The 57,671-nt window shown below is 73.0% G+C and carries 37 protein-coding genes (1 of these 37 running past the window's edge); 6 read left to right on the plus strand and 31 right to left on the minus strand.

The features are described 5' to 3' along the window. The 8 genes from MNZ27_RS07780 to MNZ27_RS23955 all read right to left on the minus strand — a co-directional run. Positions 1-873: CheR family methyltransferase (locus tag MNZ27_RS07780; RefSeq protein ID WP_242393476.1), on the minus strand; the 873-nt coding region annotated here is incomplete at its 3' end. Further along, positions 870-2,987, minus strand: coding sequence for a methyl-accepting chemotaxis protein (locus MNZ27_RS07785; protein WP_242393477.1), 2,118 nt, complete (start codon positions 2,985-2,987; stop codon positions 870-872). The genes MNZ27_RS07785 and MNZ27_RS07780, both read right to left, overlap by 4 nt. Beyond that, positions 2,984-3,364, minus strand: a complete 381-nt coding sequence (locus MNZ27_RS07790) for a response regulator (RefSeq protein ID WP_242393478.1) — start codon at positions 3,362-3,364, stop codon at positions 2,984-2,986. Before MNZ27_RS07790 ends, MNZ27_RS07785 begins: the two co-directional genes overlap by 4 nt. Then, positions 3,361-3,756 carry a hypothetical protein gene (locus MNZ27_RS07795; protein ID WP_242393479.1) on the minus strand — a complete coding sequence of 132 codons (396 nt, stop codon included), beginning with the start codon at positions 3,754-3,756 and terminating at the stop codon, positions 3,361-3,363. Before MNZ27_RS07795 ends, MNZ27_RS07790 begins: the two co-directional genes overlap by 4 nt. A 438-nt stretch (positions 3,757-4,194) precedes the next feature. Beyond that, the gene (locus MNZ27_RS07800) at positions 4,195-5,016 is read right to left on the minus strand and encodes a formate dehydrogenase accessory protein FdhE (RefSeq protein WP_242393480.1); all 822 of its coding nucleotides are present in this window, start codon (positions 5,014-5,016) and stop codon (positions 4,195-4,197) included. 166 nt (positions 5,017-5,182) lie between these two features. Then, complete coding sequence (locus MNZ27_RS07805; RefSeq protein ID WP_242393481.1) at positions 5,183-7,327, minus strand: 4Fe-4S dicluster domain-containing protein; 2,145 nt, start codon at positions 7,325-7,327, stop codon at positions 5,183-5,185. A 31-nt stretch (positions 7,328-7,358) separates the two neighbouring features. Continuing rightward, the gene (gene fdnG / locus MNZ27_RS07810; RefSeq protein WP_277957711.1) at positions 7,359-10,436 is read right to left on the minus strand and encodes a formate dehydrogenase-N subunit alpha; all 3,078 of its coding nucleotides are present in this window, start codon (positions 10,434-10,436) and stop codon (positions 7,359-7,361) included. Between the two features lie 255 nt (positions 10,437-10,691). Continuing rightward, on the minus strand, positions 10,692-12,734 hold the full coding sequence (locus MNZ27_RS23955; protein WP_242393484.1) for a sigma-54-dependent Fis family transcriptional regulator: 2,043 nt from the start codon (positions 12,732-12,734) through the stop codon (positions 10,692-10,694). Positions 12,735-12,938: 204 nt separating this feature from the next. Here MNZ27_RS23955 and MNZ27_RS07825 point away from each other — a divergent pair, with 204 nt between their 5' ends. Then, complete coding sequence (locus tag MNZ27_RS07825) at positions 12,939-14,900, plus strand: Cache 3/Cache 2 fusion domain-containing protein (protein WP_242393485.1); 1,962 nt, start codon at positions 12,939-12,941, stop codon at positions 14,898-14,900. 16 nt (positions 14,901-14,916) lie between these two features. On the opposite strand, the gene MNZ27_RS07830 is transcribed toward MNZ27_RS07825, so the two are convergent. Together MNZ27_RS07830 and MNZ27_RS07835 are read right to left on the minus strand one after the other, a co-directional pair. Further along, the gene (locus tag MNZ27_RS07830) at positions 14,917-15,369 is read right to left on the minus strand and encodes a hypothetical protein (protein WP_242393486.1); all 453 of its coding nucleotides are present in this window, start codon (positions 15,367-15,369) and stop codon (positions 14,917-14,919) included. After that, positions 15,366-15,794, minus strand: coding sequence for an SET domain-containing protein (locus MNZ27_RS07835; RefSeq protein ID WP_242393487.1), 429 nt, complete (start codon positions 15,792-15,794; stop codon positions 15,366-15,368). Before MNZ27_RS07835 ends, MNZ27_RS07830 begins: the two co-directional genes overlap by 4 nt. A 169-nt stretch (positions 15,795-15,963) precedes the next feature. Here MNZ27_RS07835 and MNZ27_RS07840 point away from each other — a divergent pair, with 169 nt between their 5' ends. Further along, a complete protein-coding gene (locus tag MNZ27_RS07840; protein WP_242393488.1) occupies positions 15,964-18,219 on the plus strand; it encodes a CHASE domain-containing sensor histidine kinase in 2,256 nt (751 codons plus the stop codon). Between the two features lie 64 nt (positions 18,220-18,283). Here MNZ27_RS07840 and MNZ27_RS07845 read toward each other — a convergent pair whose 3' ends face one another. From MNZ27_RS07845 to MNZ27_RS07905, 11 genes are all read right to left on the minus strand, one after another. Next, a complete protein-coding gene (locus MNZ27_RS07845; protein ID WP_242393489.1) occupies positions 18,284-19,450 on the minus strand; it encodes a hypothetical protein in 1,167 nt (388 codons plus the stop codon). A 23-nt stretch (positions 19,451-19,473) separates the two neighbouring features. Then, entirely contained in the window at positions 19,474-20,523 is a 1,050-nt protein-coding gene (locus tag MNZ27_RS07850; protein WP_242393490.1) for an NHL repeat-containing protein, read from the minus strand. A 9-nt stretch (positions 20,524-20,532) separates the two neighbouring features. Continuing rightward, on the minus strand, positions 20,533-21,438 hold the full coding sequence (locus tag MNZ27_RS07855; protein WP_242393525.1) for an NHL repeat-containing protein: 906 nt from the start codon (positions 21,436-21,438) through the stop codon (positions 20,533-20,535). A gap of 5 nt (positions 21,439-21,443) precedes the next feature. After that, positions 21,444-22,790 carry a cytochrome c3 family protein gene (locus MNZ27_RS07860; RefSeq protein WP_277957713.1) on the minus strand — a complete coding sequence of 449 codons (1,347 nt, stop codon included), beginning with the start codon at positions 22,788-22,790 and terminating at the stop codon, positions 21,444-21,446. Then, entirely contained in the window at positions 22,787-24,784 is a 1,998-nt protein-coding gene (locus MNZ27_RS07875) for a cytochrome c3 family protein (RefSeq protein ID WP_242393491.1), read from the minus strand. The genes MNZ27_RS07860 and MNZ27_RS07875 overlap by 4 nt, the downstream gene beginning before the upstream one ends. Next, a complete protein-coding gene (locus MNZ27_RS07880; protein WP_242393492.1) occupies positions 24,781-26,520 on the minus strand; it encodes a peptidyl-prolyl cis-trans isomerase in 1,740 nt (579 codons plus the stop codon). The genes MNZ27_RS07875 and MNZ27_RS07880 overlap by 4 nt, the downstream gene beginning before the upstream one ends. A 190-nt stretch (positions 26,521-26,710) precedes the next feature. After that, the gene (locus tag MNZ27_RS07885; protein ID WP_242393493.1) at positions 26,711-27,838 is read right to left on the minus strand and encodes a CsgG/HfaB family protein; all 1,128 of its coding nucleotides are present in this window, start codon (positions 27,836-27,838) and stop codon (positions 26,711-26,713) included. Further along, positions 27,810-28,376 carry a GNA1162 family protein gene (locus MNZ27_RS07890; RefSeq protein ID WP_242393494.1) on the minus strand — a complete coding sequence of 189 codons (567 nt, stop codon included), beginning with the start codon at positions 28,374-28,376 and terminating at the stop codon, positions 27,810-27,812. Before MNZ27_RS07890 ends, MNZ27_RS07885 begins: the two co-directional genes overlap by 29 nt. 41 nt (positions 28,377-28,417) lie before the next feature. Further along, entirely contained in the window at positions 28,418-30,619 is a 2,202-nt protein-coding gene (locus MNZ27_RS07895; RefSeq protein ID WP_242393495.1) for a hypothetical protein, read from the minus strand. A 62-nt stretch (positions 30,620-30,681) separates the two neighbouring features. Further along, positions 30,682-32,088 carry a YVTN family beta-propeller repeat protein gene (locus MNZ27_RS07900; RefSeq protein ID WP_242393496.1) on the minus strand — a complete coding sequence of 469 codons (1,407 nt, stop codon included), beginning with the start codon at positions 32,086-32,088 and terminating at the stop codon, positions 30,682-30,684. A gap of 75 nt (positions 32,089-32,163) precedes the next feature. Next, the gene (locus tag MNZ27_RS07905) at positions 32,164-33,600 is read right to left on the minus strand and encodes a cytochrome C (RefSeq protein WP_242393497.1); all 1,437 of its coding nucleotides are present in this window, start codon (positions 33,598-33,600) and stop codon (positions 32,164-32,166) included. Positions 33,601-35,049: 1,449 nt separating this feature from the next. On the opposite strand from MNZ27_RS07905, the gene MNZ27_RS07910 reads away from it, so the two are divergent. Continuing rightward, positions 35,050-37,824, plus strand: a complete 2,775-nt coding sequence (locus MNZ27_RS07910) for a multiheme c-type cytochrome (protein WP_242393498.1) — start codon at positions 35,050-35,052, stop codon at positions 37,822-37,824. A gap of 852 nt (positions 37,825-38,676) precedes the next feature. Here the strand turns inward: MNZ27_RS07910 and MNZ27_RS07915 are convergent. The 3 genes from MNZ27_RS07915 to MNZ27_RS07925 all read right to left on the minus strand — a co-directional run bounded on the left by MNZ27_RS07915 (position 38,677) and on the right by MNZ27_RS07925 (position 42,407). Next, a complete protein-coding gene (locus MNZ27_RS07915) occupies positions 38,677-40,377 on the minus strand; it encodes a CxxxxCH/CxxCH domain c-type cytochrome (protein WP_242393499.1) in 1,701 nt (566 codons plus the stop codon). 546 nt (positions 40,378-40,923) lie between these two features. Next, positions 40,924-41,898 (minus strand): zinc metalloprotease, encoded by a 975-nt coding sequence (locus MNZ27_RS07920; protein ID WP_242393500.1) that lies wholly within the window; start codon positions 41,896-41,898, stop codon positions 40,924-40,926. After that, complete coding sequence (locus MNZ27_RS07925) at positions 41,895-42,407, minus strand: hypothetical protein (protein ID WP_242393501.1); 513 nt, start codon at positions 42,405-42,407, stop codon at positions 41,895-41,897. Before MNZ27_RS07925 ends, MNZ27_RS07920 begins: the two co-directional genes overlap by 4 nt. Before the next feature lie 163 nt (positions 42,408-42,570). On the opposite strand from MNZ27_RS07925, the gene MNZ27_RS23960 reads away from it, so the two are divergent. The 3 genes from MNZ27_RS23960 to MNZ27_RS07940 all read left to right on the plus strand — a co-directional run bounded on the left by MNZ27_RS23960 (position 42,571) and on the right by MNZ27_RS07940 (position 44,730). Then, positions 42,571-43,551 carry a cytochrome c3 family protein gene (locus MNZ27_RS23960; RefSeq protein ID WP_242393502.1) on the plus strand — a complete coding sequence of 327 codons (981 nt, stop codon included), beginning with the start codon at positions 42,571-42,573 and terminating at the stop codon, positions 43,549-43,551. Positions 43,552-43,568: 17 nt separating this feature from the next. Beyond that, entirely contained in the window at positions 43,569-44,231 is a 663-nt protein-coding gene (locus tag MNZ27_RS23965; RefSeq protein ID WP_242393503.1) for a cytochrome c3 family protein, read from the plus strand. 169 nt (positions 44,232-44,400) lie between these two features. Next, a complete protein-coding gene (locus MNZ27_RS07940) occupies positions 44,401-44,730 on the plus strand; it encodes a hypothetical protein (protein WP_242393504.1) in 330 nt (109 codons plus the stop codon). A gap of 16 nt (positions 44,731-44,746) precedes the next feature. Here the strand turns inward: MNZ27_RS07940 and MNZ27_RS07945 are convergent, their stop codons facing one another. From MNZ27_RS07945 to MNZ27_RS07975, 7 genes are all read right to left on the minus strand, one after another. Further along, complete coding sequence (locus MNZ27_RS07945) at positions 44,747-49,354, minus strand: DEAD/DEAH box helicase (protein ID WP_242393505.1); 4,608 nt, start codon at positions 49,352-49,354, stop codon at positions 44,747-44,749. Positions 49,355-49,454: 100 nt separating this feature from the next. Beyond that, the gene (locus tag MNZ27_RS07950) at positions 49,455-50,042 is read right to left on the minus strand and encodes a hypothetical protein (RefSeq protein WP_242393506.1); all 588 of its coding nucleotides are present in this window, start codon (positions 50,040-50,042) and stop codon (positions 49,455-49,457) included. A gap of 369 nt (positions 50,043-50,411) precedes the next feature. Then, positions 50,412-51,752, minus strand: coding sequence for a dicarboxylate/amino acid:cation symporter (locus MNZ27_RS07955; RefSeq protein WP_242393507.1), 1,341 nt, complete (start codon positions 51,750-51,752; stop codon positions 50,412-50,414). Between the two features lie 346 nt (positions 51,753-52,098). Continuing rightward, entirely contained in the window at positions 52,099-53,508 is a 1,410-nt protein-coding gene (locus tag MNZ27_RS07960; protein ID WP_242393508.1) for a sigma-54-dependent transcriptional regulator, read from the minus strand. Beyond that, a complete protein-coding gene (locus MNZ27_RS07965; protein WP_242393509.1) occupies positions 53,505-55,187 on the minus strand; it encodes a transporter substrate-binding domain-containing protein in 1,683 nt (560 codons plus the stop codon). Before MNZ27_RS07965 ends, MNZ27_RS07960 begins: the two co-directional genes overlap by 4 nt. Positions 55,188-55,479: 292 nt before the next feature. Then, positions 55,480-56,196 carry a Bax inhibitor-1/YccA family protein gene (locus MNZ27_RS07970; protein ID WP_242393510.1) on the minus strand — a complete coding sequence of 239 codons (717 nt, stop codon included), beginning with the start codon at positions 56,194-56,196 and terminating at the stop codon, positions 55,480-55,482. Positions 56,197-56,242: 46 nt separating this feature from the next. Further along, positions 56,243-57,671: the 3' portion of a cytochrome c biogenesis protein gene (locus MNZ27_RS07975; RefSeq protein WP_242393511.1), read on the minus strand. It continues 371 nt past the right edge of the window; only the last 1,429 of its 1,800 coding nucleotides appear in the window; its start codon lies off the right edge, out of view — the gene reads right to left on this strand; it ends in the stop codon at positions 56,243-56,245.

A 57,671-nucleotide genomic window follows, 5' to 3' on the forward strand; every position in this document is an offset into this window, starting at 1 on the left:
TGGCCGGACCGCCGCGACGAGCCGTCGAGCCGCGAGGCGCGCGCGCCGCCGCGCGAAGGGTGGCGGCGGCGCGACCGGCGAACGGCCGGCGCCCAGGTGGCCGGCGGTCGCGAGCCCGCCGGCCGCGAGGAGGTGGGCCTCCGGCGCGGAGAAGACGAGGAGCGCCTCCCGGTCGAGCCCCTGCGCGAGCGCGGCGGCGGCGCGCTCCGCCTCCGCGGCGCTGAAGTAGATGAGGACGTTGCGGCACAACACGAGGTCCTGGCCGCCGAGCGGCGCCGCCCCGTTCGCGGCGACCTCCAGCAGGTTCCCGACCTCGAAGCGGCAGAGCGCGGCCGCCGCCGGATCGACCCGGTGGCGACCGGAGACGGGATCCTCCAGCCGCACGCGCCCGCGCAGCCAGTCCGGGCGGCACCGCTGGACGGACCACCCCGGCACCGTCGCCCCGCGCGCGGCCTCGATCCGCGCCGGCGAAGGATCCAGGCCGACGATCTGCACGAACGCGGGCGCCGCGGACGGCGGGATGCCCCGGCCCTCGAGGAGGTCGAGGAAGAGCAGCGCGAGGCTGAAGGGCTCCTGCCCGGCGGAGCACCCCAGGGACAGGATGCGCACCGGCCGCCCCCGCGCGGCGGCGCGGTCGAGGAGCTGCGGGCCGATCTCGTCCCGCAGCCACTCCCAGAGCCCGTCGTCGCGGAACAGCCAGCTCTCGTCGATCGGCAACCGATCGAGGACCCGCGCCAGGTACGCCGGATCGGCGGGGTCTCCGGCGCCCGCGGCGAGGATCGCGGCGTCCACCTGATCCTCCGAGAGCCCCTCGAGCGCGAGCCCGTAGGTGGCCTCGAGCGCGCGCCGCACGCCGAGCCGCGAACAGCTCACGTCTGCGCTCCAGGCAGCGTGTACGCGCCCGCCGCCTTCTGGAGGCTCGCCGCCAGCTCGTGCGCCTTCGACGAGAGCTCGCCGAGCAGGCGCGCGCCGTCGCGGATCGACTCCGACGCCTTCTGCATGTTGGTGAGCGCCTGCGAGACCTGGCCGACGCCCGCCTGGTGCTGACGCGCGGAGCCCTCCACCTGGCGCATGAGGCCGACCGAGTCGTGGACCGTCACGCCGAGCTGGCCCACCACCTCCCCGAGGCGCTGCACGAGCTTGCCGCCGTCCTCGACCGTGCGGGTGCCCGCGCCGACCGCGCCGTCCACCTGCCCGGTCCGATCCCGGATCTCCGCGAGGATCTCCCGGATCTCCGCGGCCGCCTTGCGCGAGTCCGCCGCGAGCGCGCGGATCTCCCGCGCCACGACCGCGAAGCCCTTGCCCGCGTCGCCGGCCCGCGCCGCCTCGATCGCCGCGTTGATGGCGAGGGTGGAGGACTGGTCCGCGAGGAACGACACCGTCTCGGTGATGCCGTCGATGCGCTGGACCCGCTCGGCGAGCGCGGCCGACGCCTGCGCCACCCGCTCGAGCGATCCGGAGATCGCGGCCATCGCGTGCGTCGCCGTCTCCGCCGCCGCGCCACCCTCCTCCACCACCGCCGCCGACGCCTCGCCCTGGCGGATCAGCTCGCCGGCGCGGTCCGCGGACACCGCGGAGGTCTGCGCCATCTCCGTCATCGTGTTCGCGGTCTCGGTGACCGCGGCCACCTGCTCCGTGGTGGCGGCGGAGAGCTGGGCCGCCGCGGACTGCAGGCTCACCACGATGTTGCCGACGTCGCCCGAGACGCCCTGCGTCCGCCCCACGACCGTCCGCAGGTTGCCGGTCATCCGCTGCATCGCCACGCCGAGCGCGCCGGGCACCTCCACGTCGCGGCGGAGGTCGCCTTCGGCGATGGTCCGCGCCTGGCCGACGATCGCCTCGAACGCCCGCTGGAGCTGCCCGAAGGCGTCGCCGAGATCGCCCGCGATGGCGGCGCCCTCGATCGCCTCGCCGCGCGAGAGCGCGGCCATCCGGCGGGACAGCTCGAGCATCCCGGTGCGCGAGTCCCGGAACGCCTGGATGAGGCCGCTCTCGCCGTCGAGGTCGCGGGTGAGATCGCCCTTCGCCATCGCCTGGAGCTGCTCGAAGATGCGGCGCATCTCCTCGGAGATGCCGGCGGTCGCGAAGGCGAGGTCGCCGATCTCGTCGGTGGCCACCCAGCGTGGCAGGCGCGGCGCGCCGGCCGCCATCGCGCGGAGCGACGCCTCCACCTCCGCGGCGGCCGCCGCCTGGCGGCGCGCGAGGAGGAGCCCCGTCGTCCAGAAGGCCCCGAGGATGACGAGCGCGATCCCCAGCACGGGGAGGACCGCGACGCGCGCGGCGTGATCGAGGTCGGCGCGCAGCGCGTCGGCCTTGATCGCCTGGCCGGCGGCGCGCAGCCCGTCGAGGAGCGTCGTGACGGACTGGTCGTACTTCGAGACCAGCACCATCCCGGAGAAGACGAGGAGCGACAGCACGGCGACCACGAACGCGTACGGGAGGACCCAGCGCTGCCGCGGCCAGAAGATCCCGCCGCCCTTCGGCGAGAGCCCCGGCGCGCGCGACGCCTCGGCCAGCGCGACCGGCCGGACGTCCTCCTCGATGAGCAGCACGAGGATCATGCCCGGGAACAGCGAGGCGAAGAGCGCGACGACCGTCGCCATCGGGACGATCGCCAGCGGCTTCCCGTAGAAGATCACCGCGAGCAGGCCGTAGATCGTCCCGCCCACCACCCAGGTCGAGACGTTCGAGAGCAGCTCGATCTTGCGCGGCAGCACCAGCAGGCGCACCAGCCGCGCGCCGGCGGGCTCGCCGGGGTGCTCCGCGACCGCCGCGCGCGTCAGCCCGCGGCTGATGAGGTACTGCTGCAGCGCGGCGAGGGCGAGGATCGGGCCGAGGAGCCCGACGAGCGCCCTGATGAGCGCGGCGTCGTCGAGCCCGATGATCAGCCCGAAGACGTACGCCGCGACCACCGCGCTCGGGATCGCGGTGACGAGGATGCGGTTGTAGATGCTGCGGTGGAGCGCGGCGGCTTCAGGCGAGGTCATGGGCGAGCGGCGTCCGTGGCGAGGTGGCGGTTGATCGCTTCGAGGAGCGGCTGGGGCTGGATCGGCTTGCGGAGGACCTCGCGCGCGCCCGCGGAGCGCGCCCGCATCGCGGACTCGGTGTCGCGCTCCGAGGTGAGGATCAGGACCGGCACGCCGCGCGTGCGGGGATCCGCCCGGAGCGCCTCGCAGAGCCCCACCCCGTCGAGCTGCGGCATGCGGAGATCCGCGAGGACGAGGTCCGGCGGGTCCGCCTTCACCTTCGCGAGCGCCTCCGCGCCGTCCGCGGCCTCGAGCAGCGTGACGTCCCGGGCGATGAGGTAGACCTTCATGAGCTCCCGGGTGACCCGGCTATCGTCTACGAGGAGGATCCGCTTCATGGCTCTCCCTGGCTCGCCGCGCCGGCGAGCGACAGCAACCGCGACACGTCCAGCACCGCGAGCGCCCGCGCCCCGGAGTACCCGGCGACGAGCTCCGGCCGCGGACCATCCCCGGGGGGCGGCGCGGGGGCGTGCTCCACGACATCCTCGACCGCGTTCACCCACAGCAGGAGCCGCCGCGCGCCGTCGCTCACGGCGACGAGCTGGTCGCGCGGGTCGAGCTGGACCGTCCGTGCCCCGAGCAGCCCCTCGACGAACACCACCGGCCACTGCACGCCGTCCACCACCACCGCCGGCGCCGCCGATGGGCGCGCCGCCGGCATCGCCGCGGGGTACACGCGCGCCACGTGGCGGAGCGGGGCGAGCACCCGCCAGGGGCCCGCGCGCAGCATGAGCAGCTCCTCTCCAGGGCGAACGTCCACATTGGGGGTGGGTCGTTCGACGCTGAGTAGCGGGGAAAAGGGGGGCATCCGCGGTCTACCAGTGAAAACTCCATACCATCCCATGGAGTTGCCGTCGCGGTCGAATCACGTTGCGTAAACGCTCGTCATCACACCACCTCGCACGGAGCCAACACGCTCCGGCGAACGCACCCTCGGCACGTCACGTGGGACCCCGGGGCTCGGCCGACCCGGCGATAATCACGTACAGTGTGTGACGCCGAAGGAGGCAGGCACACCCGAGCGCCGCCGAGCGGCGACTCGAACCGCTGGGCGCACCGCCGCGAGCGCCGCAGCCCCACCAGATACACCGCGTGGCCGATCCCCGCGCACGCGGGGAGGCAGCGGCTCTCCGATACGAGATCGCCGGTCGAGACCCCGGGGATCTCCCTACAGCTCGTACAGCGACGCCCCGCGCCGCTCGAGCCCGCGCTCGCGCGCGAGGACGTCGAGGTGGATCGTGGTCCAGTCGGCGAGCAGGAAGTCCTGAACCGGCTCGCGGGCGATCGTCTTCACGTAGCCGTTGCAGGAGCGGCAGACGTCGAGCCGGAGGCCGTCGCCGCCCGTGAGCTCGAGCACCTCGAGCCGGTCCTGCGCCTCGTTCCCGCAGTGCGGGCAGCCGAGCCGCTTCCACGCCCACCGGGTCCGGCACTGGCCGCAGCAGAGCAGGCGCGCCCGGCCGTCGCCCTCGGCGACGAGCGCGGCCAGCGCCGGCTGCGCCCCGCACGTCGGGCAGTGCGGCGAGCGCCACTCCGCGGCCTGCGGCCAGGCCTGGTAGGCGTCCTTCACTGGCTCGAGCGCCCGCCCGAGCGCGCTCCAGCCGAGGTAGCGGAGCAGGCCGGCGTGGCGTGCGGGCGGGTTCCCCTCGCCACGCGCGAGCCAGGTGATCGCCTGGAGGGCCGCCCCGGGGGCGGCCTCGAGGCCGGCGAGCAGCTCGCCGGCCTGCAAGGCGAGCGATGGCGGGACGGGCGCGCCGGCGAGATCGGCGGCCACCGTCCGGAGCAGCGCCGCGGCGGGCGCGAGCTCGATCGCGGCGCTGGCGGAGTGGAGGAGCGGGACGCCGCTCGCGTGCTCCGGCGCGTACGCGTCCCACGCCGGCGGCGCGAGCGGCGCGGGCTGGAAGGCGTCCATCGTCGCGTCGATGCGCCCCTGCACCCCCGCGAGCTTCGCGAGGAACGGGCGCGCCTGGATCCACTCGGAGACCGTCATCATGACCTTGCCTGTCTAACGGAGGACGAGCGCCGAAGCCGGGACCGGCGGGGGAGCCGAGGCACGCCGCCACGGCTCCCGCGGCGCTCGCAATACCAGAAGGACGCGCTCCCGGCGACGCGAAGGCCGCCGGGAGCGCGGGTGACGCGTGGGTTCGATCCGGCGCGGGCTAGTGCTGCTCCGCCTCCTCCTTCGGGAGGACCGGGAGGGTCCGGACCGCCATCCCGAAGAGGAAGATGGTGGCGGCGATGAGGCCGATGGAGACGCCCCACTCCACCACGCTCGGGAAGTACCGGGCCGGCGCGTCCTGCGGGGCGGAGCCCCGGAGCGTCATCCCGAGCACCACCACGCTGACGCGGTTCAGCACGATGCCGCCCGTCGCCAGCGCGGCGCCGAGCCCGAGCGCCGCCGGCTTGCGGCGGAGCCCGTCCGTCGCGAGCAGCGCGAGCGCCACGACGCCGCCCAGGCCCACCTCGGCGAGGAAGAGCGGCCGCGAGAGCGCGTGGCCGAGCTGGCCGCGGACCGCGAGGTCGCCCACGCGGAACGCCTCGTACACGAGGAGCGCCCAGAAGGCGATCTTGCCCAGCGCGGCGAGCTGCGCCACCCGCACCTTCCGCTCGAAGACCTTCGCGATCCAGAGCTCGACGAGCACCACGAGGCCGAGGCCCGCCGCGACCGACGAGAGGAAGAAGTAGACGGGCATCACCGGCGACCACCAGGCGGGGTCGAGCTTGTCGGGCATGAGGAGGAACAGCGACCCGAGCGAGCTCTGGTGCATGGTGGAGAGGGTGACCGCCGCGACGGCGAGCAGGATCGGCACCGGCTTCTCACCGGGCTTCGTCCGGAACGCGACCGCGAGGACGGCGAACACCGCCGCCGCGGCCGCCGTGTACGCGACGCTGCGCGACATCAGGTACACGAACAGCGACACGGCGAAGACCACGTACCACGGCGACCACCGCTTCCACGCCTCCAGCGCGCGCTTCAGGCCGAGCTTCTCGACGGGGATCGGGAAGAACTCGAACGCGAGGACGGTGACGTAGAGGCCGACGCACCAGGAGACCTCGAACATCGCCGAGTGGTGCGGCGCCTGGAGGCCGAGCTGGTAGAAGTGCCACGGCAGGCCGAGGTCGGCGAGCAGCGTGACGGTGACGAACGAGTAGGACAGGAGCCCCATCAGCACGGCGGAGCGGCCGATGGAGTACAGGTCCTTCCGCTGGCACACGTAGATGAGCCCCGCCGTGGCGAACGCGCCGGCGGCGACGGCGATCCACACCAGGTCGAACACGATCCACAGGCCCCAGGCGTAGGTGTCGCTGAGGTTCGTGGAGCCGCCGAGGCCGAGGGCGAACCGGGCGAGGAACGAGAGCCCGCCGAACGCCATCAGCGCCGCGAGGACGACGTTCGCCGGGGTCCAGACCTTCTTCGCCGGGACCGGGGCGAACTCGGGGTGGTGCTCCTCCTCCTTCGCGACCTCGGCCTTCCGCTTCGACAGCGCGTACACGCCGCCGAGCGCCGCGCCGACGCCGATGACGGCCGGCGGCACCGCGCCGAGGGCCACCGCGCTCCGGCGCGGGAGCGGCTCGGTCTGGAGATCGGTGCGGAACCCGAGCTCCGAGAACGGGACGGCGGACAGGTACAGCATGTTCGTCCCGCCGACCTCCTTCTCGCCGTAGATGTGGTCCACGTACTTGCCGGGGCTCGCGGCGATGCGGGCCCGCGCCTCCCGGAGCAGCTCCTCGCGGTCACCGTAGGTGAGGGCGCCCGCGGGGCACTGCTTCACGCACGCCGGCACGGAGTGCGCGGCGGCGAAGCGCTTGCGCTCCTCGTCGGTGAGCGCCGCGCCGTTCCGGGCGTCGGGGGCGGCCGGCGAGAGCCGGTCGTGGCACATGTCGCACTTGCGGATCTTCGGCGCGAGCGAGTCCCACTCCGCGGTGGGGATGCCGAACGGGCAGGCCCACACGCAGTAGCGGCACCCGATGCACTTCGAGTCGTCGTAGGTGACCGGCCCCTCCTTCGTCTTGTGGAGGGCGGTCACCGGGCAGGCCGCGGCGCAGGCCGGCTCCTCGCAGTGCATGCACTGGCGCTTGGCGAACACGTACCGCAGCCCGCCCGGCGCCTTCGCGTCCTCGATCTCGCCGTACGTCAGGACCGTCAGCGTCTTCGCCGACAGGGTGGTCGGGTTCTGGATCCCCTTCCGCCCGGGCTGGAGCTGCGTCTTCTCCGCCGGCAGGTCCTTCCACTGCTTGCAGGTGACCTGGCACGAGCGGCACCCGATGCACTTCGTCGTGTCGATGAGAGTGGCCTTGCTCATGATCGTCTCCTCGCGAGCGCGCGCGGCTCGGCTACCGCCGCGCGACGGTCTCCTCCGCGCGCACGACGTTCACGAGGCACGCCTTGGTCTCCTGCGTGCTGGCCCCCGGATCGACCGCGTCGATGGTGAGGTCGTTGGTGCTCGGCCCCGTGCTGAGCCCCTTGAACCCCCAGTTGTAGGGCATCCAGACCACCGGCACGTCCTGGCCGGCGATCCGCATCACCTGCATGCGCTTCGTGACGACGGCCTTCACCGTCACCGCGCCGCGCGCCGACGACACCTTCACCCGGTCGCCGGTCTTCACGGTGAGCTTCGCGGCGAGCGCCTCCGGCAGCTCGCACATCGGCTCCGGCACGAGCTCGTTCAGCCACGGCACGTTGCGGGTCGTGGACCCGGCGCACCAGTGCTCGGACACCGAGGACGTCATCAGCACGTACGGGAAGTCCTTCGCCGTGCCGATGGGCTGCTTCGCCTTCACCCGCGGGTACTTCAGGGCGGGGTTGTTCTGCTGGGCGGGGTGCAGCACGTTCGGGACCGGGCTCTCCACCGGCTCGTAGTGCTCCGGGATCGGGCCGTCCTTCGGGACGTAGGAGACGTCCACCGGCAGCTCGTCCGCCGGGGCCTTGTAGGACTTGAACGGTCCGGCGATCAGCCGGCCGACGCCCTCGGCGTTCATGCGGAACGCCCGCTGGCCCTCCGGCGTGTCCGGGCCCTTGAGCGGGTCCGGCACGTCCGGCGTGTCCTTGCCCTTCCACTTCTTCTCGGTCTCGTCCCACGCGACGATCGGGATCGCGTTCGGCCACGGCTTGCCCGAGGCGTCGCAGGAGGCGCGGTTGTAGAGGATCTTCATGTTGCCCGGCCACGACCAGGCGAAGTCCTTGTAGAAGCCGATCCCGGACTTGTCGGCGCTGTCGCGGCGCTTCGAGAGGTTCTTCCCGCCGCCGAAGATGCCCGCGTAGATCCAGACGCCGGACGAGGTGGAGCCGTCGGCCTGGAGCTGCCCGATGCCGCCGACGTAGTCACCCGCCTTCAGCACCTTGCCGTCGGGGAGCGTCACGTCGCGGAGGACGCGCCCGCTGATCTCCTTCAGCACGTCCTCGGCGAGGCTGCCCGGCGCGTAGCCCCAGGTGCCCTTCAGGATGGGCGCGTCCTTCGGGTCGGTCGAGCCCTCGTACAGCTTGCGGACCCGGCGGAAGACGGCGTCGAGGATCTCGAGGTCGGTCTTCGCCTGCCCCGGCGGCTTCACCGCCTGGTAGCGCCACTGCACCATGCGGCCCGAGCCGGAGATGGTGCCCTCCTTCTCCATGAAGTAGGCGCCGGGGAGGAGCAGGACCTCGGTCTGGATCGCCTTCGGGTCGCTGCCCGGGCGCTGCCAGAAGGACGCGGTCTCGGTGTCCCACAGCTCCTGCACGACGAGCATGTCGAGCTTGGAGAGCGCCTCGTGCACGTACCCGAGGTTCGGGTTCGTGACCATCGGGTTCTGCCCGTTCACCCACAGCAGCTTCAGCGTCCCGGCGTACGCGGCGTCGATCATGCCGTACACCGAGTAGTCCTTCTTCGCGCTCTTCTTCGGGAGGAGCCCGAACCCGAAGTCGTTCTCGGGGGTGGCGTTCTCGCCGAACCACGCCTTGAGCCCGTTCACGGTCATCTTCTGGCGGAAGGTGCCGTTGTTCCTCGTCCAGTCCTTCAGCGTGGGCTCGTTGTGGCTCGGGTAGTTCAGGTAGCCGAACATGTAGCCGTTGAGCACGGACATGTCGCAGGCGCCCTGGACGTTCGGCTCGCCGCGCAGCGCGTTCACGCCGCCGCCGGCCACGCCGATGTTGCCGAGGAGCATCTGGAGGATGCCGTAGCACCGGATGTTCTGGATGCCGACGGTGTGCTGGGTCATGCCGAGCGCGTAGAGGATCGTGCCCGGCCGGTTCTTCGCGAAGGTCTCGGCGATCTCCACCACCTGCCTCGCCGGGACGCCGGAGACCTGCTCGGCGACCTCGGGCGTGTAGCGCGCGAAGTGGGCCTTCAGCTTCGCGAAGACGCACCGCGGGTCGTCGAGGCTCTTGGCCTTGACGGGCTTCTTCGCCGCGTCCACCTGCACGCCCCAGGAGCTCTGGTCGTACTTGTGCTTCTCGTGGTCGTAGCCGGAGAAGACGCCCTCGTCGAACCCGAACGCCTCGTTCGCGACGAAGAGCGCGTTCGTGTGGAGCTTCACGTACTCCTCGTCGTACAGCCGGTTCGAGAGCACGTGGTTGATCACCGCGGAGAGGAACGCGATGTCCGCCCCGGGGCGGATGCGCGCGTAGATGTCCGCGATGGACGAGGTGCGGTTGAAGCGGGGATCCACGTGGATGATCTTGGCGCCCTTCTGCTGCGCCTTGCGGATCCACCGCATCGACATCACGTGGTTCTCGGCGGCGTTCGACCCCTCGATGAGGAAGACCTTCGCGTTCTGGAGGTCAGCCCACCCGTTCGTCATCGCGCCGCGGCCGAAGGAGGCCCCCAGACTGGGGACCGTGGGGCTGTGTCAAAGCCTGGCCTGGTGCTCGACGAAGCTCGTCCCGAAGAGACGGCCCATCTTGTTGAAGACGTAGCACTCCTCGTTCGTGTGCTGCGCGCCGCCGAGGAGCCCGATCGCGTCGGTCCGGTTGACCGGGTACTCGACCTCCTTGCCGTCCTTGTCCTGGTCCTTCTCGGTCGCGGTCCAGGTCGCCTCGCGGACCGCCTTCAGCTTGGCGGCGAGCTTCTCGTACGCCTCGTCCCAGCTGATCTCGACCCAGCGATCGGAGCCGGGCGCCCGGTAGCGCGGCGCCCTCACGCGCTGCGGCGAGTCGTGGGTCGCCTTCATCGCGGCGCCCTTCGAGCAGAGCGCGCCGAAGTTGATGACGTGATCCGGATCGCCCTCGAGGTTGACGAGCTGGCCGTCCTTCACGTGCGCGACCATCCCGCAGCCGCACGAGCAGAAGTTGCAGGCGGTCGTGAACTCCTTCGCGCCCTCCAGCTTCAGCCCCTTCGTCGCCGCCCTCGCCTCGCTCGGGCCGAGCCCGAGCTCCGCGAGCGCCAGCCCGGCGGTGCCGCCGGCGGCGAGCTTCAACCAGCCTCTCCTGCTCACATTCATCGAGTGCTCCTGTCTATTTGCCTGGGTCGCCGAGGGGTTGGCGACCTTCGGAGGCGCCTAGAGCAAGAGGCCTGCCACGCGGAGAGGATCCGCGACCCGGACGAAGAGCGGAATTCCCGCGCAACGTCCGCGCGTCCGGAGGCCGTTCGGCCCTGCCGGCGCACCCGTTGCCGAGCCGAGGCGCCCCGTCTGTCACGCGAGTCGCGTGACATGTCACGCCTCCGGCGAGACGGTCGCAGCGCGCCGGAGGGAGCGTCAGCGGGTGATGCCGAACTTCCGGAGCCGCCGGTAGAGCGTCATCCGCGACACTCCGAGCGAGCTCGCGGTCCGGGCGATGTTCCAGCCCGACGCGTCGAGGGCCGCGACCAGCTCCTCGCGCCCCGGCTCGTCCTCCGCGGCGGACGCCTCGGGCCGCCGCCCGGCGCCCGCCGCGCACGGGCCGCTCGCGCCCTGCTCGCACGGGAGCGACGGGTCCGGCTGGCACGGCAGGCTGCACGTCGCCGGGCGGCCCCGCGGCGCGAGCCCGCGGAGATCGACGAGCAGCAGGTCGCGCGGCTCGATCGGCGGCGCGGCGACCACCGCGGCGGCCCGCATGATCGCGTTCTCGAGCTCACGGACGTTCCCGGGCCAGCGGTGCTTCGCGAGCACCTCCAGGGCCGCGTCGGAGAGCGTGAGCCCCACGCGCCCCATCCGCTCCTCCGCCTCGGCGAGGAAGGTCCGGGCGAGGAGCGGCACGTCCTCGAGCCGGTCGCGGAGCGGCGGGATCGGGATCGAGAGCACGTTCAGGCGGAAGAACAGATCGTGCCGGAAGCGGCCGGCAGCGACCTCGCCGTCCAGCCGGCGGTTGGTCGCGGCGACGATCCGGACGTCCACCGGCCGCGCCCGGCTGCCGCCGAGCCGCACGACCTCGCGCTCCTGCAGGACGCGCAGGAGCGCGGTCTGAGCCTGCGCCGGCAGCTCGCTCACCTCGTCGAGGAAGAGCGTCCCGCCGTTCGCCTCCTCGAGCTTCCCGGCCTTCCCCTCGCGCTGGCCGCCGGTGAACGTCCCGGGCTCGTAGCCGAACAGCTCGGCCTCGACGAGCGCGGTCGGGATGGCGCCGCAGTTCAGGGCGACGAGCCGCTTCTCCGCGCGCGCGCTCGCCGCGTGGATCCCCTGCGCGAAGAGCTCCTTGCCGGTCCCGGACTCGCCCACCAGCACCACCGGCAGGTCGTTCCGCGCCGCCACCCGCGCGAGGTCGATCGCGGCCCGGATCGCCTCGGAGCGTCCGCGGATCGGCGCGAACGCCTCCCGCATCGCGGCCGGCGACGGCGCGCCGCGGGCGGCCCGCGCCGTCGTCGCGGGCGGCAGCACCCGCAGGATCGCGCCGACGGCCGCGCCCTCGTGCGTCACGACCGACGCGAAGGCCCGGCGCCGGTCGCCGCCGTGGCCGGCCCATTCGATCGGGAGGGCGTCGTCGCCCGCGCCGGCCGCGCCGCGCAGCGCGGCGAGCACGCGGTCCCGGGCGTCCACGGGGAGCTCGCCGTCCTCGAGCGCGAGCCGGCGCAGCGCGGCGCCGTTCGCCTCGAGCACGCGCCCGCGCGCGTCCACCGCCACGAGCGCGTCGCCGGAGTCGCGCGCGTCGCGCAGCGCGTAGCGGACGATCCCGTCGCGCACCGCCTGGCGCGCCCGGAGCCGCTCCGAGATCGCGGCGGCGATCGCGGCCGCGGTCGCGAGCGCGGGCGGCGCGGGAGCGTCCCAGGGTGCGGTGAGATCCACCACCCCGACCGGCGCGTCCGAGCCCGGCACGAGGATCGGCGCCGCCGCGCTCGTCCAGCCGTGCCAGGCCTCGACGAAGTGCTCCGACGCGAACACCTCGGTCGCGCAGCGCTCGACGAGGGTCGTCCCGGGGCCGTTCGTGCCGGTCGCGTCCTCGCGCCAGCTCGCGCCGGGGCGGAAGTTCGCGGTGGCGAGCGCGTCCGCCACCGCGGGGTCCCCGCCCAGGTGGAGCAGCCAGCCGGCGGCGTCGAAGAGGGCGAGGACGTGCCCCGCCTCGCGGAGCCGGGCGGAGAAGGCCTCGAGGACCGGGCCGGCGGCCACGTACGCCTCGTCCTCCTCGCAGCGGCGCTGCCAGAGGTCGTCGGTCGGGACGACCGGCGCGCGGCAGATCGTGCGATCGATCCGGTAGACGTCGCGGGCGCGCGTCCACGATCGCGCGATCTCCGGGCGCACGCCGTCCAGGACGCCGTCGCCGACGAAGCGCGCCCACGCGCGATCGAGCTGGCGCCTGATCGCCGGGCGGTCCGCGAGATCCCGTCGCACGGTGCCGCAGCCTACCGGCACTGTCACGTATCGCTCAAGTGAGGGCGTCCGGAATACATGCAGGGGCCGTTCCGGGAGCGCCATTCCGCACGGCGCGGCGGGATGCACCGGGAGTCCGTGCGTGCGCTCTCCCGCTCGTTTCCATTGCAGGCCTCGTTCGTGCACTATGCCGGCCGTGTGATCGCTCGCGACGGAGGAAACGGCTTGCTCAAGACGCTCTCGACCCGGGATCTCGACCTCCGTCGCAAGATCCTCGTCGTCGCCCTGCTCCCGACGGCGCTGCTCGTCACGGCGTTCCTCGCGGTGTTCGCCGTCCAGCGCAGCCGCGTCGCCGGCGAGGTCGAGGCCGGGATGGGCCGCCTGGCCGAGGAGAGCCTCACCCGGGCGGCCCGGGACCTCCGCACCCTCTGCGGGGCGACGCACCAGGAGCTGTCCGCCCAGGTGCCGCGCAGCCAGCGGGTCGCCCGCGATCAGCTCGAGCGCACCGGGCCCCTCTCCTTCTCGCGCGAGACGGTGACCTGGCACGCCCGCAACCAGCTCGACGGCAGCGTCTCCGACGTCGTGCTGGCGAAGCTGCTGCTCGGCGGCACCTGGACCGGCCAGAACTCCGACGCCTCCAGGCCGACCATCCTGGTGGACCGCGTGCGCGAGCTCGTCGGCGCCGAGGCGACCCTGTTCCAGCGGATGAACGAGCGCGGGGACATGCTCCGTGTCGCCACCACCGTGCCGGACCGGGCCGGCGGGCGCGCCATCGGGACGTACATCCCCGCCGTCGATCCCGACGGGCGCCCGGACCCGGTGGTCTCCACCGTGCTCCGGGGCGAGCCGTACCGCGGGCGAGCCCGCGTGCTCGACGCCTGGTACCTGTCGGGCTACGAGCCGATCCGCGACGCCTCCGGCCGGATCGCCGGGATGCTCTTCATCGGGCTCCGGCAGGACGCGCTCGAGGGGATCCGCGCCGGCGTCGCCGCGTCGCGCATCGGGCGGACCGGCGTCATGTACGTGCTCGGCGGCACCGGGAACCAGCGCGGCCACTACGTCATCCCGCCGCCGGGCCACGCCGACGGCGAGGACGCGTGGGGCGCCCGCGACGCGCGCGGGGACGAGCACGTGCAGCGGATCGTGCGGGCTGCGCTCGCCGCGCCCGGCGAGACGGTGCAGGTCTCGTACGCCGATCCCCGCGACGGTCGCGAGCGGGTCGCGGCCGTCACCTACTTCGGGCCGTGGGACTGGGTGATCGTCGCCGACATGGACCGGGAGGAGGCGGTCGCCGCGCTCCGCCAGGTGCAGTCCTCGCTCTTCGCGGCGGTGAGCGCGGTGGTCGGGCTCGCGCTGCTCCTCGTGGTCCTCAGCGTCTGGGCCGCCCGGCGCGCGGCGGCCCGGATCGCCGCGCCGCTCGAGGCGATGGCGGTCGCGGCGGAGCGGATCGCCGAGGGCGACGTCCAGCAGGCGGTGACGTACCGGTCCGGGGACGAGGTCGGCCGGCTCGCGGACGCGTTCCGCGGCACGATCTCGTACCTGCAGGAGGTCGCCCGCGGCGCCGCCGCGATCGCCGACGGCGATCTCTCCACCCCGCTCGTGCTCCGGTCCGACCGCGACCAGCTCACCCGGAGCTTCCAGTCCGCCCAGGCCGAGGTGCGCCGGGTGGTCGAGGACATGGATCGGCTCACCCACGCGGCCGTCGAGGGACGCCTCGACACGCGCGCCGACGCGTCGCGACACCGGGGTGACTTCCGGCGGATCGTCGAGGGCGTCAACGCGACCCTCTCCACCCTGGTGAGCCACCTCGACGCGCTGCCGGCGCCGGCGATGATCGTCAGCCCGGAGTACGAGATCCGGTACATGAACCACACCGGGGCGAGCCTCCTCGGCCGCACCCAGGCGGAGCTGGTCGGCACGAGGTGCTACGACAGCTTCCGCAGCACCGACTGCCGGACGGATCGCTGCGCGTGCTTCCGCGCGATGCAGCGCGGCGGCGAGGCGAGCAGCGAGGCGGACGCCCACCCGGAGGGGCTCGACCTCCACATCCTGTACTCGGCGGTCCCGCTCCGCGCCCCCGACGGCCGCGTCGTCGGCGCCTTCGAGGTCGTCACCGAGCAGTTCGCCGTGAAGGGCGCCGCCCGCGCCGCCGCCGCGCCGCCCGCGCGCGGCGAGCCGGCTCGCTAGCTCCGGCGGGGAAGGATCAGAGGATCGGGATCGGGACCGCGAACCGCAGCCCGATCATCGATTTCCCCGCGAGCGAGCCGATCTCGAGGCCGAAGTCGAGCATCGGCAGGTGCACCCCGATCCCGCCCGCGCCGTGAAAGCGGACCTCGTTCGAGTCCTCGACGATGATCCACGGCCCGAGGAGCCCCTCGAGGTAGAGGGGGCCGGCGAGCAGCCGCACCCGCGCGTCGATCGGGATGCCGAAGTGACCGGGGTTGGTGATCCCGAGCACGCCGAAGCGGCCACCCACCGCGACGTGCGGCACCTGCACGATGGGGGCGTCGGCGGCGAGGGTGAGCTGGAAGGCCCCCCTCGCCGGATCCGGCAGGTAGTCCGCCCCGGCACCGAGCTCGATCCCTGCCCGGGCCGGCGCGGCCCACGCGAGCGCGGCCGCGACCGCAGCCGCCACGACCATCCCTCGAGAGCTCATCGCGTCCTCCCCGCAGGCGCGCGGCGACGCCACTCCAGCGCCTGCTCGACATACTGCGCGTGGTCCGCGTCGAACGCCGCGTAGTCGCAGGTCAGCTCCTCGCCCTCCGCGATGTCGCGCGCCGCGACCGTCGTGCCGCCCTTCGCGTCGGGCAGATCCAGGCAGTTCGGATCCGGCGCGTGGTTGAAGAAGCGCGCGTCGTCCCCGCAGAGCACGTACGTGCCGAGCACCCGATCGCGGTAGGAGTACTTCCGGATCTGCGCCCGCGCCGGCGGCGCGAGCGCCTCGATCTGCGACGCGGTGAGCTGAACGTCGATCGCGGGATCGAGCCGCCAGATCAACGTCCCCTTACGGACCGGCTCGGCGGCGAACAGGCCGATGCCGTGGATCGGGCTCTTCTCGAGGAGGGTCTTCACGAGGAGCATGCGCCTGTTCCTGTTTTGCCCAAACCTATGACGGACCGACGCACGTGACGCAACTTCCCGGTGGCCGCTCCGTTGCGCGCGGGCGCGCACCCGCGGGCTGCGGTGCGAACCCGTGCAGAAGGCGGACGATTCGACTACCTTCCGCCTGGCTCCTCCCGGGACCTCGCGCATGAAGATGCCCTCGACCCTGCCGGCTGTCCTGCGCCGCCGAGGCGCGCTCGCGGCGGTGGCCGCGACGGGGCTCGCCTGCTCCGCGGGAGCGGCGCTCTACGTGCGAGCCGTGGTCCAGGCCCAGCAGGACAGCCGCTTCGGGGAGATCGTCAGCGCCAGCACCGCCGCAGTCCGGGACCGGATGGACGCGTACGCCCAGGTCCTGCGCGCCGCCCGCGGCGGGGTCACCTCGCTGGGCCGCGATCCGACCGCGCGTGAGTTCGAGATCTTCGCGGACAGTGTCGCCTTCGCCGAGCACTACCCGGGGATCCAGGGGCTCGGCTGGAGCGTGGCCCTGTCCCCGTCCGAGGTCGTCGCGCACGAGGCGGCCCAGCGCGCCGCGGGCCGGACCAGCTACCGCGTCTGGCCGAAGGGGGAGCGCCCGCTCTACAGCGCGATCGAGATGCTGTACCCGCCCGACTGGCGGAACGAGCGCGCGATCGGCTACGACATGTACTCCGACCCGGTCCGGCGCGCGGCGATGGAGCGCGCCCGGGACACCGGCGAGATCGCCGCGACCAGCCCGGTCGAGCTCGTCCAGGAGGCCGGGCGCGAGCGGCAGGCCGGGTTCCTGCTCTACGCGGCGGTCCTGGCCCGCCGCGGGGATCCCGCGTCGCTCCGGGGCTGGGTCTACGCCCCGTTCCGCGCCACCGACCTGATCTCGGCGGCGCTCGCCGGTGAGCGCCGTCGCGCGGTGGGCCTCACCGTGTTCGACGGCGGCGAGCCCGATCCCGCCGCGCTCCTGCACGACGACGGCCTGCCTCCCGCCGGCGCGGTGCGGGTGCTCGACGCCCGCATCCCGGTGGGGGGCCGCAGCTGGCTCCTCCGGTTCACCGCGGGCCCCGGCTTCGCGACGTTGCCCGAGCGGCTCCTCCCGCCCGCCGCGCTCGCGCTCGGGCTCGCCCTCACCGCGCTGCTCTGCTGGATCACCGGGACCGAGGCGCGCGCCCGGCGGCGCGCCGAGCTGACGGTCCGCCGGACGGCGCTCCTGGCCGGGGCGGGCAAGGCGCTCTCGGCCTCGCTCGAGTACGACCGGACCCTCGCGCGGACCGCGCGCCTCGTCGCCGGCCGGGTCGCCGACGCCTGCGTCGTCTGCGTCCTCGAGCCCGAGGGGCCGCTGTGGCGCGTGGGCCACCGCGATCCGGCGATCGCCCGGCGCCTCGCCGACGCCCTCCTCGCCGCCGGCGTGGACGAGGCCGCCCTCGAGGCCCTGCCGCCGCCCGCGCACGCGCGCCCCGGGGGCGGCCCGCCCGCCGTGCCCCCGGCCCGGCCCACGCCGGTGCTCGCCCGCGCCCTCGCCGACGCCGGGCTCCGCGCCGCCCTCACCGCGCCCATGCAGGCGCGGGGCGAGGCGTTCGGGGCGGTCACGTTCCTCGCCGCGCGCGCGCGCCACCTCGGCCGCGCCGACGCGAGCCTCGTCGGCGATCTCGCCCGGCTCGCCTCCGCCGCGGTGGACACCGCCCGCCTCTACCGCCGCGCGCAGGAGGCGGTGCGCTACCGGGACGAGTTCCTCTCGATCGCGTCGCACGAGCTGAAGACGCCCCTCACCTCGCTCGGGCTCCAGACGGAGAGCCTCCTCGTCACGGCGCGCCGCGAGGGCTCGGAGCCCCTCGCCCGCAAGGCCGAGGTGATCCGGCGCAGCGTCGAGCGGCTCGCGCGCCTCGTCGCGAGCCTGCTCGACCTCACCCGGACCAGCGCCGGGCACCTCGAGCTGGAGCTCGAGGACGTGGACCTCGCCGCCCTCGCACGCGACGTGATCGAGCGGTTCGAGGAGGAGGCGGCGCGGACCGGGTGCGCGCTGCGGCTCGACGCTCCCACGCCGATCGTGGGGCGCTGGGACCGGCTCCGCCTCGACCAGGTGCTCACGAACCTGCTCTCGAACGCGGTGAAGTACGGGGCCGGGCGCCCGGTGAGGGTGCAGGCGACCAGCCGCGACGGCCTCGCCACGTTGAGGGTCGAGGACCACGGGATCGGCGTGTCCGCGGCGGACCAGCGGCGGATCTTCGAGCGGTTCGAGCGCGCGGTGTCGCGGCGCAACTACGGCGGGTTCGGGCTCGGCCTCTGGATCGTGCGCGAGATCGCCGAGGCGCTCGGCGGCCGCGTGTCCGTCGAGAGCACGCCGGAGGTCGGATCGATCTTCACGGTCGAGCTGCCGCTCGTGGCGGAGCTCGCGCCGCCCCGCTCGGCGGCGCCCCCCCGCGCGCCGGCCCGGTGAACGGCGTCCCGGCGCCCGCCGCCCACGGGGCGCGGGGCCGTCGGGCGCGCGCCCTCGCCCTGCATCAGCCCACCACGCACACCCCGTCGGTACAGACGCCGGCGCCACCGGCGCCGCACGCGCTTCCGTTCGGCGCCGCGCCGGCGTCGACGCAGGACTGGACCCCGGTCGCGGCGTCGCACGCGGTGACGCCCGTCCGACACTCGGCCGCGAGGGCGCACTGCAAGCCCGCGACGCAGGCGCGGAGGTCCCAGGTCGCGGAGACGATGCCGTCCAGCCCGCAGTCCTTCGTGTACGTGCCGGCGAGGCGGTCCGCCGCGACGACCTGGTCGGGCGAATAGGCTCCCGCGCAGCGGGTCAGGTTGATGGACATGGTGTCGAACAGCGCGGGGAGGAGCTCGGTCGTGACCGCGCCGCCGGGCGCCGTGCAGGTCAGCGTCCACGTCGCGCCGATGCCCCACCGGAAGACCGGCGGCGCGCTCTTGTGCAGCTCGGCGACGCTGAACGGCAGCGTCTTCGTCACCTGGTCCGGGAGGCACTGCGCGTCGTTCACGGTGTAGGCGTCCGCCACGGTGAGCGTCCCGGTCATCACGTAGAGGGTGTCGTACGCGTCGTCGGCCTGGAGGAACAGCGTCGCGCGGCCGGTCGCGGTCATCGGGATGCCCACCGTCTGCACGAGCGTGATCGGCCCTTCCGCGGCCGCGGTCCCGGCCTGCCAGGTGACCGCCCAGTCGCTGAAGTGCCGCGCCTCCACGGTCAGGGTCTTCGCCGCCGCGTCGCGGGTCACCGGCTCGACGCGGTGCCAGTAGCCGGCCGCGTCCTGGTACTCGACGCCCACGTCCGCGATGCTCCTGCCCGTCGGATACTGGTCCGGCGCCGCGAGCGTGAGCGTCACGGGCGTCGTGAAGGTCGTCCCCTCCGGGCCCAGCCGGAACGCCGATCCCACGGCGCCGCGGGCCGTGTTGTCGATCCGCGTGATCGTGAAGTCCGTCGCCCCCGCCACCGCCCCGGGCGGCACCGCCAACGTCAGCGCGCCGTCCGTCGAGGAGAGCGCCCCCCCCGCAGCCGAGATCGTGGCCGTCGCCGCGATCGCGAGCGGCGCTCCCGGCGGCGTCGGGGTGGGCACGAGGGCGCCGATCCCGGGGCCGACGAGCCCCGTCCCGTCATACGGCGAGGCGCACGCGAACCCTGCGAGGAGGAGCACGCATCCGAGCTGCTCGCCATGGCTCATGGTCCCTCCCCGAAGCGCCGGCGTTAAGGCCCCGACCGCGCGCCGAGCGGCGGCGGCCCCGGCGGCGGCGCCGGCGGAACGGGGGTCACCAGCCGCACGCGGAACACCTTGACGCCACGCCTGCCGGCCTGCGCGACGAAGACGCGGCCGTTCCCGGCCGCGATCTCGTACGGCGTGAGCAGGTTCGACGGATCGTCGCCGCGGTACCCGAAGTCGCCGAGGTGACGGAGCTGGCGATCCCACACCGAGACGACGCTCCGGAGGCGATCCGTGACGAAGACGTTCCCGGCCTCGTCCGCGTCGATGCCGCCGATGATGTTGAACTTGCCGGGCCGGCTCCCGCGCGTGCCGAAGAGGCGCAGCTCGCCGGCGGGCGACACGACGCCCGCGGCGAAGGTGGTGGACATCGTGAACAGGAGATTTCCCGACCCGTCCACGCTGAACGCGTCGAGGCCCGCGGGGAGCTTCCGATCCGGGTCCCCCGTCACCGCCGCCGCCACGAGCTCGCGCAGCGCGACCGCGCGGCGGAACGCGCCGGCGGGGTCCGTCACGACGACGCGCATCGTGCCACGCTCGGCGAAGTACAGCGCGCCGTCGCGGTACACCATCTGATCCGGATCGAAGTCCGCGAGTTCGTCCGGCAGCCCGGTCAGCCCGAGCTGCTCGACCGGCTCGCCCCGGAAGTCGCACCGGAAGTAGGCGCGCCGCCCGTTCAGCCTCGTGAGCACCACCATCGACCCGTCCCGCAGGGCCACCGCGCGCGACACGTTCCCGAGCGACCCGTCGTCGCCGAACCGGTGCACCTCCATGCCGGACGCGTCGAAGACCCGGACGAACCCCTCCGCCGCGACGAGGACCTCTCCGCTCTCCCGGTCGTACGAGATGCTCGGCCACGTGAGGCGTACGAGGCCGGTCGGCGTCACGAGGTCGTGCTCGAACGTCGCCTCGACGGTCGGCGGCGCCGGAGGCTGCGCCTCGACGGCGGGCGCCGGGGCGGCCGCGGGCGCCGGCACCGCCGCGGGCGCCGGGGCGGCCGCGAGCGCGACTGCGAGGGCGAGGCCGTGCGCGCGCATCGCGGCACGTCACCGCGGGAGCTGGAAGACCTGGACCCGGTCGTTGTTCCGGTCGGCGAGGAACGCGGCGCCGCCCGCGTCGATGCAGAGCTGCGCCGGGTAGTACACCGCGCCGTCGTCCCAGCCCATCGCGAGCTCTCGTCCGAGGAACGAGCCGTCGACGCCGAGCTTCACGACCGCGTTCCCGTTCTGATCGACGACGTACAGCTTGCCGCGGTTGTCGGGCGTCAGGTAGGTCGGGAAGCTGATCTGCTCCTTCAAGCTGGCCGACAGCGGCTGGAAGGCAGTCGCCTTCGGATCGGCCGCGAACACCACCGCGGTCACCGCGTCCACGAGGTAGATGCGCCCGCCGGAGTCCACCGCCACGTCGGCCAGGCCGGAGGCCTTCGGGGCCGGCAGCTCGCGCACGACGCGCCCCTCGGGCGAGACGACGAGCACCTTCCCCGCCACGACGTCGAGGACGTACACGTTGTCCGCCGCGTCCACCCTGAACGCCGCGGGGGTCACCGGGTTCGAGGACGCCCCCTGCGGCTCGAGGTAGCCGGCGAACGCGCCCTTCGCGTCCACGCGCACGATGCGCTTCGCGCGCCGGTCGAGCGCGAGGACGAACCCCTTGCCGTCGATCTGCACGCGGACGGGGTACGGGAGCTGCGCGAGCTTCACCTGCGTCCCGCCGGCGAGCGCGCCCTCCTTCCAGCCGAAGACGACGAGGCGCGCGTTGCCGGTGTCGGCCACGACCACCGCGCCGCGGTCGTCGCACGCGACGCCCTCTGGACGCCGGAGCGCCACGTCGGCGGTGTCGGAGTAGATCGTCCGCTCGTACTTGAGGCCCGCCGCGGGCGCCGCCGCGAGCGCGGCCGCGGGGATCGTCGCGGCGAGCGCGACGAGGACGGCTGTCTTCGAGGGGGTGCGCACCGCCATCACCTCCGGTACTGCTGGTGGCACTTCGTGCAGAGGTCGGTCGTCTTCGCGTACGGGAGCAGGTGCTTCGCGCCGGTCCCGTGCGCGCGGTGACAGCTCGAGCACTCGAGCGTGAGGTTCCGGTTGCGCGGGTCCTTCTTCGTGTCGCCGATCGGGTGCGTGGAGTGCTTCTGCCAGTCGTGGCACTTGCCGCAGAGCTCGATTCCGTCCGGGTTCACGAGCATGAGCGGCGCGTCGGCCGAGTGCGGGTCGTGGCACTGCGTGCACTCGCCCTGCTTGACGGGCGCGTGCTTCGTCGGCGACAGCTCCTGCCGCCGGATCGTGTCCGCGTGGCAGGCGCCGCAGGCGACGACCAGGTTCGCGCGCACCAGCCCCTTCTGCCTCGAGGCGTGCGGGCCGTGGCAGGCGAGGCACGCGCCCTGGGCGACGGGCTGGTGCACCCGGTTCTTGTCGAGCATCCGCCCCATGCGCTGCGCGTGGCACCCGCGGCAGAGCGCGACGCCCTGCTGCCGGGTCTGGAGCGGGTTGGCCGAGGTCGCGGGCTCGTGGCACATCGAGCACAGCCCCTTCGCGACCGGCGGGTGCACCGTCGCGTACAGCAGCCCCGAGGAGCTGGAGCCGTGGGGATCGTGGCACGTCGTGCAGCGCGCCAGCTTCACGGGGTAGCCCATGTGCTTCTTCGCGATCGCCGGGGAGTCCACCTTGTGGCAGCCGAGGCAGAGGCCGGGCACGTCGGACTTGAGCAGCGCCGCCGCGGCCGCGGACCCGTGCGGCGCGTGGCAGACCGTGCAGCCCTGCTCGACGGGGGCGTGCTTGACCTTCGCGCTCGCGGCGGGGCCGGTGACGGCGGCGTGGCAGCCGGCGCAGAGGTCCGTCCCGCCCCGCACGAGGTTGGACTGGAAGCCGGACGCGTGCGGATCGTGGCAGTCGGTGCAGCGGCCCTCGGCCACGGGCCTGTGCGTGCTCTTCGCGGTCTTGGGGACCACGTCGTGGCAGGTCGCGCAGACCGCGGCGGGCTCCGCCGCGAGCAGCTTGGGGTGCGCGGACGCGTGCGGGTCGTGGCACGCGACGCAGTCCCGCCCCTTCACGGGCGTATGCACCGAGGGCTTCGCGAGCCGCTGCGCGAAGTCGGAGTGGCACTCGAGGCAGACCGCCCCGTTCGCGCCGGCCTTCAGCTTGAACGCCGACGACTGCGTGGCCGGCCGGGTCGGCGCGCTCGGCTTCGTGGGCGCGGCGGCCGGGGACGGGTGCTGCGGGCGCTTCGCCGGCGGCGGCGCCGCGCGCGCGCCGGCCGGGGCGAGGAGGGCGACGGCCGCGAGGACGAGGATTGCGGCTCTCGGGCTCATCGCTTCACCTCGTCCTTGACGGTGGCGACGTGGCAGCTGTCGCACTGCCGGGCGACGAACGGCATGTGCACCGTGCTCTTGAAGAGCTTCGGGTCCTTCGACGTGTGCGGGTCGTGGCAGCTCGCGCAGGCGATCTTGCGGGCCTCGATGCCGAGGTGCGCGCTCGCGAACGCGGCGTCCGTCGTCGAGTGACACTGATCGCACACCTCGGCGACGCCCTGGTCGAGGAGCCTCGGCTTCTTGCCGCCGTGCGGCTGGTGGCACGAGAGGCAGTCCTCGACGGGCGCGTGCCGCTTCTCGCTCGCGAGCCGCTGCTGGAGCGCCGTGTGGCACGAGGTGCAGAGGTCCGGCGGCTTCCCGACGAGCAGGCCCTTCATCCCCGCCTTGTGCGGGTTGTGACACCGGGTGCACTCCCCCGCCGCGAACGGAGCGTGCACGCTGGCCGCCTGGAGCGCCTCCTTCGTCTTCGCGTGGCACCGGAGGCAGAGCGTCTTCTGGTCGGAGACGAGCAGCCCGGGCGAGTTGGAGCCGTGCGGGTCGTGGCAGTCGAGGCAGGCGCCGTCGTTGAACGGCTTGTGGCTCGTCGCGCCCGCCTCCTTGAACAGCGGCTCGTGGCAGCCCTGGCACAGCCTCCAGCCCTTCTCCCGGAGGAGCTTCGGCTGGTCGCCGCCGTGCGAGGCGTGGCAGGCGCTGCAGTTCCCCTCGAGGATCGGCCGGTGCACGTGGGCCTTCATGAAGGCCTGCTCGGCGTCCGAGTGGCACTCGTAGCAGAGCTTGTCCTGGCGGGCGACGATCATCCCCTTCTGGTCGGAGCCGTGCGGGTCGTGGCACGTCGTGCAGTCGCCGTCCACGAACGGCGGGTGGCTCACCTTGCGCGCGCCGCCCGCCTGGATCGTCTTCGCGTGACACGACGCGCAGAGCGCCGCCGGCTTCTTCGCGAGCAGGTCCTTCTCGTTCGCGCCGTGGGGCGCGTGGCAGGTCCGGCAGCCCTGCGCGCCGCTCACGGGCGCGTGCGGCACCACGAACTTCCGCGCCAGGCGCGCGTGGCACCGCGCGCAGAGGGCCGTGCCGGCGGCGCGGGCGAGCTTCGGAGAGTCGGAGGCGTGCGGGTCGTGGCAGGCGAGGCACTCGAGCCGCTTCACCGGGGCGTGCTGCAGCTTCGCGCCGCCGTCGAGGCCGGCGGGGTCGTGGCAGTTGGCGCAGAGCTTCCCGCCCTCCTCGGACACCGCGAACGGCTTCGGGGAGGTGGGCGCCGCGTGACAGGAGTCGCACTCGGACCCGGCCACGGGCGGGTGCACGGACTCCTTCAGGAGCTTGGGCCTCGCGGCCGAGTGCGGGTCGTGGCACCCGGTGCACGTGGCGACGGGGTAGCTGGCGTGCGCCTTCTGGAAGCCGGGCGAGGTCGCCGGGTGGCAGCTCCCGCACAGCTTCGCCTCGGGCGCGGAGAGCAGCTTCTTCTCCGCGGACGCGTGCGCGAGGTGGCACGCGCGGCAGCCGTCCCGCGCCAGGACCGCGTGGACGACCTTCTTCTGGAACGGCTCCTTGCGATGGCAGGCGAAGCACGCGTTCTGCGCGTCGCCCTTCAGCATGTGCGGCACGTTCGAGCCGTGCGCGTCGTGACAGACCGTGCACGAGCCCTTGCGGAGCACGGAGTGGACGTTCGCCTTGTCCATCCCGATGGTCTCGCGCTTGTGGCACCGGTAGCAGAATCCGTTCCCCGACTCCTTCAGCAGCAGCTTGGGCACGAGGCCGTGCCGCAGGTGGCACTCCTCGCACCTCCGCTCGCGGACCGCCGGGTGTGCGTACTTGTACCCGGCGTACTGGTCCGCCTGCTTCGTGTGGCAGTCGAGGCACTCCTTCTGCTTGAACTTCTTGTCCGCCGCGGCGACGGAGGGCAGCGCCGCGAGCGCCAGCGCGAGCGCGACGCTCCGGACGGCCCCGCGGCGCCGACGCCCGCTCCCGGACGTCTCCGCCGTCGCCCGGCGCCTGGTCACGGCGACACCCCCGTGACGAGCACCTCGACCGGCTGCGCCTTGCGCAGCTTGCCCGCGTAGTCGTTCATCGCGACCGCGAGCCGCTCGTTCCAGAGCCGCTTCGCGATGTGCTCGCGCGCGTCGACGTACGGCTGCGCCGCGGGCGGCGTCTGGTCGACGACGCGGACGACCCAGGCCTCGGCGCCCGAAGGGGCGTAGAGCCGGTACTCGCCGGACCGGACGCCGGCGAGCGCCTGCGCGAGCGCGTGGGGGAGCCTCGACGCGCTGAGGGTCCGGCCGTCGAGCTGCAGCGTCCGCTTCTCCGGCTCGACCTGCCCGGGGGCGGAGGACTGCATCCACGCGAAGTCGGTGCCCGCCTTCAGCTTGTCCAGGGCCGCCTGCGCCTCGGGCAACGTCCGGAACGCGAGGCCGTCGAGCTTGTACATCTGCGGCGCGGTGAACTCGTCCTTGTGCTGCTCGTAGTAGCGCTGGGCGTCCTGCTCGGTCACCTTCACGTCCGGGGCGATCACCCTCTCGACGAAGGTGTCGAACGCGAGCCCGCGCTCGTACTCCTCGACCGGACGGCGGAGCTCGGGGCGCGCGTCGAGCCTCCGCGCGGAGGCCTCCTTCGCGAAGAGTCGCGCCCCGAGGAGCCGCTCGAAGGCGTCGTCCTTCTCGCGGTTCACGCGGCGCTGCTGGATCGGGCTCTCGAGGCCGTGGAAGAACTTCATCGAGACCTCGCGGGCGAGGTCGCCGACCGTGAGCGGCTTCTCGCCGCGGACCGTCGCGAGCGGCCGCCGGTCCTCGAGCAGCGCCTTGAACCCCTTCTCGCCGTTCGCCTCGAGGTCGAGCCGCTTCAGGAGCGGCTCGTCCACCTTCGCGTACCGCGCGACGAGCGAGAGGTAGAAGCGCCGGACCGCCTCGCGCTCCTGGCGCGCCGTCGCCTGCGCGCGCGCCTGCTCGCGGGCGGCCGCGTCGCCGCGCGGATACCGCACCCCGTCCACGCGCAGCATGACCCAGCCGCTCGCGATCCGGATCGGGCCGACGGGGACGCCCCGCTTCGCGCCCCGCAGCGCCTCCTTGATCTCGGGGAGCAGCTGCTTCGGCGGGACGAACTCGGCGGGTCCGCCCCCCTTGGCCTTCTTGCCGTCCACGAACTTCTTCGCGAGCGCGTCGAAGCGCTCGCCGGCCTTCAACGCCGCCTGGAACGCCTTCGCGGCGTCCTCCTTGTCGAGGAGGATCGACTTGATCTTCCACTCCCGGACGGCCTCGCGGTACAGGCGCTCCACCTCCGCCGGATCCGGCTTCACCCCCCGCACGGCCTCGCGCTGGAGCATCGCGCGCAGCCGTGACGCCTTGAAGTCGTCCACGGCGGCCCGGAACTTCGGGTCGGCGTCGATCCGCATCTCGCGCGCCTCCTGGATCAGGAGGCGGGTCGCGATGAGCCGATCCAGCGCCGGCGTGAAGTCCATGTCGGGACGTGTCGCGGGCGCCGCCGCGCGCGGCGACCGCTGCAGGTGGCCCAGCTCGAGGGCCTGCGCGAGCTCGCGGAGCAGGATCACGTCGTCGCCGACCTTCGCGACCGGGCACGCCTCGGACTCGGGCGAGAACAGGGCGACGCGGACGAGCTGGTCGTCCACGCGGGTCGCGCGGCAGCTCGGAGCGGCGGCGGCGGCCGCCTTCAGGAGCACGCGCTGGGAGGTGGGCTCGGCGGGCGCGGCGGTGGCGAGGAGCGCGATGAGCGTCGCAGGGATCATGTTTGGGCTATCTCGGTGAGCTGCGGCTGGTTCGAGAGGAGTCGTGGCCGCAATGGCCGTTGACTGGACACACCCGTCGCGAGCGTGGGACATCCCGCGAGGCCGGGGAGGCTTGGAACGGCAAACCCGTGCGGTGAGTGCGGCCCCCCAGCCGCGCCCCGCGATGATTGCAACTAATGGGCGTTTCCTACTAGTGACCCATTTGGTCCGAGCGTCCGCGATCTCCCACAATCCGGTCCACGATTCCCCGGACCATGCGGCAGGAGAGCGCGCTCGCAGCGCGGACGCGTCCCGCACCGAAGAAGAACACGCCGTCGTTCCCCGCTCCCATCGACGAGGAGGAATAGACCAGCTCTCCGGTCTTCCGGTCGAGCACGTACGCGGTGAACTCGACGCGCGGCGCGCCCTGGCCGCCGGTGTACTCCCGGACATAGCCCGAGAGCACCAGATCGGCGTCGAGCAGCGAGAGGAGCGTCACGGCGTTGTCCACCGACACCCCACCCTCGAGGACGATGCGGTACCCGAGCAGCTCCTCGCGGACGAAGCCGGGGTCGAGCACCTCGAAGGATCCCGACCGCGCGAGCTGCGCGACGAACTGGCCGAGGATCACGTCGCCCGCGGACCGCCGGGGCGTGTCGTTGACGAAGGGCAGCACCGCGATGCTGCGCCGGCCGACGTCGTCGAGCACCGGCGCGCGGAAGACGCGGCGCGGCTGGAACCTGCCCGCGTCGCCGCAGGCGTCACCGCTCGAACGCGCCCGCACGTACGCGTCGACCCGGCGCGCCACCTCTCCGACGACCGTCCGGTCCAGCTCGCCGCTGCTCCTCACGAGCCCGCGCGCGAGCAGCCCCGGTGCGTCGTCGCCCGAGCGCGCGACGGCGTCCGCCCACAGCACGACGGGGCGGTCCCCGGTCCCGACGAGCCGCACCGAGATCGCGATCTTGGGCGGCGCGTCGGCCAGGTGCTGCTCCAGCGTGGGCACGAGCATCGCGTCGACGCCCAGCTCCTCGCGCAGCACCTTCGCCATGGGCCGATCCACGCCTCCCGTGAAGCGCATCCGGTGCTGCGCCAGCACGGCGTCCAAGGCGCCCCGCGGAACGACGTCGAGCCCTCGCGCGCCGAGCGCCGCGTCCAGGGCCTCGGTGAGCGGCCGGATCGGGGCGGCGCCGCCGGAGGCGTTCTGGACGGGGAAGACCGCCAGCTTGAGCGGAGCGGGCGCCGGCCGCTGCCCGTGGCGACACGCGGCGAGCAAGGCGACGGCGACGGCCGCGGCGCGCCACCCGAGCCGGCTACTTGAAGAGCTGCTCGAGGAGATCATCGACCGCCTGCTCCGTCACGTCGTTCACCGGCTCACCGCCGGTGGAGCCGAGCAGGCGCGCACTCCAGCCGACGCCACCCTTCGACGAGGCGCCCGCCCAGACGACCTTGCCGGTCCCCCCGTCCTGCATCTGGAGGCTGAGCGCCACGACGTTCGCGGTGGCCGAGGACGTACGGACCTCGCCGTACTCCTTGAGCACGCCGACGACCACGGCGTCGGCCTTCAGCATGGAGCAGAGCTTCACGACCTCCTCCGACGAAGGGGTCGGCGTCGCGATGGCGAGCCGCGACACCGCGCGCGCGACCTCGCCGGTGGGCACCACGTAGACGGAGTTCGTGGCGAGGAGCGCGTTGACGAGGACGTCGCGGACGCGATCCCCGCCCTGCGGGTCCTTGCTGAGGTTCCAGAACGGCAGGACCGCGATCGTGCGGACCGAGCCGAAGTCCATGTTGGGGTTGTGGTAGGTGCGATGCCGCGGGCACCCCGCGAGCGCCAGGGCGGCGAAGAAGATCGCAAGGTGCTTGAGGACGGGTCTCATTCGAGCTTCGCCACTTCGGCATTCGACTTATGGGTGATCATTCACAGCGTCACGAGCAAGGTCACCGAAACTGCCCTCGACACGAGGGTCTGGACGGGCACGACGTTCCTGAGCCAGGTGTACGACGACGTCAAGGACACGTTGCGCCGGAGGTTCCACCGCAGCGATGGCGTGAAGACCTGCGTATTGGTCCCCGCCGCGGTGTCGAGCGTGCTCGAGTACGAGACGCCGACCTGGACGTCGCCGCGCAGCGGAGAATAGTTGACCTGCAATGTCCCGAGCGTCGTCGGCGTCGGGCCGAGCACGATCCGCGAGACGGTGCCGGCGCCGGAGAGCGCCGGAGCGGGTGTGACGGAGAGCCCCCCGTCCACGCGAGCGTACTGCGTCAAGACGTCACCCGCCTCGGGCGAGCTCGTCAGCGACCGATTGTACAGGGCTCCGATCGAGACGGTCACGACGGTATTCGGGGTCAGCGACGTCGTGCCGCTCGCCTGGAACGACTGCGAGGTGCGCGTCCCCTGCGTCGCGATGGACCCGGTGGCGTTCGCCTGCGAGCTGATGCCGTCGTACCAGTCGGCCCGGCCGAGCGCGCTCAGCGAGTGCGAGATCGTCGTGGTGCGGACGATCGTGGCGGGCGCGCCGGGGACGCTCACCTGGGTGGTGAGCTGATCGTCCACCCTCCCGCTGTACGTCACGGTCCAGTAGGCGGTGGGGAGCGGGTTCGCGATGAGCGCCGCGCTCCACTCCCAGTTCCCCTCGTGCCCGCGCCCGGCGTCCAGATCCTGCCGCTGCACGCGCGCGTTCCCGAACAGCGACGCCGACAGCTTGCGCCCGAGCGTGAGCCCGTTGACGATCGAGTAGCGGGTCCGCGGGGCCTCGGAGTCGTGGGCGACGTCCAGCGAGATGTCGTGGGCGAGGTCCGGCGAGCGCAGGATCGAGGTGCGCGCGAACGCCGTCGCGGCGACGACCAGGGCGCTGTCGTGGCGCGGCACCAGGGCGGCCGGCAGCACGAGCAGGGCCTGGAGCTCGGTGACGAAGACGTCGCGGTACGCGACGTCCGTCGTCACCCCCACGGCGAGCGGCCGGAGGACGACCTTCAGGTACCGCGCCCGCGTCTCCGGGATGGTGATCTCGAGCCGGTTCTCGAAGGGTGACGGCGCAGGGGGCTTCGCGAGCGCGACCGCCGTCCAGGTCTGGTTGTCGAGGCTCTGGTAGACCTGGACGCCCGCCGCGAGCGCGCTGGCGACGCCCGGCGTCAGCGGCCGGTCGAGCCACACGTAGAGCGTGTTCACGCTCGTCGTCTCGTCGCCGAAGCGGACGGCCACGTCCCGCGGATCCCGGTCGCCGGCCAGCGCCGGGGCGAAGCCCACGTTCACCCCGGCGCTCGCGGTGACGTTCCCGTCGATCAGCAGCGGGTTGGCGGACAGGACGATCCGGTCGGTCGTCGCCGGGAACGTCTCGATCGCGGAGAGCCCGGCGACGGGGAGCTGCTGGCGCGCGACGGTCGCCCCCTCTCCTCCGCTCTCGGTGAGCGTGTTCCGGCTCTGGAGCCGCGCGCTCACGTAGGTCGACGTGCGCCCCCCGAACAGGGAGTCGGTGCGGCTGCCGAGCGCCGCCTGCTCGACGGCTGTGGTGCTGGAGTCGCGCAGGTGATCGGTCGTGCGGACCCAGCTCAGGAGGTACCGCAGGTCGGATCGTGGCGTTTCGTACCGCGCGCTGAAGAAGGCGCCGTCGGTCGTCGTGTCCTGCGCGAGGCGGTCGGTGTCGAACGTGTTCACGTGCGACGCGCGCAGATCCAGCTCGGGGAGCTCGAGCGGGCGCCACGTCGCGTACCCGGCGTAGCTCTCCGTGACGAACTCGCCCGCCGACGTGCCCAGGGCGCTCTGCTCGCGCCGCTCCGCGCCCACGCCGGCGTTCAGCACCTGGGTCCCCAGCGTGAGACGCCCGAAGTACGTGCTGGTGCGGGCGTGCAGGTCGGACAGGATCCCGTCGGTGCGGGTCCAGGCGCGGTCGTCCACGAACGTCAGGCCCGCCGACGCGTCGAGGCGATCCGTGAGCGGGGCGTCGTAGGTCAGCCTGTACTTCTGGGCCAGCACGTCCGAGCTCTGGTGGCTGACCAGCCCGCGCTCGCCGGTCACGTCCGTCTCGACGTGCGTGTACGAAGGCTCGAGCGTGGCCCCGAGCCACTCCAGCGCCCGCGCGACGTCCCCGACGAGCGCGCCCGCCGCGGCGACGATCGCCATGCATACCGTCCGCCCCGACGGTGCCGGCGCGCCAGCGCCGTGGAGTCGAAGGGCACGACGGGTCAGAGGCGCTCCCCGACGAACGCGAGGCCGAAGGGAGCGTCCCCGACGGCGATCTCGGCGAGGAGCTTCCGGCTCGTGAGGTCGAGGACCGCGATGGCCCCGCGCTCCGGCATGAGCGCGAGCAGCGTGTTCTCGGCGTCGTCGATCACCATGCGCGAGACCACCCCCGGCACGTCGATCTGGTCCAGCGGCTGGAACGAGATCGGATCGTAGACCGAGATCCGTCGCTCGTCACCGCGCGACAGGTAGAGCAGGTCCGTCCGCGGATCGACCTTGACCGCGGTGGCGCCCAGGCCGACGTACGGGTGCGCCAGCGGCGCCAGCGAGGGCAGCGCGAACACCCCGAGGTATGCCGAGCCCCGGTGCACGACGTAGAGCCGCGTTCCGTCGCGGCTCAGGTCCACCCACAGCGGCTCGGCGTCGGTCGCGATCGTCCCGACCACCGCCCGGTTCGGGACGTCCAGGACCGTCACCGTCCCGGTCGCCCGGTTCGCGACGTAGGCCCGCTGCCCGGGCCTGTCCACCCGCAGCCCCGCCGGGGCGTCGCCGACGGACACGCGCCCACGCTCGCTCATCGCGACGGGATCCACGAAGCTGACGGTGCGCGAGCGTACGTTCACCGCGACGAGCGTGCCATCCGCCGCCAGCGCCAGCTCCGCTGGCCCGTCGCCCGGCGCGAGCCGGATGCGACTCGCCCGGGCGTTCGCCGCGGTGTCCAGGATCTCGATCCGGTCCTCGCGGGAGAGCGCGATGTAGGCCCGGCTCGCGACGCGATCGAGCGCGATCCCGAGCGGCGTGTCCCCGACCGGCACGACGCCGGTGACCAGGTGGGCGTGACGATCGATCGCGGTGACGCTCGCGGAGGCCGAGTTGGTGCAGTACAGGGTCACCTGCGGCGGGGTCTGCGGCGCGAGGGTGACCTGGAGCGCGGGCGAGAACGCGTAATCCCCGCGGATCGAGGCGCGACCGTCGAGCGCCGCCCAGATCACCGCGGCCGTCCCGGCCGCGACCCGGAACCCCAGCTCGAGGCGGGATGGGGTCGGCTCGACCATCAGCCGCGCCGGCTCGCCGCCGCGGACGAGGGTCGCCGCCCCGACCGTCACCGCCAGCCCCGTGTAGTCGCCGGGAGGGACGCGCCCCCACGCGACCAGCCGCTGCCTGCCGGCCTCCGCCCCTCCGAGCTCGCGCTGCTTCACCTGGAGCGGAAGCTCGCTCCCGTCCTGCCGTCGGAGCGACACCGCCTCGACCGTGAACGAGAGGCGCTCCCCTTCGCGCTCGAGCGGGAGCGCGTAGACGTAGACCTCCCCCTGCGTGCCGAGCGGCGGGAGCGGCGGTGGGCCACGCCTCGCGGTCGCGCAGCCCACGCTCGCGACGAGGACGGCGACCATTGCGGCTCGAATTCGCATGGAGCCTCGGCGACGAAGAAAGGGGAGGCGCTCGCGCGCCTCCCCTATCTTACGACAATCTGCGTATTCCGGCTGCTAATCCTTGCCGTGGCACTTGTTGCACAGCGAGCGCTGGTACGTGCCGATCGCCGTGGTGCCGGCGCCGACCGGGCGGTCGTAGTAGCCGGCCTGCGTCTGCTGGAGCGTGCGCGCGCCGGCGGTGCCGGTGGTGACGACCGTCGCCGAGCCCGTCGCGCCGTTGGTGTAGTTCACGCCGTCCGTGAGGAACGTCGCGTTCTGATCCCAGCGCACCATGCTGTCGAACGCCGTCGCGTGCGCGCGGTGGCAGGACAGGCACATGACGTTGGCGCTCGGCCCCGCGGCGATGATGCTGTTCGGCACCGCGGCGCCCTTCAGCGTGGCGAGCGTCGCGCTCTTGCCCAGCTCGAACGGGACGAGCGACGTGTACTTGCTGGTCGCGGCGCTGTCGACCACGCCGCTCGACACGTACGTATTGTAGACCTGGATCTGCCCGGCGTGGAAGAGCGCCTCGCCGCCGGCCGGGTGGCGGAGCCCCGCGACACCCGAGGTGTAGCCGTCGATGTGGATGTTCGTGTGGCAGTTCTGGCACCACTCGGACATGCCCGTGCCGTAGGCGACGCGGACCTCGGACGTCCCCTCGCCCGAGTTGTAGGTCCCCGGCGCGACCGCGACCGGCGGGTCGTTCGGGAACGGCGACGACGTGTTCGACGCCGGGGCGTAGTTCTGGCCGGCGAGGAGGCGGTACGTGCCGATCGCGTAGGCAGCCGTGGGGACCTCACCGTACGAGCCGGAGGCGGCGATGGGCAGCGTGGCGGGCGAGCCCGGGTACGGGCCGGCGAAGGCGATCCCGTTCGCGGCGGTGCCGATCTGCATGCGGTAGCGGCCGTGCGGGTCGTGGCAGCTCGAGCACGCGAACTGCTTCCGGCCGGGGCCACCCTGCCACGTTCCACCCGGGGCGATCGTGAGGTCCGGGTCGACCGCGAGGGCGAAGTCCGCCGCGGCGACGTTGTGGCCGTGGCGCTGGCTCGGGCTGTTGGTCCAGTCGAAGTCGCTCCGGAGCCAGCCGAAGTCGCCGCCCGGCGTCCGGTTCGTCGGCGGGGTCGTGCCGGTCGTCAGGTCGGCGATCGTGAACTGGTTACCGCTCGCGGCCTTCGCGCCCGCGTGGCAGACGAGACAGGTCGAGCTCTGATCGGTGCCCTGGAGCAGGTAGGCGTTGGTGACGTTCGTCCACGGCGCCACCTGCGACGTCGGCCCCGTAGACTTCGCGACGCCGCTCGAGGCGTTGTGCATCACGTGGCAGCCGTCGCACGCGGCGACGCCGCCCGCGTGGAAGGCCTGGGAGTCCGGCTGGCTGCCGGTGACCGCCGGCTGCTGGTACATGCCGCTGGGCGGCGTGACGCTCTTGCCCCCCATCCCGGTCACGGCAGTCTGAGCGTTCGCGTCGAGCGCGAACGCAGCGACCGCTGCCAATGCAAGCTTCAACGTTCTCATATTCCCCATCCTCAAGTGCCGCCCTCCCGCCTTTGGCGGGCGTGGCGTTCGGTTGCACTGCGGGTCACAGCTACTCCCCTCGAACTGCCTAGGCACATCGGACAAGGCACGGCTGGGCGGAGGTGCGAACAGCAACGAACGTGCCGCATTCACCACAAGCAACCACCTCGACGTTTCGCGGACTTCGCCGGCGCGGCGCGGCGCCGCATTGAGCGCATTCACCCAGCCGTCGTTTGCGCTATGGCCTGCAACGATCGCGCAGGCCCGGCGGGGTCGCGAGAGGGCGAGTGTCGTCATATCGGCGCGGAAAGACTCGGCGATCTTGCGTGCGAGCTCGGCGGCACCACCCCGTTTGGCGCACCGCGCGCCTCGGCGCGGAGCACTCGCACGCTCGTCCGAGCCGTGTCCGCCAGCGTCGCAAATCACATTGTGCATCCAGGGGTTCCTCCGGTCAGCCTTCGTTCGCGGTCGGTGAGGCGGGTGGCTTCGATGGAGGGAGCCGGATCCGGGAATGCGCGGGCCTCGGCTCGCCTATCCGTGAAGACCCACGCAACTTGGCGAGCCTGGGGGTTATGCCCCAGCACTCGGCCGTGACGCCGATTGCTGCGCCCGGTCGACTCGACCGCGGATCTCGATCCCTTCAGCGATTTGAGCACGCACGTCCGAAGCCGTTTGAGCAGGAAGTCTGCCCGGCCCTCGCGGGCCGCGGTGTTCCGTTGGTCGATTTGGCGACCGTTTGTCGCGCCCTCGCTGAGTCCATCCCGCGGCGCTCGGCTCGAAATCGGGCCGGCGACCGCGCGTCGCCTGCGTGGGATGCCCCATGGCCAGGTTCAAAACTCCCACGCCCCGTTTGCATGCACGCCATGTCGCCGGCCGACGAGCGCGGTCCGCGCCTCATCCGACCGTATGGACTCCCAGAATTTGACCTGCGCGTTCACGCGCACGAATCGCCTTCGAGATCGGCCTGATTGGGTCGCGCGCAATTCGGCGCTCGCGAGGACGTGTTCCGGGAGGCTGGGGCGACGCCGGGATCCGCCGTCGTTTCGGCCGATTCCGTTCGCGCGACGACTGTCCGAGCTCGCCGTCATTGCGTCCGCACGACAGAGACCGAGCGCAAATCATGATTTGTCGCAGCCTGCGTGATTTCCCCCAGCCGACCCGCTCGAACCCGCCGTTTCGCCGTGGCGCCCCCGGGTACGCTTCTTGCGGAGAGCCCGCCCGGCTCATCGGAACGGCCACGGGATCATCTCGACGCAGGGCCTGGGCACCCGGCGTCTGGAACTGAACAGGTCGCGCTGAGCGACCCTATCGGGGGAATCACACATGCGTCGTGTCTCGTTGGCACTCGCGCTCTTGGGCGCGGTGACCGCAGCTGGATGCAGCAGCGGAGCGAAGAGCTCCGGCGCTGGCGGAAATCAGGGCGTCCCCGGCTCGACGTTCACCCTCACGGTGAACGTGTGGGCCGGCGGCAGCGTCAAATCCCAGACGGGGACGAAGAACGCGGACGGCACCTACACCTATACGAACGACGGCAAGCTCAGCTGCACCGGGCTGGCCACGTGCTCGGCGGACTATCCGTATGGCGCCGTGGTCCGGCTGCTGCCGACCACCACCACCGGTAACTACTTCAACGGGTTCGCCGGCGATTGCCAGGGCTACGTCTGCGATCTCACCGGCAACGCCGAGAAGTCCGTGATCGCGATGTTCACCAAGACCCCGGAGAGCCACCCGAACTGGATCGGCGACTCGACGGTGCACCCCACCAAGATGGGCGAGCTGAACTGCATGCAGTGCCACGGCAGCGGCCTGCAGGGCATCGGCATCGCGCCCAACTGCTACTCCTGTCACAAGGCCGACGGCACCGGCGGGCCGCTGCAGCAGACGGGCGCGACGGCACAGGAGATCTGCACGACGTGCCACCCGCAGAGCATCGGGACGACCCAGCACCAGGCCGTCTACAACAAGTTCACCGACGGGACGGCGACCGGCGGGACGCTGTTCTCCGGGTCGATCAGCTCGGTCACGGCCACCGCGCTCACGGACGGCTCCGGCCTCTTCAAGATCACCGTCAAGTTCTCGCTCGCGAAGAGCGGCACCGCGCTGACCACCACCCAGTACAGCGCCCTCGGCCAGAAGCGGCTCTCGATGACGAAGTACGACGCGGCCACCAAGAAGTTCTACGCCGTCAAGTACGTCGAGCCCTCCGACGGCAGCACGAAGTCGGTGTCCTTCGGGACGCCGACCATCGGCACCGACGGCCTCTTCACGACGACTGCCGCGAAGGCGCCGTTCGACCCGAACGCCGTGGGCGCGCCCATCTCGATGTTCTACTTCTACTTCGCCGACACCCCGGTCATCCCGCCCTCCGGGCACTACTTCCTGCCTGACAACACCATCAGCATCTCCACCGTGACGGGCGGCGCGATCGACTGGTCCTCGACCGCCAATGCCGCGGCCTGCACGAAGTGCCACGGCACGCCATATGGGAAGCACGGCTACCGCCAGGCGGTGGTCGCCGGCCTCCCGGACCTGGCCTCCTGCAAGGCTTGCCACTACGATGATCGCGGCGGCGTGGACTTCAACCTCGCGATGACCTACGAGGATCCGGCGCGGCTCGCGTACCTCGAGACCCAGCCGCTCGTCGGTGGTGAGATCCCGTGGTCGCCCGAGGACGAGGCGACGTACGCGTACACCGCGACGACGATGCAGGACACGCACATCTCGCACGCGAAGGAGTTCCTCTACCCGCAGTCGATGGCGAACTGCGCGACCTGCCACGAGGGCAAGCTCTCCCAGATCCTCACCGACGCGAACTTCACGGCCGCCACCTGCAAGAGCTGCCACCTGTTCGTCGGGGTGAACGGCGCGGACTCGAAGCGCGCGCCGAAGCTCACGCCGGCCTATCACAACATCGACTGGGTGAAGGGCGTCCTGCTCGAGACCGACCAGGTGACCGGTCTCGTGACCGAGATGCAGTGCAACGAGTGCCACAACGCGACCTGGGTCGCTCCGTGGGACCCGACGGGGCTTACGAAGGCCCCGGTGTTCTCGCAGCTCCACTCCGGCTACAACTCCGCGATCTACAACTCTGCCGGCGTGAAGTACGCGAGCGCCATCTCCACGAGCGCCGTGGCGTCCTATGACCCCGCGACGAAGAAGATCACCGCCACCTTCACCGTGACCGGCGCCGACGCGGGCGCGATCGTCAAGCCGACGGTCGTGGTCAGCCTCTACGGCTACGACACGAAGGACTTCATGATCAGCGGCCACTCCAGCCAGTTCGCGGACAAGACCCCGAACCTCGAGTGGTCCGAGGGCGCGGTCATCCGGGGCACCACCACCCCGGCCAACACGAGCCGCCTGACGGTCCTCCCTGCGACCGCCTCGGCGGGCGTCACCACCTGGACCGCGACGGCGGACCTGACGGCCTGGGCCGCCAACCTGACCGACGGCAGCATCAAGAAGGCCGAGATCGGGTTCCTGCCCTCGATCGGCGTCAACCAGGCGGCGGCGCCGCAGTGCGATGCGACGAAGACGAACTACAACAAGTGCATCGCCATCGGCGGCGCGACCGCGACGGTCGACCTGACCACAGGCCTCCAGGACAACGCGATGTACGGGAAGGACATCGTGGACCCGGCGAAGTGCAACAAGTGCCACGACGCGCTGGCCGTCGAGTTCCACAGCCCGAACTACGGTAGCGCGGGCGTGGTCGGCTGCCGGCTCTGCCACTTCGTCGGCGCCGGCGGCTCGCACCTCGAGATGCAGTCCCGGTCGATCGACTCGTACGTCCACGCGATCCACTCGTTCCAGGCGTTCGACGTCAACGGCGTCAACTTCACGGACACGGTCCAGAACTTCGAGTACGAGCACCACATCAGCGCGACGTACCCGAACTTCACGATCCTGAACTGCGAGTCGTGCCACAACGCCGGCAAGTACGACCTGCCGGACCCGAAGAAGTCGCTGCCGGGCATCCTCTCGGCCTCCTCGACGGTCAACAAGGCCCGGTCGATCAGCGGCGTGTCCACCGTCGTCGTCGGCCCGGCGTCCCGCGCCTGCGGCTCGTGCCACCGTTCCGAGGCGATCAAGGCGGATGACGCCGCGGCGCTCAGCCAGCTCGACCAGCACGCGGCGACGTTCGGCGTGCGCGAGGGCACCAGCGCGACGACGCCGAGCATCACGGACGTGTTCCTCAACGTGATCAAGCGGCTGTTCCCGTAACGCGTGAACCGAGCGAGGTGGGCTCCGCCCCACCTCGCTCATCGCTGTAACCGAGAGCCCTGCGAGCGCCTCTGCTCGCAGGGCTCTCGCGCGTCTGGGGCTCGGAGCGGCATCGCGGAGCTTCGCCCCACGAGCGGTCGCCGGCGGCCGGGTCCACTCGACCGCCCGCCCGCCCCTGGGCCCGCGCCGACCTCGAAGGCCAGCTTTCTCGTGCGTGAGTTTCGGCCGCCCTCGGGCGCCTCGAGCCTCACGTGTGCTCGCATGGTCGGCGCGCCGCAGCGCTGCGCTGGTCCTGAGCCCCGCGATCGAGGGGATGAGCCCAGCCCCCAAGTCGTGCCTCGGAACATCCTCCCGGGCTTGGCTCTACGCCGTCGGGCCGCAGGGCTCCTCGACCCGGATGGCGCTACGCCCAACCCCCGACTCACGCCCCCGCCCGCAAACGCACTTCTCTCGGTCAGGCGACCCGGAACATCCTCCCGGGCTTGGCTCTACCTCGTCGGGCCGCAGGCTCCTCGATACGGATGGCGCGACGCTCACGCCGCCGACTCACGCCTCCGCCCACACACGCACCTCTCTCGGTCGGGCGACCCCGGGCGAACGGAAGTTCGAATCGCCTGCGCTGCTCCGTCGTCGTGTGCCCGACTCGGCGACGGCATCGTATGCCTCGCAACGGGCTCGACCCAACCGGGAGGCGCTATAGGTCATCGAACGACGGGCGCGCGTGCCGCCCGAGCTCGATTCATGGTCACGAGAGCGCGCCCGCGGGTAAGCCCGGCTGGCGACCCGCCGGATACGACGCGGCCCGCCCCGCGAGCGCGGGGCAGGCCGGAGGTGCTGCTCGAGCTCGCCGCGCTACCAGCGCTGGACCGTGCCCACGCCCGAGTTGACGTGACACGAGGCGGTGCACGACCTGTTCACCGGGTCCCACGTGGCCGTGAACGCCTTCAGCCCGGTCCCCGCCGGCGAGTAGACCATGTCCGGCTTCCCGTTCACGTGGAGGCCCGCATAGTAGGTCCCCTGCGCGGAGCCGTAGTGGCAGTTGGCGCACGAGTCGTAGCCGTTGGACTGCAGCGCGCGGCGGTGGTACTCGTGGTTGTTGCACCCGGTCGTGCCGCAGTAACGGGTATTGGTCGGAGCGGTCGCGTAGGCGTTGCCGACGACGATCGCCCCGGTCGGCGGCGGCAGGGCGTGGCAATCCGTGCAGCCCAGGATCGGCGTCGCCAGCGCGTAGTCGTTCGTCCACTTCATCAGGGTGTTGACGCCGCCGGCGTTCGGGACGCCGTGGCAGTAGCTGGTGCACGTCCCCGCGACCGGGTCATAGGCCCCGAGCGGCGACGGCAGCCTGGCGAGCTCGGCGGTCCCCAGCGCCGGGAACGCGCTGGCGGCCTCGATCGTGACGGTCGCCCGCCGCTCCGCGCCGACGTGGGCGAGCGTCGAGGGGATGGGGTGACAGGTCGAGCACTGGAAGCGTGGCGCCGGGACGAAGCCGCCGTTGAAGAGGTGGATCGCGTGCTGGCCGGTCCGGTCCGGAGCCTCCACCCCGGTGAGCCGCTGCGAGATCGCGTCCGGCGGTGCGGCCAGATCGAGATCCGCGGCCGCGTAGGCCGGGGTCCGCTGACCGTGACAGAACGTGCAGTTCGACTTCCAGTCGGTCCCGGACCAGCCGCCGCCCCCCTCGGTCGTCGGGGCCGCGTGGCAGGTGTTGCAGCTCCGGCCGCTCGCGATCAGGACCTCGTAGCTCGCCCCGTGGCAGCTCGTGCAGTAGGGCGTGGCCGGATTCGACGAGACGGCGCTCAAGAAGTCGTTGCCGTGGATCTTCGGGTCGTTGTAGCCCGCGGCGTGACCGCTCGTCGCGTCGATCGAGCCGTTCATGTGGTTCCCGCCGGCGATGATGTTCCCGCTCTCGTCCACGGTGCCCTGGTGGCAGCCCCAGCAGGTGGTGGTGTCGCTCGAGACCGCCGGGTGGACCCCGTTCTGGGGCGGCGCGAGGTGGCAGAAGTTGCAGTTCGCCAGCCAGCTCGGGTAGCCGTTCCTCGCGTGGCAATCGGTGCACGACGGCGCAATGCCCACGCCACCGTAGGTTGCGCCGTGGCAGTACGTGCACTCGAACGTGTCCGGCTTCTTCGCGATCCAGTCGAGGAACGCGGGGCCGTGGAGCGCCGGGTCGGTGAAGTTGACGTGCTGGGTCCTCCCCGCCTCGCCGAACACGGCGGCGACGAACTTGTCCGCGCCGTAGGTCGCGGTGTCGAGGATGCACACGCCATTGACCTGCTGCCGGCCGATGCAGTCACCGGCCCAGGTCGCGAACATGTTGCCGGCGTCCGGAGTCGCCGTGAGCACGGCCTGCTCGTCCCAGGCATACGGCGCCGGTCCGCAGGTCTTCCCGACCGTACCGCAGGCGATGCGGCCGTCGCCGGACGTGACCTCCCCGCCCGTCTGCCGCGAGACCGTCACGAGGTACGTCGAGCCGAACTGCCCGGGCCGCGCGCTCGTCGAGGTGGATGGTCCGCCGCCGGAGCACCCCGAGATGGCTGCGACCAGACCGCTCACCACGGCAGCACGGATCGTCCTGCGGCGACACGTATTCACGCGGCCCCCGTATGTCGATACACGCCCAACGCCTCCGCCGATGCAGCGCGCATGCCGTGGAACCCCACGAGCGATTTGCCGAACCGCCTGTATTTCCAGCTCCAACGTCTTGGTCCCTGATGCGGCGTGGGTGAATTCGCCCAGCGTCGGAGCACGCGCTCCGCGACATGTGGCCGGCTCGTCACCAGGCCATTCACACCAATCGGCGAGGTGCACGCCCCCGCACACTGCGAAGGGCCTCTTCGCCATGCTGCAGGCGCCACAACCGACCGTGCCGCAAGACCTCGCGTCACGAGCTCGCCGCCCGACGCAGCAATCTGGAGCGTGGGGGAACTCGCTCAGCCCTTTCAGAGCAAACTGGGAGTTATCCCCTACCGCGGAGGAGGTGCGGCTTCGTATTCCCCCGCGGCCCTTCGACTCCGGCTGGCGCAGAAGGCCTCCAACGTCCACGAATGGAGAGGGCCCGCGGCTCTCCGTGTCGCGCGCTCACGACGGGTGAGGAACGGCGCGTCAGCGCTGACGCCGCCGTCCCCGCCCGGCCAGGAGCACCGCGGCGAGGAGCCCGCCGGCGATGCCGGTCCCCCCCCCTGCAGCGCAGCCACCGCCGCTCGAGCTGCTCGACGGAGAGGGGATCTTCCCGTCCGGCAGGCACGTCGGGGTCTCGCCGCCCACGGGGTAGATCGTGCAGACGCCGTTCACGTCGTCCGCCGAGAGCGCCCGCTGCGAGACGAGGCCGACCTGCGGCACCATCACCGGGTCTCCGGCCGGGCACACGTCGTACGGCGCGGGAAACGCGTTGCTGCACACGTGATCGAGCCCCAGCATGTGCCCCGCCTCGTGCGTGACGACCGCGGTCACGTCCACGGCGCTGCAATCGGTCTGACCGTACGGTGGGTCGCTGCACTTCGGCGCCGAGGGTGCCTCGCAGGTGAACAGCGAGCCGACCGCCGGGTACGCCCCGTCCCAGCCGTTCAGCTCCATGTCCGCGTCGAGGATCTCGCCGGTCGCGGAGTCGAACGTCGTGGTCGTGAGCCCGATCGTGCCGACCTCGTTCTCCCAACAGTTGAACTTCGCCGCGCACGCGCCCGGCGTGGCGGCGCACGGATCGAGGCCGACCACGTCGTTGCACTGCGCGCTGCGGAACACCACCAGGTTCACCCCGTCGTGGCCGACGCGCGTCAGGTCGGTGGACGATCCGTGCACGAACTGGAAGTTTGTGCAGGCGGAGGTCTCGCCGGTGCGCGTCGCGCTGCCCCACGTCGCGAGCCCCTGCACCGCAGCCGCCTCCGCGTTCGTGGCGCTCTGGCACGGCGCCGGCGACGCGCGCGTCGCGTTCACCCGGTACGTGACCGCCCGGTCGCGCCACCACAGGCACAGGCCGGTGTTCGGGTGGCCGGGCGTGGTCGTCTCTCGAACGTAGCCGGCCGCGGGGGCAGCGGTGGCGATCAGCGCGGCCGCGGCGATCGTGCGTGCGAACGGGGTCATCGGGTGCTCCTCACGCGCCGCTCGAGCTCGGAGAGCGGCATCTGTTCGGAACGCCGCTCGCCTGCGCGAACGGAGGTCCGGGTGAACGTCAGGTTCGACAGATCGGGTCGGGCGACCGGCCCCACCACCGAGAACTTGCCCTGGGCGAGGCCCGTGACCCGGAACGCGGCGGGCCCGGCGTGTCGGAGGAAGAGGACGACCTCCTCGCCGGGCGCGATCGCCGGGGCCGCGTCCACCCGCTGCCCGAAGCGCCCGATCACCCCGCCGGGGACGACCACGCGCGCGATGGCCGGGAGCGCGCGGCCGCGCAGCACCGCGATGGTACGCACCTCGTAGGTCGTGAACACCCGCAGGCCGTCGTCGGTGCGCTGCGCCCACGACGTGGTGACGCGCCCGCGCACCACGGCGTCGGATGCCCGGGCGAGCTCCTCGATCGAGACCGCGACCGCCTGCGCGCCCAGCGCGGGGCTTGCGGAGAGGAGCGCGGCGGCGAGGACGAGGGCACGCATGGCGCCGGGGATCATACGTCCTTCGGGTTCCCCGATTGGCCGGACCCGTTAGGTTGCGGCGTCCTGCCATCCACCGAGAGTGCGGCGGGGCGTGCGTGGATTGGCTCCACGACACAAACGTGACTCGATTCGTGATTGCTTCGTCGGTGGTACGTTGTGCGGCGTGCCCGCGTCGCTCACCGTGCTGCTCGCAGCGGCCCTCGTCGCGGCGGAGCCGCAATCGACGGGTGAGCAATGGGCCTCGGTCGTCCCCCTGGACCTGATGCTCGGCGCCGGTCCGATGGATCCGCTCGAGGAGACGATGTTCGGGGTCCTCCCGCCGGCGCCGACGGTCCTCGTGCGGCAGACTCGCTACTACGGCGTGATCACCGTCGACCACCGCGCGCACGTCGCCCGCCGCATCTCCTGCAGGAGCTGCCACGGTTCGGCGCCCGTCGGGAAGATCACCTTCACGCCGAGGGTCGCGCACGAACGGTGCCTGGGGTGCCATCAGACCATCGCGAAGGGGCCCACGAAGTGCCAGGGGTGCCACGTCAAGTCGGCGCCGCCGCCGGGGGCGCTCCAGGTGGCGGCCGCCGCGCCCAGGCCGGAGGCCACTCCGAAGGCGGAGCCCCCGGGTCCGCCCGCGCCCAACCCCGGGAACGTCGCCGCCGCGCTCGCCGCGTTCGACGCACCGAAGGCCGGCGCGGGCGGCGGCTCGTTCGGAAAGGGGGCCTTCCACCGGTCGCTCGAGATGGGCTTCGCCGCCGGACACGCGCAGGGAGCGTCGGTGGGCGGCTCCGTTCGCCTCGTGTTCCAGCAGGATTGGATCCTGCTCTCGCACGGCTACGAGCGGCTGAGCTCGAACGGCAGCGCCCGGACCTTCGGGCTGTTCGGCGCGGGGCTCTCGCAGCCGGTGCGCGGCCGGCTCTCCTTGCAGGCGGTGGGCCTCGTCGGCTTCGACGTCGTGGATCGCCCGCTGGTCGTGCTCTTCCCGTCGATCGGGGCGCGCGCCGGCGTCGAGCTGCGAACGCGGTCCCGCCTCATCCAGAAGGTCACGGCGTCGGTCACCGGCGTCGTCGACCTCTCTCGCCGGGCGTTCGATCGCGACGTCGGCGCGTTCACCCTCTACGGCACCCTCGCGACCGGCTTCGCCTTGCCGTGACGCCACGAGCCGGATCCGTGTCCCGTTCGTCCATTCCTCCGGCCGGCGCCGACGCGCGGACCGCCGCGAGGGCGTGGACGGCGATCGCGGTGGTCGTCGCGTCGCTCGCACCGGCGGCGGCGCTCGCCTACGGCGGCCACGATTCGGTCGGCTGCACGGGGTGCCACACGCTCGCCCCCGCGGACGGTTCGAGGGGCGGTGGGGCGGTCTTCGCCGCCCCCCCGAACCCGAAGCTCGTCGAGCCGAGGACGAACCGGCCGTACACGGGGACCACGGCGTTCTGCCTCTTCTGTCACGCCGAAACCGACCGAGGCGGCCAGGGCTACCTCACGGTGTCGCGGCACACCAGCCATCCCTTCGGCCTCCCGAGCGTGAACCGGAAGGTCGCGCGCGTGCCGCCGGAGCTCCTCCGCGAGGGGGGCCGGTTCGAGTGCCTCTCCTGTCACGACGTCCATCCGTCCAACCCGAACTACCGTTACCTGCGGGTGGACGTCGGCAAGGACGGAGAGGAGCTGGAGAAGGTCTGCGTGACCTGCCACCCGGCGAAGTCCGCGCGCGGTGGTCGTGAGGTGGTCCGCTTCGACAGCATGGACGAGACGCGGGCGTCCCCCTCTCCCGACCGGACCGCGGTGCCCGCAACCGAGGCCACGTCGGCGCCGGCTCCGGGCGGGGCTCCTTGAAGGTCGCCCGGCTTGCGGGTGGCCCCGCTCGACTCCATGCTGAGGTCGCGATCCGGTGGTCGGCGAGCGTCCTCCTGGAGCTGCCTACGCTGGATCGGACCTCGACGGCCGTCGCTCGAGGCGCACGCCGGAACGATGTCGGCCCCCGGCGCGGGGCCCCGGGGCTCGCATGGAGACGCGCAAGCTCTTGATCGTCGGAGCGGGGGCGATCGCGATGTTCGCCGGCGCTTGCGTCCTCGGGATCTGGATCGCGACCGATCCCGGGCGCGGCGCACCGCGCGGGAGCGACACCCGCGTGGCGCGCGCCGGAGACGTCTCCCTCGACGCGGAGGACGCCTCGCCGCCGACCTCCTTCGCCCCCGCGGCTCCCCTTTCCTCCGACGACACACCCCCGTCTCCGGGCGACGCGGCGCGAGCCCCGGCGCCGGGCGCGCGCCCGGGAGGACACCGCGCTCCGATCCGCGGCGAGCGGAACGGGCGCTCGTCCGAGGACGACTGAACGTGGACTCGAACGATCAGGCCGACCCGGTCGCGAGCGGCGAGGCGCTCCAGCGCGACAGCCGGAGCGCGCGGCCGCTGGCCGTGAAGCCGGCCTGCACGAGGAAGCCCGCGAGCGGGTGCTCCGCCGCGGGGACGCCGTTCACCTCCTCGACGAGGGCGCCCTCCCCCTCCCCCAGTGCGCCGCGGGCGAGCTCGACCAGCGCCCGCGCCGCCGCCCGGCCCGCGCGGGAGCGCTCCGGCTCGGGCTCCGGGAGCCAGGCGAGGAGCTGGCGCAGCCCCTTGCCGAGGTAGATCACCGGATCGCCGTCCACGAGGACGATCCGGGCGCCCGCCGCGCGCGCGGGGCGCTTCCCCTCCGGCGCCCCCGGCAACGGCGGCCACTCGAGCAGCGCACCGTACGGGTTCGCCGGGTCCGCCGCCGCGAGCACGGCGACCTCCGCCGCCTCGGCGGGCTCGCGCGCGCCGCGGAGCAGGTCGAGGGCGGCCCCCTGCGCGAACTGCAGCGCGCCGACGTCGGCGACGAAGTAGCCGCGCCGGATCCGACCCGACTCCTCGAGGTGCCGGAGGACCTCGTACACGGCGCCGAACCCGCCGGGCAGCCCCTCCGCGGCGGCGACGCCGCGGGTCACCACGCCGTAGCGGTGCAGGAGCTGCTGGGCCATCGCGGCGCTCCACTCGGTCGGCGTCGGCCGCGGCCGGCCGTTGGCGTCGCGCCGGGCGGCGACCAGGGACCAGCGCCCGGCGGCCGCCGGCGGCGTCGCGAGCCGGGAGCGCTGGCCACCGCCCGCGCCGGCGACGCCGTGCCGCTCCAGGCGGCGGCGATGCTCCCGCCGCGGCGCCGGGGCGAGGTGGGCCCGCAGCGCCTGGAACGTGTCGTTCGTGACGAGCCCCCTCCACACCAGGTTCCAGAGCGCGTCCACGGTGGCCTGGGCGTACCCGCCCCCCGCCGCCTCGTGCAGCTCCGCGAAGAAGGAGGCGCCGCGCCGGGCGAGGTGGTCGAGGATCCGCCGCTCGCGCTCGCCCTCCGGCGCCTCCCGCACCGGGCGCTCCGGCGGGACGAGCCGCGGAAGCCCGTCGGGCAGGTACAGCGCGATCCGGCCGTCGCGATCGCCCAGCCGCTCGAGGCCGACCCAGAGCACCTCGCCCGATGCGGCGAGCGCGTCGAGATCGCCGGGCAGGTAGCCCTCGACCCGCGCGGGCAGCACCTCGCGCTCGAGGATCGAGGCGGGGACGGGGGCGCCCTGGAGCTTCTCCACCGCGTCGAGCACCGCGTCCAGGCCGCGCCCCCGCCGGACGGCGCCGTGCCAGGCGAGGAGCGCGCGGGCGAGCACCCGCGGCTCGACCGGCTCGATCTCGTCGCGCAGCCGCGCGAGCGACCGACGCCGCAGGCTCCGGAGCACCTCCTGGTCGCAGAACTCGCGCTCGCTCCCCCGCGGCCGGAAGGCGCCCTCGAGGAGGCGGCCGGCGTTCACCAGCCGGTCGAGCGCGCCCTCCGCGACGGCGCGGTCCAGCCCGAAGCGCGCGGCGAGCTCCTCGAGCGTGAACGGTCCGTGACGGCGGGCGTGGCGCAGGACGAGCCCGTCCAGCGGCTCCGGCACCGGGCCGAGGAGCTCCGCGGGGAGGCCGGGCGGCAGCGGCGCCCCGAGGGCGTCGCGGTAGCGCGCCGCGTCCTCCACCGCGACCAGCCGCTCCTCGCCCGCGACGCGGAGGGGCACGGCCCGGCCCTCGGCGACCAGCCGGTCGGCGCTGGCGGCGACCTCCGGGGTCGCGCTCCGGCTGGCGATGTCCGCCCGCGAGAGATCGCCGAGGCGCAGCAGCAGGTCGGCGACCCCGTCCGCGCTCCGGGCCCGCAGCTCGGGCGGCAGGTGCTGGAGCCGGGCCTCGAGCTCGGCGAGGGCGTCGGCGTCGAGGAGCGCCCGCAGCTCGGCCTCGCCGAGCAGCTCCCGGAGCTGGCCCGGGTCGATGGCGAGGGCCTGCGCCCGGCGCTCGGCGAGCGGCGCGTCGCCGTCGTAGATGAAGTTCGCGACGAAGCCGAACAGGATCGAGGCGGCGAAGGGCGAGGAGGCGCGCGTGTCGGCGGTGACGACCCGGATCCGCCCCGCCTGGACGTCCCGGAGGAGCTCGACGACGGCGGGGAGGTCGAACTCGTCCCGGAGGCACTCGCGGTAGGCCTCGAGCAGGACGGGGAAGTCGCCGAAGCGGGACGCGACCGCGAGCAGGTCGGCGGCGCGCTTCCGCTGCTGCCACAGCGGGGAGCGGTGCCCGGGGCGGCGGCGCGGCAGGAGCAGGGCGCGGGCGGCGGCCTCGCGGAAGCGGGCGGCGAAGAGCGCGGTCGCGCCGAGCTGGCCGACCACGAGGTCCTGGAGCGCGTCCGGATCCGGGAGGAGCAGCGCGGGATCGGGCGGCGCGTCCGCGTCCGGGAAGCGGATCGCGAAGCCGTCGTTCGTCCAGAGCGTCTCGACCTGCACGCCGAGCCGCGCCTGGACGCGCGCCACCGCCGCCATGCACCAGGGCACCAGCACCGGCGTCCCGAACGGCGCGAGGAGGCAGACGCGCCAGTCGCCCTGCTCGTCCCGGCTCCGCTCGACGACGATCGTCCGGTCGTCCGGGACGGCCCCGGTCGCCGCCGCCTGGTCGGCGAGGTAGCGGAGCAGGTTCTCGGCGGCCCGGTCGTCGAGGCCGTGGGCCGACCGGAGCCGCGCCGTCGCGGCCGAGCGCGGGACCGCGCGGAGCTCGCGGACCAGGGCGCCGATCCGCCGCCCCAGCTCGAGCGGGCGGCCCGCCGCGTCGCCGTGCCAGAACGGCATCTTCCCGGGCTCGCCGGGCGCGGGCGAGACGAGCACGCGATCGTGGGTGATCTCCTCGACGCGCCAGGTGGACGCGCCGAGCATGAAGGTCTCCCCGACGGCGGTCTCGAAGACCATCTCCTCGTCCAGCTCGCCGACCCGCGCCTGGCCGGGCTTGCCGCCGGCGAGGAAGACGCCGTAGAGGCCGCGATCCGGGATCGTCCCGCCGTTCACCACCGCGACGCGGCGCGCCCCCTCGCGAGCGCGGAGCACGCCGCGCACCCGGTCCCAGGTGATGCGCGGCCGGAGATCGGCCAGCTCCTCCGACGGGTAGCGGCCGGAGAGCAGGTCGAGGACCCCCTCGTAGATCGTCCGGGGCAGCTCCGCGAACGGCGCCGCCCGGCGGACCGCCGCGTACAGGCCGTCCACGGTGAGGTCGTCCAGGGAGACCATCGCCACGATCTGCTGGGCGAGGACGTCGAGCGGGTTCCTGGGGTAGCGCGTCGCCTCGACCGCCCCCTCGCGCATCGCGTCGACGACGGCGGCGCAGGCGACCAGGTCCCCGCGGTGCTTCGGGAAGACGATCCCCTCGCTCGTCCCCCCCACCCGGTGGCTCGCGCGGCCGATGCGCTGCACCCCGCTCGCGACCGACGGCGGCGCCTCGACCTGGATCACGAGATCCACCGCGCCCATGTCGATGCCCAGCTCGAGCGAGGAGGTCGCGACGATGGCGCGGAGGCGGCCGGCCTTGAGATCGTCCTCCACCGCCAGCCGCTGCGGACGCGCGATCGACCCGTGGTGCGCCTGCGCGAGGACCTCGCCGGCGAGGTCGTTCAGGGCCGTCGCCAGCCGCTCCGCGACCCGCCGGCTGTTCACGAACAGGATCGTCGAGCGGTGCGCCTTCACCAGCTCGACCAGGCGCGGGTGGATCGCGGTCCAGATCGAGGCGCGGGCGGGGTGCGCGGCCGGAGCGCCCTGCTCGAGCGGCTCCAGCGGCTCGCCGAGCCGGGCCATGTCCTCCACCGGTACCTCGACGCGCACCTCGAGCGGCCGGCGTGCGCCCGCGTCCACCACCGTGACGGGGCGCCACTCCGGCGCCGCCTCGGGATCGCGGACCTCCCCGAGGGCTCGCTCCTCCCGCCGCGCGGCGCGCCGGCCCGGCGCCGCCGAGCGGACCGCCCCTCCGAGGAAACGGGCCACCTCGTCGAGCGGGCGCTGCGTGGCGGACAGACCGATCCGCTGGAGCGGCCGCCCGGCGAGCGCCTCGAGCCGCTCGAGGGAGAGGGCGAGGTGCGCGCCGCGCTTGGTCGGGACGAGGGCGTGGATCTCGTCCACGATCACGGTCTCCACCGAGCGGAGCGTGTCGCGCGCGTTCGAGGTGAGGACGAGGTAGAGCGACTCCGGGGTGGTGATGAGGATGTCGGCCGGCTCGCGGCTGAAGCGGGCCCGCTCCCGCGCCGGCGTGTCGCCGCTCCGCACCGCGACGGCCGGGACGCGGTGGCGGTCGCCGCGCCGCGCGGCGACGCGCGCGATGCCGGCGAGGGGGGCGCGGAGGTTCCGCTCCACGTCCACCGCGAGCGCCTTGAGCGGCGAGACGTAGACGACCCGGAGCCGCTCGCGCCTGGGAGGCTCCGGCGAGAACATCAGCCGGTCGAGCGCGGACAGGAACGCGGCGAGGGTCTTGCCGCTCCCGGTCGGCGCCAGGAGGAGCGTGCTCTCGCCGCGGTGGATCGGCGGCCAGCCGAGCGCCTGGGCCGGCGTCGGCGCGGCGAAGGTGCCGGTGAACCACGCCGCGACGGCGGGGTGAAACGGCAGTTCCGGGGTGCGCGCGCTCACCCACCCGTTCTAACGCGGGGCGCCGACGGGCGCGGGCCGCGCGCCATCGCGCGAGGCGGGGCGACGCGGACAACGCGCGTCGAGGCCTCGGCTCGGCGAGCTATCGCGGCGCCGCGGGCCGTTCCACCGCGAGGGTCAGGCCCCCCACCCGCGCCACGAATCGGACCTCGACGGAGGCGCCGTCGAGCCCTGCGCGGAGCACGCCGCCCTCGAGGTCCACCTGCGCGCCGCTCGGCCCCGGGCGCTCGGGAGCAGCCCGCGCGATCGCGGCCGACGGGTGCCGGACGGTGGCGGACCGGGCCGCGGTCCGAGCTGGCGCTGGGATCGGGGTCGGGGTCGAAGCACCGTCACCGTCACCGTGCCCGTGACCGTCCCCCGTGCCCGGCTCCCGCATCCCGTGGCCCGTGGCCCGTGGCCCGGCATGAGGCGGCCAGACCGAGGTCGCGGCCGGGACCGGGACCGGACCCGCGATCGGGGCCGGGGTCGCAGTCGTGGTCCGCGTCGTCGCCAGCGCGGGCGAGACGCGCGTCGCGCCCCGCGTGGCCTTGCGCGGGAGCAGCCCCCGCTGGGCGCGGGCCCTGTTGTAGGCGGCCCACTCCGCCGCGCTCCGCCCGGAGGGAGCGGCCGGCACCGGCGAGGCCCTCGCGGCGAGGGCGACGGACAGCAGGGCGGCGATGGACAGGGTCACGTTCGTGCAGGAACCGGCCCGGCGACGTTGCGTTCGCCCACGGCCAAGCGCCACGCCCCTCTCGGCGGGACACGCCCGGCATGCCCGTTCGCCCCGATGGCGCCACCCCGCTCGCGTCGCGCGCCACGAGTGCACGACGCCGGCGCCGGGTCGTGGGCTCACGACGACCGGGCAGCGCAGGCCGATGCGTCACCTCCGACGAGGACGATCGCTTTCGCGGCGCCTCGGGAGAAGTCACCGCAAGGGCGCCGCCCCGGGCGAACGGCGCCCCGCGTCGCGAGCGCTCGGGCAAAAAAACGCCGGCCCGGCTGGAAGCCGGGCCGGCGCGAGGCAGACCGAGGGGGGGATTCGGCCCGCCTGCTTCCTTCGCTATTTGCCGGCGCTGAGCGCCGCGTCGTACGCCGGGACGTGGAGCGGCTCCGGCATGGGCGACGCCTCGTCCGCGAGGTCGTCCGCCGGCAGGTCTCCGGAGAGCACCCTGCGGGCGCGCTCGACGTCCATTTCCTTCTCCCAGCGCGAAACCGCCACCGAGGCGACGCCATTCCCGATGAGGTTCGTGATGGCGCGGGCCTCGGACATGAACCGGTCCACCCCGAGGAGCAGCGCGAGGCCGGCGACCGGGATGTTCCCGACCACGGAGAGCGTCGCGGCCAGGGTGATGAACCCGCCGCCGGTGACGGCCGCCGCCCCCTTCGAGGTCACGAGCAGGACGGCCAGGATCTCGAGCTCCTGGGCGAGCGTGAGCGGCGTGCCGGTCGCCTGCGCGACGAACAGGGTGGCGAGCGTCAGGTAGATGGAGGTGCCGTCGAGGTTGAACGAGTAGCCCATCGGCACCACGAGGCCGACCACCGGCTTCGAGCAACCGAGCCGCTCCATCTTCCGCATCATGAGGGGCAGCGCGGACTCGGACGAGCTCGTCCCGAGCACGACGAAGATCTCCTCCTTGATGTAGCGGAGGAACCGGAAGATGGAGAGGCCGCAGTACCGGAGCACGAGGCCGAGCACCACGAGCACGAACAGCGCGCTCGTCGCGTAGAAGCAGGCCATCAGCTTGCCGAGGCTGAGGAGCGTCGCGATGCCGTACTTCCCGACCGTGAAGGCCATCGCGCCGAACGCGCCGAGGGGCGCGAGCTTCATCACGTAGCCCACGATCTTGAAGAGGACGGAGGCGAGGCCGTCCACGAACTCCGCCACGGGCTTGCCGACGGGGCCGATGCTCGCGAGGGCGATCCCGAAGAGCACCGAGAACAGGAGCACCTGGAGGATGTCGCCCTTCGCGAACGCGTCGGCGACGTCCTTCGGGATCACGTTCATCAGGAACTCGACCGTCGTGTGCTGGTGGGCGCCCGTCGCGTAGACCGCGACCGCCTTCGCGTCGAGGGTGGCCGGGTTCACGTTCATCCCGGCGCCGGGCCGCGCGGTCCGCGCCACCACGAGGCCGATGAACAGCGCGACCGAGGTGAGGACCTCGAAGTAGAAGAGCCCCTTGAGGCCCACCCGGCCGACCTTCTTCAGATCGCCCATCTTCGCGATGCCCGTGACCACCGTGGCGAACACGATGGGCGCGATGAGCATCTTCACGAGCTTGATGAAGCCGTCTCCGAGCGGCTTCATCGCGGCGCCGGCGGAGGGATAGAGGTGTCCGAGGACGGCACCGAAGACCACCGCGACGAGCACCTGCAGGTAGAGGCTGCGAGCGAATCGCTTCACGTCGGCTCCTGTTCCTGTTCCCGGGAAAGGCCCGGTGAGTTGCCGTCCTTCGTCGACGGGTCGAGTCGACGAAACCTGGCGAAACTTCGGGCCTTCTTCCTGAGCACGTGGAGTGCCGGGGGACCGGGCAGGCGCAAGATCCAAAAACTCGCGTGACGACGGGGGCGAACGGCGCGTCGCCGGCGGCAGGTCCGCGCGAACGGGTATTCCGACAGGAATGGATCAGGCGCACATCTGCGCCAGAACGCCACATTCCGAGGGCAAGGGAGGCGTCATGCCGGAAGGCATGACCATGCCGATTGGAATGCGGGTTGATCGCCTGCAGGCCTCATGCACGAGGCCTCTTTCATCGCCGATACGACTTCAGCCGCTTCGAGAGGGCCGACTGCGAGGTGCCGATGAGCCGCGCGGCGAGGGTCTGGTTTCCGCCGGCCCGCGCCATCGCCTCGCGGACGAGGAGCTCCATCGCCTCGTCCAGGGTGGGCAGCCGCTCGGCGCCGCCGAACGGGTTCTGGTCCGCGGCGGGATCGCCGGGGGGCGGCTCGCCGGCCCGGCCGATCCCGGCGAGGAACGCGTCCATCGAGAGGACCCGGTCCTTGTGCAGCGAGACCGCGTCGAACACCATCGCCCGGAGCTCGCGGACGTTCCCGGGGAAGTCGTGGGTCTGGAGGAGCTGCGCGAGCTGCCTGGGCGGCGTGGGCTTCTTCTTGCCGAGCGAGCGCGCCGCCTCGTCGAGGAAGTGGTCGAGGAGGAGCGGGATGTCCTCCTTCCGCTCGCGGAGCGGGGGCACGCGCACGCGGTGGGTGCGGAGCCGGTAGTAGAGGTCGCGCCGGAAGGTACCCGCCTGCTCCTTCGCGGCGAGGTCCTGGTGCGTCGCCGCGATGACGCGCGCCTTCACCTTGCGGGGCCGGTCCGCGCCGAGCGGGAAGAACTCGCCCTCCTGCAGGAACCGGAGCAGCTTCACCTGCGAGGGGACGGAGAGGTCGCCGATCTCGTCCAGGAACAGCGTCCCGTTCTCGGCCTCCTCCACCATGCCGCGCCGCGGGTGATCGGCCCCGGTGAAGGCGCCGCGCACGTGGCCGAACAGCGCGTCGGCGAACACCGCGTCGTCGAGGCCGGCGACGTTCACCGCGACGAGCTTGCCGCTGCACCCGGAGAGCCGGTGCGCGGCCCGCGCGACGAGCTCCTTCCCCACCCCGCTCTCGCCGGTGACGAGGAGCGGCTGCGGGCTCCGCGCCACCGCCTCGACGTAGGCGAACAGCGTCCGCATCGTCGGGTCCTGCGTGACGATCCCCTCGAACGCCTCGGGGTGGTGCAGCTCGCCCGAGAGGAGCCGGGTGGCGACCTCGACGTTCTCGCGCTGCAGCTCCTGGAGCCGGAGCGCGCGGAGGACGCCCGCGATGAGGCGGTCCTCCTCCTCGGTCTTCACGTGGTAGTCGAACGCGCCGAGCCGCATGCAGCGGACGGCCGTCTCGACCTGGTTCATCCCCGACACCACGATGACCGAGACGTCCGGGTGCTCGGCGTTGATGCGCGGCAACAGATCCTCGCCGGAGAGGTGCGGCATGGTGAGGTCGAGGAGCACCACCGCGATGTCGTCGCCGGAGAGGATCTCCATGACCCGCCGCGGGTCCTGGCAGGTGACCACGTGGCGGAGCCCGGCCGAGCGCTCGAGGGCGAGGCTCATCGAGCGGAGCCAGGCCGGCTCGTCGTCCACCAGCAGGATGCCGTACGCCGGCGCGCCCGCGGCGCTCATCGGCCCCCTCCCGCCCCCGCGTCCTCGACCGCCGGGAGCGCCAGCGTCGCCACGGTGCCGGCCCCCACCTCGGAGGCGAACTCGAGGGTCCCGCCGTGCTCCTTCACGATCCCGGCGGACACGGACAGCCCGAGCCCGGTCCCGCCCGCGGTGCGCTTCGTGGTGAAGAACGGCTCCTCGATCCGCGCGAGCTGATCGGGCGGGATCCCGACGCCCTCGTCCCGCACCTCGAGGATCACCCGGCGGCCCGCCGCGTCGTGCCGCGTCGAGAGCCGGATCGACCTGCTCGCGTCCGGCAGCGCCTCGCAGGCGTTGACGAGGAGGTTCACCACCACCTGCTCGATCCGCTGCGAGTTGCCGCGCACCGGCGGCAGGCCCTCCTCGAGGGAGAGCTCGAACGACCACGTCGCCTTCCGGAGCGCGTTCCCCACGAGCCGCAGCGCGGTCCGCGCCACCTCGTTCAGGTCGAGCGGCTCGAGCGCGGGGTGATCCTCGCGCCGGGCGAAGTCCTTCAGGTCCTCCACGATGCGCTTGATGCGCCGCCCGCCGGCGTGCATCTCCTCGAGGAGCGGCGGGAGCTCCTTGCGGACGCGCGCGTACGGCAGCCCGCCGAGCGTGAGCCCCTCGGCGCCGCGGGCGTCGAGGGCCGCGAGCGCGTCGCCGAACACCTCCTCGAGCAGCGGCATGTTGAGGAGGACGAGGGCGTTCGGGTTGTTGATCTCGTGGGCGACGCCGGCGACGAGGACCCCGAGGGCGGCGAGCTTGTCCGCCTGCACGAGCTGCTGCTGGTGCTGGCGCAGCTCCTCCACGGCGCGCCGGCGCTCCGCCACCTCGCGGGCGAGCGAGGCGGTGCGCACCTCGACCTGCCGCTTCAAGGACCGCGACCAGAGCACCGTGGCGGCGAGGATCGCGAGGAGCGGCCCGAGCACGAGCGCGGCCCAGCGCGCGACGGTCGCGAACGAGACGGCCCGCGGCTCGAGGACGCCGAGCCACCGCTGGTGGATCTCGTCGTAGCGGCCGGTCTTCTTGAGGATGGCGAGCCCCTCGTCCAGGCGCGCGAGCAGCTCGCCGTCCCCCTTCCGCACCGCGAACCCATACCGCTCGACGGCGACGTCCCGCGCCACGGGGACCACGTTGGTGAGCTGCAGCTCGCGGGTGATCCAGATGCCCGGGAGGAGGGCCACCGCCACGTAGTCGTGCCGCCCCGAGGCGAGGAGCCGGAGCGCGTCGGCGGGCGTGCCGGTGCGGACGATGTTGCGCGCGAGGCCGCGCCGCGTGAGCGTCTCGTCGAGGATCCCGCCCCCGAAGACGATGACGTCCTTGCCGCGCAGGTCGTCGAGCGACGAGACCGGCGGCGTCCCCTCCCGCGCGAAGATCGCGTGGTGGACGATCGCGTGCGGCGAGGAGAAGTCCAGCACCTGGGCCCGCTCCTCGGAGAACGAGATCCCCTCGAGCACGTCCACGGTGCCCGCCTCCAGGCCGGCCCGGATCTCCGACCAGGGGCCGAACCGGAACTCCACCTCGAGCCCCATCACCTCGCCGATGGCCCGCATCAGCTCGACGTTGTAGCCGGCGGGCTTCCCGTCGCGGTCGAGGAACTCGTAGGGCGGGTACGCGCGATCGGCGCCCACCACGATCCGGCTGCGGGTGGCGGCCTGGACCGGCGCGCTCCCGGGCAACGCCGGGGCGCATGGCGCGCACGGCGCGCTGGCCGCGGGGGGCGCGGCCGGGGACCTGTCCGATCCGCCGGCCGGTGTGGCCGCCCCAGGCGTCGCCGCGAGCGCTGCCCGCGGCGCGAAGGCCGCCAGGAGCGCGAGCGCCCCCGCCGCCGCCAGCGTGGCGGCCAGGGCGCGATACGGCGGGTGCTCACTCGTTCGACGAAGTGCTCTCACGAAAGACGAACGAGGCCGCGCGCGTCCCCGGTCGACGCGCGGCCCGGGAAGCGATCGCTCCCCTGCTCTCCGGACGTCATCAGTCGCGCCGGCCGCCGAGCAGCCGCAGCAGCGAGAGGAACAGGTTCACGAAGTCGAGGTAGAGCGCGAGCGCCCCGTTCACCGCCAGGGCGCCGGTGCTGCCGCCCGCGGCGGCCAGGGCGCGGAGCTTCTGCGTGTCGTACGCGGTGAGCCCGGTGAAGACCACCACCGACGCGCAGGAGACGACGAACGACAGCATCGAGGAGTGGAGGAAGAGGTTCACCAGGCTCGCGATGACGACGCCGATGAGCCCCATGAACAGGAAGCTGCTCCAGGACGACAGGTCGCGGCGGGTGACGGTCCCGTAGGCGCTCATCGCGCCGAACGTCCCGGCGGTCGCGCCGAACGCCACGGCGACGGAGGTCCCGGTGTAGAGGAGCAGCACCGCCGAGAGCGTCACGCCGTTCAGGGCCGAGTAGAGGAGGAAGAGCCCGCCGGCGACCGCGCCGGAGAGCCGGGTCACCGCCGCGGAGAGGGCGACCACGAGGCCGAGCTCGGCGATCAGGAGTCCGAAGAAGACCACGCGGCTGCCGAACACGAGCTGGATCGCCTCGCGGGAGCTCGCCACGGCGAGGGCGACGACCGCCGTCACGGCGAGGCCGAAGGTCATCCAGCGGTAGACGGCGGCCATGAAGCTGCGCTCGACGTCGGACGCGCCGCGGACCACGACGGTGCGCGCGGCGGGGCGGTACGAAGGAGCAGGGTCGAAGGGCATGATCTCCGTCATATAGCACCGGCGCCGCGGCGACGCGCGACCTGCGTCACTTTCCCGCGGCCGGCGCGGAGGAGGGCTTCGCGGCGCGCGAGAACGCCCCCGCCTCCCAGAACCGGGGCGGCAGCACGGTGAACACCATGATCGCGAGCTGGGACGCGATGAACGCGGAGAGCGCCCAGAACGCCTTGTCCATGAAGCCGTAGGAGTGGAGCCCGACCCCGAGCATGTTCACGCCGAACCAGGACAGGCTGGTGATGACGTTGCCGAGGATCGCCATCGCCATGATGCCGCGCTCGCGGACGTAGCCGCCCCAGCGGGCGTGCAGGATGATCGCGTTCCAGAGCACGATGAGCAGCGCCCCGTTCTCCTTCGGATCCCACCCCCAGAAGCGCCCCCAGGACTGGTCGGCCCAGATCCCGCCGAGCACGGTCCCGAGGAAGCTGAAGAAGAGCGCGAAGCAGACGACCCCGTAGGTCATCCCCATGATCGCCTTCGAGGTCGCCGGATCGCCGCCGCCCCGGAGGAGGTGCCGCCGGACGGTCCAGGCGATGGCGAGGGCGCCGGCGAGGAACGTGCCGGAGTAGCCGATGGTGATGGTGACGACGTGCGTGCCGAGCCAGAAGTTCGAGTCGAGGACGGCGCGCATCATCTCCATCGTGTCGCCGTCGCCGGTGAGGTGGTGGGCGACGATGAGCGACGCGAAGCCGGCCGCGGCGGCCACGGCGGTGCCGAAGCCCTTGCGGTAGATCCGCTCGAGGACCGCGCCGAGGAGGACGGCGCCCCAGCCGACGAACACCGCCGACGAGTAGAGGTTCGTGACCGGCGGCCGCCCCTGGAGGACGACGCGCGAGGCGAGGCCCGCGGTGTGGATCACCGCGCCGGCGACGAGCAGGCCGTACGCGGCCGGCCGCAGCCACTCCGGCCTCCACAGCCAGGAGACGAACACCGCGAGCAGCGCGAGCACGTACACGACCATGCCCACGTAGAAGGGCTGGGCGCGGTTGAAGACGAGCTCGTGCCCGCTCTGCGCGACCAGCCCCGGCTGCGCCGCCCCGGCCGCGGCGAGCGCCTCCGCCGCGGCGCGGTCGAAGCTGGCCGGATCGCCGGCCCGGTACGCGAGCGACATGCGCGCCCACGCGACGAGCTGCGGGCTCGACCGGCCGCGCGCGGCGGCGTCGAGCGCCTCCCCGGCGCTCTGCCAGGCGTCGTTCGTGCTCGCCGCCGAGGAGACGAAGGGGCGGAAGTACGCGGCCTCCGAGAGCGCCGCGCGGCGCGTCGCCGCCTCTGGGGTCCCGAGCGACGCGAGCTCCCACGCGAGGCCCGGCGTCTGCGCGAGCTGCACCGTGTTCTCGAGCCGCAGGTACAGGAAGACGCGATCGTACAGGTTCGCGACGGCGTTCTGGAACGGCGTCCGCTGCTTGGGATCGACCTGCTGCGCCTGCTCGCCCTGCCGCTGGATCTCCTCGACGAACGGG

The sequence above is a fragment of the Anaeromyxobacter oryzisoli genome, assembly GCF_022690765.1.
Classification (GTDB): domain Bacteria; phylum Myxococcota; class Myxococcia; order Myxococcales; family Anaeromyxobacteraceae; genus Anaeromyxobacter; species Anaeromyxobacter oryzisoli.

Coding starts and splice junctions, on each gene's coding strand:
- MNZ27_RS07785 (WP_242393477.1), bottom strand. CDS start 2,987: ATGACCTCGCCTGAAGCCGCCGCGCTCCACCGCAGCATCTACAACCGC.
- MNZ27_RS07790 (WP_242393478.1), bottom strand. CDS start 3,364: ATGAAGCGGATCCTCCTCGTAGACGATAGCCGGGTCACCCGGGAGCTC.
- MNZ27_RS07795 (WP_242393479.1), bottom strand. CDS start 3,756: ATGCTGCGCGCGGGCCCCTGGCGGGTGCTCGCCCCGCTCCGCCACGTG.
- MNZ27_RS07800 (WP_242393480.1), bottom strand. CDS start 5,016: ATGATGACGGTCTCCGAGTGGATCCAGGCGCGCCCGTTCCTCGCGAAG.
- MNZ27_RS07805 (WP_242393481.1), bottom strand. CDS start 7,327: ATGAGCAAGGCCACTCTCATCGACACGACGAAGTGCATCGGGTGCCGC.
- MNZ27_RS07830 (WP_242393486.1), bottom strand. CDS start 15,369: ATGAGCTCTCGAGGGATGGTCGTGGCGGCTGCGGTCGCGGCCGCGCTC.
- MNZ27_RS07835 (WP_242393487.1), bottom strand. CDS start 15,794: ATGCTCCTCGTGAAGACCCTCCTCGAGAAGAGCCCGATCCACGGCATC.
- MNZ27_RS07840 (WP_242393488.1), top strand. CDS start 15,964: ATGAAGATGCCCTCGACCCTGCCGGCTGTCCTGCGCCGCCGAGGCGCG.
- MNZ27_RS07845 (WP_242393489.1), bottom strand. CDS start 19,450: ATGAGCCATGGCGAGCAGCTCGGATGCGTGCTCCTCCTCGCAGGGTTC.
- MNZ27_RS07850 (WP_242393490.1), bottom strand. CDS start 20,523: ATGCGCGCGCACGGCCTCGCCCTCGCAGTCGCGCTCGCGGCCGCCCCG.
- MNZ27_RS07860 (WP_277957713.1), bottom strand. CDS start 22,790: ATGAGCCCGAGAGCCGCAATCCTCGTCCTCGCGGCCGTCGCCCTCCTC.
- MNZ27_RS07880 (WP_242393492.1), bottom strand. CDS start 26,520: ATGATCCCTGCGACGCTCATCGCGCTCCTCGCCACCGCCGCGCCCGCC.
- MNZ27_RS07885 (WP_242393493.1), bottom strand. CDS start 27,838: ATGATCTCCTCGAGCAGCTCTTCAAGTAGCCGGCTCGGGTGGCGCGCC.
- MNZ27_RS07890 (WP_242393494.1), bottom strand. CDS start 28,376: ATGAGACCCGTCCTCAAGCACCTTGCGATCTTCTTCGCCGCCCTGGCG.
- MNZ27_RS07895 (WP_242393495.1), bottom strand. CDS start 30,619: ATGGCGATCGTCGCCGCGGCGGGCGCGCTCGTCGGGGACGTCGCGCGG.
- MNZ27_RS07900 (WP_242393496.1), bottom strand. CDS start 32,088: ATGCGAATTCGAGCCGCAATGGTCGCCGTCCTCGTCGCGAGCGTGGGC.
- MNZ27_RS07905 (WP_242393497.1), bottom strand. CDS start 33,600: ATGAGAACGTTGAAGCTTGCATTGGCAGCGGTCGCTGCGTTCGCGCTC.
- MNZ27_RS07920 (WP_242393500.1), bottom strand. CDS start 41,898: ATGACCCCGTTCGCACGCACGATCGCCGCGGCCGCGCTGATCGCCACC.
- MNZ27_RS07925 (WP_242393501.1), bottom strand. CDS start 42,407: ATGCGTGCCCTCGTCCTCGCCGCCGCGCTCCTCTCCGCAAGCCCCGCG.
- MNZ27_RS07940 (WP_242393504.1), top strand. CDS start 44,401: ATGGAGACGCGCAAGCTCTTGATCGTCGGAGCGGGGGCGATCGCGATG.
- MNZ27_RS07960 (WP_242393508.1), bottom strand. CDS start 53,508: ATGAGCGCCGCGGGCGCGCCGGCGTACGGCATCCTGCTGGTGGACGAC.
- MNZ27_RS07970 (WP_242393510.1), bottom strand. CDS start 56,196: ATGCCCTTCGACCCTGCTCCTTCGTACCGCCCCGCCGCGCGCACCGTC.